The sequence below is a fragment of the Mesorhizobium sp. W067 genome (assembly GCF_054719525.1).
Window position 1 is genome coordinate 2,761,257 of record NZ_JBTTII010000001.1, and the last position, 56,982, is coordinate 2,818,238.

At 63.7% G+C, this 56,982-nt stretch carries 54 protein-coding genes and 1 pseudogene (2 of these 55 running past the window's edge); 28 read left to right on the forward strand and 27 right to left on the reverse strand.

Features of this window, described 5'->3' with window-relative positions; all coding sequences use genetic code 11:
• Positions 1-610 carry the 3' portion of a sulfate/molybdate ABC transporter ATP-binding protein gene (locus ACYG97_RS13560; RefSeq protein WP_023673079.1) on the forward strand. It extends 431 nt beyond the left edge of the window, so 610 of the gene's 1,041 nt are visible here — the last part of the coding sequence; its start codon lies beyond the left edge, outside the window; the stop codon is at positions 608-610.
• Between the two features lie 14 nt (positions 611-624).
• On the opposite strand, the gene ACYG97_RS13565 is transcribed toward ACYG97_RS13560, so the two are convergent.
• Both ACYG97_RS13565 and ACYG97_RS13570 read right to left on the reverse strand, forming a co-directional pair.
• Positions 625-1,023 carry a type II toxin-antitoxin system VapC family toxin gene (locus tag ACYG97_RS13565; RefSeq protein ID WP_023705604.1) on the reverse strand — a complete coding sequence of 133 codons (399 nt, stop codon included), beginning with the start codon at positions 1,021-1,023 and terminating at the stop codon, positions 625-627.
• Positions 1,023-1,295, reverse strand: coding sequence for an AbrB/MazE/SpoVT family DNA-binding domain-containing protein (locus ACYG97_RS13570; RefSeq protein ID WP_023682213.1), 273 nt, complete (start codon positions 1,293-1,295; stop codon positions 1,023-1,025). The genes ACYG97_RS13565 and ACYG97_RS13570 overlap by 1 nt, the downstream gene beginning before the upstream one ends.
• Positions 1,296-1,535: 240 nt before the next feature.
• Here ACYG97_RS13570 and ACYG97_RS13575 point away from each other — a divergent pair.
• A pseudogene (locus ACYG97_RS13575) lies at positions 1,536-2,521 on the forward strand (sulfate ABC transporter substrate-binding protein).
• Between the two features lie 259 nt (positions 2,522-2,780).
• Positions 2,781-3,230: an RrF2 family transcriptional regulator gene (locus tag ACYG97_RS13580; RefSeq protein ID WP_023673075.1), complete on the forward strand. Its 450-nt coding sequence runs from the start codon at positions 2,781-2,783 to the stop codon at positions 3,228-3,230.
• 65 nt (positions 3,231-3,295) lie between these two features.
• Here the strand turns inward: ACYG97_RS13580 and ACYG97_RS13585 are convergent, their stop codons facing one another.
• Positions 3,296-4,837 carry an acyl--CoA ligase gene (locus tag ACYG97_RS13585; RefSeq protein WP_050590379.1) on the reverse strand — a complete coding sequence of 514 codons (1,542 nt, stop codon included), beginning with the start codon at positions 4,835-4,837 and terminating at the stop codon, positions 3,296-3,298.
• A 113-nt stretch (positions 4,838-4,950) separates the two neighbouring features.
• Here ACYG97_RS13585 and ACYG97_RS13590 point away from each other — a divergent pair, with 113 nt between their 5' ends.
• Positions 4,951-6,099 carry a hypothetical protein gene (locus tag ACYG97_RS13590; protein WP_023733119.1) on the forward strand — a complete coding sequence of 383 codons (1,149 nt, stop codon included), beginning with the start codon at positions 4,951-4,953 and terminating at the stop codon, positions 6,097-6,099.
• On the opposite strand, the gene ACYG97_RS13595 is transcribed toward ACYG97_RS13590, so the two are convergent.
• From ACYG97_RS13595 to ACYG97_RS13625, 7 genes are all read right to left on the reverse strand, one after another.
• Complete coding sequence (locus tag ACYG97_RS13595) at positions 6,094-6,648, reverse strand: gluconokinase (RefSeq protein WP_023733120.1); 555 nt, start codon at positions 6,646-6,648, stop codon at positions 6,094-6,096. The genes ACYG97_RS13590 and ACYG97_RS13595 overlap by 6 nt on opposite strands.
• Positions 6,649-6,650: 2 nt before the next feature.
• On the reverse strand, positions 6,651-7,637 hold the full coding sequence (locus ACYG97_RS13600; protein WP_023673071.1) for an ABC transporter permease: 987 nt from the start codon (positions 7,635-7,637) through the stop codon (positions 6,651-6,653).
• Positions 7,634-8,614, reverse strand: coding sequence for an ABC transporter permease (locus ACYG97_RS13605; protein WP_023733121.1), 981 nt, complete (start codon positions 8,612-8,614; stop codon positions 7,634-7,636). Before ACYG97_RS13605 ends, ACYG97_RS13600 begins: the two co-directional genes overlap by 4 nt.
• Positions 8,611-10,173: a sugar ABC transporter ATP-binding protein gene (locus ACYG97_RS13610; protein WP_023733122.1), complete on the reverse strand. Its 1,563-nt coding sequence runs from the start codon at positions 10,171-10,173 to the stop codon at positions 8,611-8,613. Before ACYG97_RS13610 ends, ACYG97_RS13605 begins: the two co-directional genes overlap by 4 nt.
• A 93-nt stretch (positions 10,174-10,266) precedes the next feature.
• Positions 10,267-11,391, reverse strand: coding sequence for a sugar ABC transporter substrate-binding protein (locus tag ACYG97_RS13615; RefSeq protein WP_023682221.1), 1,125 nt, complete (start codon positions 11,389-11,391; stop codon positions 10,267-10,269).
• 322 nt (positions 11,392-11,713) lie between these two features.
• Entirely contained in the window at positions 11,714-12,742 is a 1,029-nt protein-coding gene (gntR, locus tag ACYG97_RS13620; protein ID WP_023712085.1) for an HTH-type transcriptional regulator GntR, read from the reverse strand.
• 159 nt (positions 12,743-12,901) lie between these two features.
• Positions 12,902-14,074: an MFS transporter gene (locus ACYG97_RS13625; RefSeq protein ID WP_050587434.1), complete on the reverse strand. Its 1,173-nt coding sequence runs from the start codon at positions 14,072-14,074 to the stop codon at positions 12,902-12,904.
• A 231-nt stretch (positions 14,075-14,305) separates the two neighbouring features.
• On the opposite strand from ACYG97_RS13625, the gene ACYG97_RS13630 reads away from it, so the two are divergent.
• From ACYG97_RS13630 to mocR, 4 genes are all read left to right on the forward strand, one after another.
• A complete protein-coding gene (locus ACYG97_RS13630; protein WP_023673065.1) occupies positions 14,306-14,593 on the forward strand; it encodes a DUF3175 domain-containing protein in 288 nt (95 codons plus the stop codon).
• A 207-nt stretch (positions 14,594-14,800) separates the two neighbouring features.
• Entirely contained in the window at positions 14,801-15,712 is a 912-nt protein-coding gene (gene iolE / locus ACYG97_RS13635; RefSeq protein WP_023673064.1) for a myo-inosose-2 dehydratase, read from the forward strand.
• A gap of 214 nt (positions 15,713-15,926) precedes the next feature.
• The gene (locus ACYG97_RS13640) at positions 15,927-16,133 is read left to right on the forward strand and encodes a LacI family DNA-binding transcriptional regulator (RefSeq protein ID WP_023673063.1); all 207 of its coding nucleotides are present in this window, start codon (positions 15,927-15,929) and stop codon (positions 16,131-16,133) included.
• 1 nt (position 16,134) lies between these two features.
• On the forward strand, positions 16,135-17,601 hold the full coding sequence (gene mocR / locus ACYG97_RS13645; RefSeq protein WP_023673062.1) for a rhizopine catabolism transcriptional regulator MocR: 1,467 nt from the start codon (positions 16,135-16,137) through the stop codon (positions 17,599-17,601).
• 19 nt (positions 17,602-17,620) lie between these two features.
• Here mocR and ACYG97_RS13650 read toward each other — a convergent pair whose 3' ends face one another.
• Positions 17,621-18,865 carry a DegT/DnrJ/EryC1/StrS family aminotransferase gene (locus tag ACYG97_RS13650; protein ID WP_023673061.1) on the reverse strand — a complete coding sequence of 415 codons (1,245 nt, stop codon included), beginning with the start codon at positions 18,863-18,865 and terminating at the stop codon, positions 17,621-17,623.
• Positions 18,866-19,224: 359 nt separating this feature from the next.
• On the opposite strand from ACYG97_RS13650, the gene ACYG97_RS13655 reads away from it, so the two are divergent.
• From ACYG97_RS13655 to ACYG97_RS13675, 5 genes are all read left to right on the forward strand, one after another.
• The gene (locus ACYG97_RS13655) at positions 19,225-20,136 is read left to right on the forward strand and encodes a polysaccharide deacetylase family protein (protein WP_023696199.1); all 912 of its coding nucleotides are present in this window, start codon (positions 19,225-19,227) and stop codon (positions 20,134-20,136) included.
• 63 nt (positions 20,137-20,199) lie between these two features.
• The gene (locus ACYG97_RS13660; protein WP_023682230.1) at positions 20,200-21,168 is read left to right on the forward strand and encodes a rhizopine catabolism ABC transporter substrate-binding protein; all 969 of its coding nucleotides are present in this window, start codon (positions 20,200-20,202) and stop codon (positions 21,166-21,168) included.
• A 157-nt stretch (positions 21,169-21,325) separates the two neighbouring features.
• Positions 21,326-22,441: an ABC transporter permease gene (locus ACYG97_RS13665; RefSeq protein ID WP_031197943.1), complete on the forward strand. Its 1,116-nt coding sequence runs from the start codon at positions 21,326-21,328 to the stop codon at positions 22,439-22,441.
• A complete protein-coding gene (locus ACYG97_RS13670; RefSeq protein ID WP_050590368.1) occupies positions 22,438-23,274 on the forward strand; it encodes an ATP-binding cassette domain-containing protein in 837 nt (278 codons plus the stop codon). Before ACYG97_RS13665 ends, ACYG97_RS13670 begins: the two co-directional genes overlap by 4 nt.
• 33 nt (positions 23,275-23,307) lie before the next feature.
• A complete protein-coding gene (locus ACYG97_RS13675) occupies positions 23,308-24,414 on the forward strand; it encodes a Gfo/Idh/MocA family protein (protein WP_023733124.1) in 1,107 nt (368 codons plus the stop codon).
• 148 nt (positions 24,415-24,562) lie between these two features.
• Here ACYG97_RS13675 and ACYG97_RS13680 read toward each other — a convergent pair whose 3' ends face one another.
• Both ACYG97_RS13680 and ACYG97_RS13685 read right to left on the reverse strand, forming a co-directional pair.
• Complete coding sequence (locus tag ACYG97_RS13680) at positions 24,563-25,339, reverse strand: FadR/GntR family transcriptional regulator (protein WP_023733125.1); 777 nt, start codon at positions 25,337-25,339, stop codon at positions 24,563-24,565.
• 118 nt (positions 25,340-25,457) lie between these two features.
• Positions 25,458-26,348 carry an NAD-dependent epimerase/dehydratase family protein gene (locus ACYG97_RS13685; RefSeq protein WP_023733126.1) on the reverse strand — a complete coding sequence of 297 codons (891 nt, stop codon included), beginning with the start codon at positions 26,346-26,348 and terminating at the stop codon, positions 25,458-25,460.
• Between the two features lie 117 nt (positions 26,349-26,465).
• Here ACYG97_RS13685 and ACYG97_RS13690 point away from each other — a divergent pair, with 117 nt between their 5' ends.
• On the forward strand, positions 26,466-27,404 hold the full coding sequence (locus ACYG97_RS13690) for an NAD(P)-dependent oxidoreductase (RefSeq protein ID WP_460221586.1): 939 nt from the start codon (positions 26,466-26,468) through the stop codon (positions 27,402-27,404).
• A gap of 18 nt (positions 27,405-27,422) precedes the next feature.
• On the opposite strand, the gene ACYG97_RS13695 is transcribed toward ACYG97_RS13690, so the two are convergent.
• Both ACYG97_RS13695 and ACYG97_RS13700 read right to left on the reverse strand, forming a co-directional pair.
• Positions 27,423-28,205 carry a FadR/GntR family transcriptional regulator gene (locus tag ACYG97_RS13695; protein WP_023733128.1) on the reverse strand — a complete coding sequence of 261 codons (783 nt, stop codon included), beginning with the start codon at positions 28,203-28,205 and terminating at the stop codon, positions 27,423-27,425.
• 179 nt (positions 28,206-28,384) lie between these two features.
• A complete protein-coding gene (locus ACYG97_RS13700) occupies positions 28,385-29,374 on the reverse strand; it encodes a sugar-binding protein (protein WP_023673050.1) in 990 nt (329 codons plus the stop codon).
• Positions 29,375-29,840: 466 nt separating this feature from the next.
• On the opposite strand from ACYG97_RS13700, the gene ACYG97_RS13705 reads away from it, so the two are divergent.
• From ACYG97_RS13705 to ACYG97_RS13760, 12 genes are all read left to right on the forward strand, one after another.
• Positions 29,841-30,581: an ATP-binding cassette domain-containing protein gene (locus ACYG97_RS13705; RefSeq protein WP_023696206.1), complete on the forward strand. Its 741-nt coding sequence runs from the start codon at positions 29,841-29,843 to the stop codon at positions 30,579-30,581.
• Positions 30,582-30,622: 41 nt separating this feature from the next.
• Positions 30,623-31,621, forward strand: a complete 999-nt coding sequence (locus ACYG97_RS13710; protein ID WP_023673048.1) for an ABC transporter permease — start codon at positions 30,623-30,625, stop codon at positions 31,619-31,621.
• Positions 31,622-31,660: 39 nt separating this feature from the next.
• Positions 31,661-32,431 carry an SDR family oxidoreductase gene (locus tag ACYG97_RS13715; protein ID WP_023712093.1) on the forward strand — a complete coding sequence of 257 codons (771 nt, stop codon included), beginning with the start codon at positions 31,661-31,663 and terminating at the stop codon, positions 32,429-32,431.
• Positions 32,432-32,581: 150 nt separating this feature from the next.
• Positions 32,582-33,409 carry an AraC family transcriptional regulator gene (locus ACYG97_RS13720; protein WP_023733130.1) on the forward strand — a complete coding sequence of 276 codons (828 nt, stop codon included), beginning with the start codon at positions 32,582-32,584 and terminating at the stop codon, positions 33,407-33,409.
• Positions 33,410-33,520: 111 nt separating this feature from the next.
• Positions 33,521-33,964 carry an SRPBCC family protein gene (locus tag ACYG97_RS13725; RefSeq protein ID WP_023687951.1) on the forward strand — a complete coding sequence of 148 codons (444 nt, stop codon included), beginning with the start codon at positions 33,521-33,523 and terminating at the stop codon, positions 33,962-33,964.
• Positions 33,965-33,980: 16 nt separating this feature from the next.
• Positions 33,981-34,775, forward strand: a complete 795-nt coding sequence (locus ACYG97_RS13730; protein WP_023733131.1) for an FAD binding domain-containing protein — start codon at positions 33,981-33,983, stop codon at positions 34,773-34,775.
• A 61-nt stretch (positions 34,776-34,836) separates the two neighbouring features.
• Complete coding sequence (locus ACYG97_RS13735; protein ID WP_023733132.1) at positions 34,837-35,319, forward strand: (2Fe-2S)-binding protein; 483 nt, start codon at positions 34,837-34,839, stop codon at positions 35,317-35,319.
• Positions 35,320-35,330: 11 nt separating this feature from the next.
• Positions 35,331-36,698 (forward strand): xanthine dehydrogenase family protein molybdopterin-binding subunit, encoded by a 1,368-nt coding sequence (locus ACYG97_RS13740; RefSeq protein WP_023733133.1) that lies wholly within the window; start codon positions 35,331-35,333, stop codon positions 36,696-36,698.
• Position 36,699: 1 nt separating this feature from the next.
• A complete protein-coding gene (locus ACYG97_RS13745; RefSeq protein WP_023733134.1) occupies positions 36,700-37,704 on the forward strand; it encodes a xanthine dehydrogenase family protein molybdopterin-binding subunit in 1,005 nt (334 codons plus the stop codon).
• Positions 37,704-38,588: an AAA family ATPase gene (locus tag ACYG97_RS13750; RefSeq protein ID WP_023733135.1), complete on the forward strand. Its 885-nt coding sequence runs from the start codon at positions 37,704-37,706 to the stop codon at positions 38,586-38,588. The genes ACYG97_RS13745 and ACYG97_RS13750 overlap by 1 nt, the downstream gene beginning before the upstream one ends.
• A gap of 235 nt (positions 38,589-38,823) precedes the next feature.
• Positions 38,824-39,960, forward strand: a complete 1,137-nt coding sequence (locus ACYG97_RS13755; protein ID WP_023733136.1) for a vWA domain-containing protein — start codon at positions 38,824-38,826, stop codon at positions 39,958-39,960.
• A complete protein-coding gene (locus ACYG97_RS13760) occupies positions 39,960-40,847 on the forward strand; it encodes an amidohydrolase family protein (protein ID WP_023733137.1) in 888 nt (295 codons plus the stop codon). The genes ACYG97_RS13755 and ACYG97_RS13760 overlap by 1 nt, the downstream gene beginning before the upstream one ends.
• 45 nt (positions 40,848-40,892) lie before the next feature.
• Here the strand turns inward: ACYG97_RS13760 and ACYG97_RS13765 are convergent, their stop codons facing one another.
• From ACYG97_RS13765 to ACYG97_RS13795, 7 genes are all read right to left on the reverse strand, one after another.
• On the reverse strand, positions 40,893-41,300 hold the full coding sequence (locus tag ACYG97_RS13765) for a carboxymuconolactone decarboxylase family protein (RefSeq protein ID WP_023668181.1): 408 nt from the start codon (positions 41,298-41,300) through the stop codon (positions 40,893-40,895).
• Between the two features lie 245 nt (positions 41,301-41,545).
• On the reverse strand, positions 41,546-43,042 hold the full coding sequence (locus ACYG97_RS13770; RefSeq protein WP_023733138.1) for a sugar ABC transporter ATP-binding protein: 1,497 nt from the start codon (positions 43,040-43,042) through the stop codon (positions 41,546-41,548).
• A complete protein-coding gene (locus ACYG97_RS13775) occupies positions 43,042-44,091 on the reverse strand; it encodes an SMP-30/gluconolactonase/LRE family protein (RefSeq protein ID WP_023733139.1) in 1,050 nt (349 codons plus the stop codon). Before ACYG97_RS13775 ends, ACYG97_RS13770 begins: the two co-directional genes overlap by 1 nt.
• On the reverse strand, positions 44,088-46,211 hold the full coding sequence (locus ACYG97_RS13780) for an ABC transporter permease (RefSeq protein ID WP_023733140.1): 2,124 nt from the start codon (positions 46,209-46,211) through the stop codon (positions 44,088-44,090). Before ACYG97_RS13780 ends, ACYG97_RS13775 begins: the two co-directional genes overlap by 4 nt.
• A 79-nt stretch (positions 46,212-46,290) precedes the next feature.
• On the reverse strand, positions 46,291-47,316 hold the full coding sequence (locus ACYG97_RS13785; protein ID WP_023668177.1) for a sugar ABC transporter substrate-binding protein: 1,026 nt from the start codon (positions 47,314-47,316) through the stop codon (positions 46,291-46,293).
• Positions 47,317-47,376: 60 nt separating this feature from the next.
• The gene (locus ACYG97_RS13790) at positions 47,377-48,363 is read right to left on the reverse strand and encodes an ABC transporter permease (protein ID WP_023733141.1); all 987 of its coding nucleotides are present in this window, start codon (positions 48,361-48,363) and stop codon (positions 47,377-47,379) included.
• A gap of 272 nt (positions 48,364-48,635) precedes the next feature.
• Positions 48,636-50,069, reverse strand: coding sequence for a DHA2 family efflux MFS transporter permease subunit (locus ACYG97_RS13795; RefSeq protein WP_023733142.1), 1,434 nt, complete (start codon positions 50,067-50,069; stop codon positions 48,636-48,638).
• A 109-nt stretch (positions 50,070-50,178) separates the two neighbouring features.
• Between ACYG97_RS13795 and ACYG97_RS13800 the strand changes: the two genes are divergently transcribed.
• Both ACYG97_RS13800 and ACYG97_RS13805 read left to right on the forward strand, forming a co-directional pair.
• Positions 50,179-51,180, forward strand: coding sequence for an ornithine cyclodeaminase family protein (locus ACYG97_RS13800; protein ID WP_023733143.1), 1,002 nt, complete (start codon positions 50,179-50,181; stop codon positions 51,178-51,180).
• A complete protein-coding gene (locus ACYG97_RS13805) occupies positions 51,177-52,685 on the forward strand; it encodes an HAL/PAL/TAL family ammonia-lyase (RefSeq protein ID WP_023733144.1) in 1,509 nt (502 codons plus the stop codon). The genes ACYG97_RS13800 and ACYG97_RS13805 overlap by 4 nt, the downstream gene beginning before the upstream one ends.
• On the opposite strand, the gene ACYG97_RS13810 is transcribed toward ACYG97_RS13805, so the two are convergent.
• The 5 genes from ACYG97_RS13810 to ACYG97_RS13830 form a co-directional block, all read right to left on the reverse strand.
• Entirely contained in the window at positions 52,686-53,489 is an 804-nt protein-coding gene (locus tag ACYG97_RS13810; RefSeq protein WP_023733145.1) for a 3-methyl-2-oxobutanoate hydroxymethyltransferase, read from the reverse strand. It abuts the gene before it with no gap.
• Positions 53,490-53,574: 85 nt separating this feature from the next.
• Positions 53,575-54,669 (reverse strand): fatty acid desaturase family protein, encoded by a 1,095-nt coding sequence (locus ACYG97_RS13815; protein WP_460221587.1) that lies wholly within the window; start codon positions 54,667-54,669, stop codon positions 53,575-53,577.
• Between the two features lie 16 nt (positions 54,670-54,685).
• Positions 54,686-55,600: a sugar phosphate isomerase/epimerase family protein gene (locus ACYG97_RS13820; RefSeq protein WP_460221588.1), complete on the reverse strand. Its 915-nt coding sequence runs from the start codon at positions 55,598-55,600 to the stop codon at positions 54,686-54,688.
• A 54-nt stretch (positions 55,601-55,654) separates the two neighbouring features.
• Positions 55,655-56,743 (reverse strand): Gfo/Idh/MocA family protein, encoded by a 1,089-nt coding sequence (locus ACYG97_RS13825; protein WP_460221589.1) that lies wholly within the window; start codon positions 56,741-56,743, stop codon positions 55,655-55,657.
• 101 nt (positions 56,744-56,844) lie between these two features.
• Positions 56,845-56,982, reverse strand: the end of a protein-coding gene (locus tag ACYG97_RS13830; RefSeq protein WP_023733147.1) for an ABC transporter ATP-binding protein. Its footprint extends 930 nt past the window's final position; the window shows 138 of its 1,068 coding nt (coding positions 931-1,068); the start codon falls outside the window, past its right edge; it ends in the stop codon at positions 56,845-56,847.

Consider the following 56,982-nt stretch of genomic DNA (forward strand, 5'->3'; position numbering starts at 1 on the left):
CGTGGCGCTCGCCCGGGCCATGGCCATCGAGCCCAAGGTGCTGTTGCTCGACGAGCCGTTCGGCGCGCTCGATGCGCAGGTGCGCCGGGAACTGCGCCGCTGGCTGCGCGAGATCCATGACCGTACCGGCCACACCACCGTCTTCGTCACCCACGACCAGGAAGAGGCGCTCGAGCTTGCCGACCGCGTCGTGGTGATGAGCCAGGGGCGCATCGAGCAGGTCGGCTCCGCCGACGAGATCTACGACACGCCGAACTCGCCCTTCGTCTACTCCTTCATCGGCGAATCGAGCATGCTGCCGGTCAAGGTTGAGAATGGCGAGATCTGGCTCGCCGACCGTCCGATCGGCGTGTCGGCGCCGCACGCACCCGAGGGCGATGCGACGCTGTACTTCCGCCCGCACGATATCGAACTGCTCGACGGCTGCAGCGGCTGCATCGCCGGCACGGTCGCCGCCAGCCGCCGCGTCGCCGGCACAAGACGCGTCGAACTGGAAATCGGCGGCGAGCGCCAGCGCGTCGAGATCGAACTGCCTGTGGACCATCCTGCGGCGCAGAAGAGCCGGGTGGCGTTCAGGCCGAGGCGCTGGAAGCTTTTCCCGGCGGCATAGACATCGATCCGGCGCTACTCCAGCCAGTTCTCGACCGTCAGGCCCTTGATCCGACGGAACTCAGCGGTGTTGGCCGTCACCAGTGTCGTCCCCAACACACAGGCATGGGCAGCAATGAAAAGATCATTGTGGCCGATTGGCTGGCCTCTGGCCTCCAGCTCGGCACGAAGTGCTCCGTATTCGTTATCCATCGGCACATCGAGCGGCAACACAGGAACCTCGGCGAGCAATTGCTCGACCTTGGCGAGCAGCTTGGCCGATCTCTTGCGGGCGCAGCCATAACGCAGCTCCGAGGCGACAACGATGCTGGTGCACAGGGCACCGTCTCCCGCGCGAACCGCCGCACTGGCAGCCTTGCCGGTAGGGTTTCGGATCATGTCGCTGAGAATGTTGGTGTCCAGCATGAACCGCATCAAAAGATATCCTCAGGCCCCACGGGCGCATCATGGATCTCGGGAAAGTCGTCTTCAGGACCAAGCGGCGGCTCTTTCGCCCATTGGGTGAGCAAGGCGGTGAGGCCTGGTTGACGGACCGGCTCGATGATCAGCCGGTCGCCATCGCGGCTGATCAGGACCTTCTCGCCAGGCAGCTCGAATTCGACAGGGATGCGAACCGCCTGACTGCGGTTGTTGCGAAACAACTTCGCCTCCCTGGGGGGTGGTATTGAGTGACGGTGCTGCGGCATGGCAGCCTCCCCTGTCTGCTCCACTTGTATATGCCATTTGTATATGCCACTCGGCCTCGAATTGCAAACCACAGAAAACCCCAACGCATCGGCATTTCGGCTGGAATGAAATTTCGCCGATAACCTGCTTCAGCGATTTCTTTTTCGCTGCAACGCCATACGTCTGCCCCGTGTGCCTCGCAGTACACCCTCCGGCCCGGCTATGTTCTGGCAACGCATTGCACATCGGAGCCTGTGTTCATGAAGCGATTTTTCCTCAGCGTCGCCACTGTCGCCGGCCTGATCCTCGCCTGTTCGCAGGCCTGGTCGGCCGACAAATTGCTCAACGCTTCCTATGATGCGGCCGCGAATTGTTCGCGCAGGTGAACAAGGCTTTCGTCGCCGGCCATCCGGGCGTCACCGTCGACCAGTCGCACGCCGGCACCTCGGCGCAGGCGCGCGCCATTGCCGAAGGCCTCGGCGCCGATGTCGTCACCTTCAACCAGGTCACCGACATCGACTTTCTGGTCAAGAAAGGCCTCGTCTCCGCCGACTGGCAGAAGGATTTCCCCGACAACGCCTCGCCCTTCTATTCGCTCCCATCCTTTCTCGTCCGCGCGGGCAACCCCAAGCACATCAAGAACTGGAACGACCTCGTGCGCGACGACGTGCAGGTGATCTTCCCCAACCCCAAGACCTCGGGCAATGCGCGCTACACCTATCTGGCCGCAACCGCCTACGCCAAGGAAGCCTTCAAGGGCGACGACGCCAAGGTGAAGGAGTTCGTCACCAAGCTGTTCAACAACGTGCCGATCTTCGACACCGGCGGGCGCGCCGCCACCACCACCTTCGTGCAACGCGAGATCGGCGACGTGCTGATCACCTTCGAGTCGGAAACGCGCGGTATCCGCAAGGAGTATGGCAACGACAAGTTCGAACAGGTCACGCCAACGGTCAGCCTGCTCGCCGAATTCCCGGTGGCGATCGTCGACAAGGTCGCCGACGAGCACGGTAGCCGTGACCTCGCCAAGACCTATCTCGATTTCCTCTACACGCCCGAGGGCCAGACCATCGCGGCTGAAAATGGCCTGCGCGCCCGCAACGCTGAAGTCGCGGCAAAATACAAGGCCGACTTCCCCGATGTCCGCCTGCTGACTGTGGAAGACGTCTTCGGCGGCTGGGACAAGGTACAGAAGGAGCACTTCGCCGCCGGCGGTCTGCTCGACCAGACCTATGGCAGCCGCTGATATCAGCAGCGTTCGACCTCACCTCACAAGAAAGCCGGCGCTTTGCCGCCTTCTTCGTTTTCGCGCGCCGACAAACGGCTTCAGGCGGAATCTGTCGCGATCGGTGAAAAACGTTACAAAGAATCAACGCCTTTGTGCCCAACGTGCAATCGGGCGGCTTGTTCTACGCGAAACCGGGTTGTTCAGGCGAAACGTCATGATTTGCACACAAACAACCGCCAGATGCGGGTGGTTGGGGTTTTCATGAACTGAAGCGGGCATGCTTACCAAAAAAGGCAAATACGGCCTCAAGGCCCTCGTGCATCTTTCCGGCCTGCCGGTCGGCCAGCTTGCATTCGTGAACGACATCGCGATCGCCAACAACATCCCGAAGAAATTCCTGGATGCCATTCTGGGCGAGCTGCGCAATGCCGGTTTCGTCCTCAGTCGCAAGGGCAAGGAAGGCGGTTATCGCCTCGCCCGGCCGGCTTCCGAAATCAAGATCGGCCACGTCGTGCGCGTGCTGGACGGCCCGCTCGCTCCCATACCCTGCGCCAGCCGCACGCAATACCAGCGCTGCGAGGATTGCGACGAGGCGACCTGCCAAGTCCGGCACATGATGCTGGAAGTGCGCCAGGCGATCGCCGAAGTGCTGGACAATCGCAGCCTCGCCGCCATGCGCGACGCCGACAATGATGATTTTCCGGTCGAGCTGACATCGCAGATCTAAATTAGAGCATGGTCCCGAAAAGTGCGAACCGGTTTTCGGACAAGACCATGCTGAAATGAGAGTCCTCAGACCAGGCCGAGCTTGCCGGCCAGGCCGACGCGCTGGATTTTGCCGGTGGGACCCTTGGGTATCTCCTGGAGAAACAGGATGTGGCGCGGCACCTTGAACTCGACGATCCGGCTGCGCGCGAAATCGCGTATCTGCTCGGCATCGGCGGTGGCGCCCTCGGCCAGCACGATGGCCGCACCCACCTCTTCGCCGAGCATGGCGTGCGGCACGGCGAAGGTCACCGCCTGCGCCACCAGCGGATGATCGAGCAGCACATTGTCGACCTCGAGCGGCGAGATCTTTTCGCCGCCGCGATTGATGATCTCCTTCAGCCGCCCGGTGATCTTCAGATCGCCATCCTCGTCGATGAGGCCCTGGTCGCCGGTGCGGAACCAGCCATCGCTGAAGGCAGCTTCATTGGCCACCGGATTGTCGAGATAGCCATCATGGATGTTGGCGCCGCGCACCGCGATCTCGCCCTTTTCACCCGCCGGCAGGATCGTCCCCTTGTCGTCCAGGATCGTCACCTGCGGACCCGCAGGCAGGCCGACCGAGCCTGGCTTGCGGCGTGCCGGCGGCAGGCCGTTGGATGTCATCTGGTGCGCCGCCTCGGTCATGCCATAGGCCTCGACCACCGGACAGCCGAAGACGCGCTCGAGGTCGCGGAACACGGTGTCGGGAAGCGCTGCCGAAGACGAGCGGATGAAGCGCAGCCGCGCAGCCGCGATGGTTTCGCCATTGCGGGCGGCGCGCGCCAGGATCGCCTGATGCATGGTCGGCACCGCGCTGTACCAGCTCGGCCGGAAATCGCCCAGCCAGCCGTAGAATTTGAGCGGGTTGAAGCCCGGCGTGCAGACAACAGCGCCGCCGACTGCCAGCTGTGCGCTGAGCGCCGCCATCAGCCCGTGAATGTGGAACAGCGGCATCACGTTGAGACACATATCGTTTGCCGACAGCGCCAGGGTGCTGGCGATGTTGGCCATCGATGCCTGCAGATTGCGCTGCCGCAAGCCGACGATCTTCGGCCGCGCCGTGGTTCCCGATGTGTGCAGGACAAGCGCGAAATCGTCGGGCCCGTTGAGCTGCACCTTGTCGCGGCGTGCCTCGCCGGCAGCCGCAAGTTCGGCGTCGCCCAAGAGGAGAAACTCGCCGGCCTTGGCGCCGTCAGTCACGACGACGTCGAGCACCGCAATGCCGAGCCCCTTTGCGGTGTTGCGCGCGGCATCGCCCATGCCTTGTCCGCACAGCAGCAGCTTCACATCGAGATCGCCGAGATAGAAGCGGAATTCGTCTTCGCCGTAAGCCGGATTGAGCGGCGCAGCCGTCGCCAACGCCGAGACCGCCAGGAAACAGGCCGCCATTTCCGGGCCGTTGGGCAAGACGATGCCGACGGCCGTGCCGCGGGCAACGCCACGCCTGGCGAGATCGCCGCAGAGCTTGTCGACAAGATTGGCGAGGCCGGCAAAGCTCAGGGATGGCCGGTCCGGCGCCATCAGCGCCACAGCAGCCGGCTGCCAGGGCTCCAGTTGAGGAAGTGCTACCGATAGGGCCTGTTTCAAGTTCGAACCCTGAATGGCGTTCACCATGGCCTTGCCGGCGCCGATTGCGCGCCCGTGGCAGACGCAGTAAAGCGATTTCCGGACGCACGCAAGAACAGGTGGACACCGATCGGATGAGGCTGCCGTGGCTGGGAAAATCCCGGAAAGCCGACCGGACACCATCGTCCGCCGTCATTTATCATACGGAAATCATCGCCGACATCCTGGTGCCCGAACGCGCCGAGAATGTTCGCTTCTTCAGCCGCAAGCTGGTCCGCGCCGGCAAGTTGCGCACCTTCAACAACAGGGATTTCCGCGAGCTGCTGCTGGCCGCCTTCTATCTCGGGGTCGCGGCATTGCTGCCGGTCAATTGGTGGGCCGCGATCTGCAGCCGCGTATCGGGACTGCGCCTCAAGCGCCACATCCGCAAGGATTTCGTGCGCTACGCCGCCGCGACGCGCGCCGTGCTCGGCAATGGCATCGATGCGCAAAGGCAGTTCAGGGCCTTGCTCTGCGCCAACCACCGTCGGCGTCTGCTGCTTGCCGCGCATCTCATCGGCCGCCGGTGGTCGCCTGATATCCGGCTGGAAGGCCTGGAAGGTCTGGAAGCGGCGCTGAAGCGCGGCCACGGCGCTATCATCTGGTGCGATCAGTTCACGGCCCAGACCATAATCGGCAAACGCGCTCTCCATGAAGCCGGAATCGAGACACACCAGCTCAGTGTCAGGGCTCACGGCATATCCGATTCGACCTTCGGCTTGCGCTTCCTGAACCCGCCGATGGTTCGGGTCGAGAACCGTTTCCTGAAAAGCCGGATCGTGTTCGACCGCAGCGACGCCTACCAGGTCACCGGCCGGATCCAGAAGATCCTTGGCAGCAACGGCGTGGTGTTGGTGACCAACACGGTGCATGCCGGCTCGACATTCACCGAAGTCGGCCTTGGCGAGAGCGGCTGGACCCACCTCGCCTCGGCGCCGACGAATTTCGCTGCCAGAGGCAAGGCGGCGCTGTTTTCCATGTCGACCTTCGAGACCGATCCGTTCCGCCAATACCGCGCCGTCCTAAGTCCCGAACTGGTGCCGGCCCCGGCAGAGGCCGGCGAGCCCGCGACCAGAGCCGGCGGCGCCAAGAACACGGCGCTTCAGGCCGAGTACATATTGCTCAAGCGCGACCGCTTGCTGGAGGCGTTGAAACTCTATCCCGAGCAAATGATGGTCTGGTCAGGCCATTACCGGTTCACCGAACGGCCGGAAACCGCCTTGCCCGACGAGGGTGGTTCATGATTTTGCGCCGGCCAGCAGGCTGGCAACGGCGGTGACGATCTCAGCCACTGGAAGTGTGGCGTCGGCCGTCAGCGCCCGCTCGTCGGCGCCAGGCGGTTCAAGGATGGCGAACTGGCTTTCGACCAGGCTTGCCGGCATGAAATGCCCCTTGCGGCTGGCGACACGCTGCTTGGCGGTAGCGGGATCGATCTCCAGATAGATGAAAACGATATCCCGGCGGAAGCCGCGCAGACGATCGCGGTAGCTGCGCTTCAGCGCCGAGCAGGCGGCAACCACGCTTTGGCCGCTGCCGGTCAGGTCGGCGATCCGCTCGCCGATGGCATCGAGCCAGCCCTCACGCAGTTGATCTGTGAGCGGCTCACCGCTCGCCATGCGGGCGACGTTTTCGGGCGGGTGCAGCCTGTCGCCCTCGACAAAGACGGCCCCTTCCTCTGCTGCCAATGCTTTGCCGACAGCCGACTTTCCGCAGCCGGCGACGCCCATCACCACAATGGCCCGAGGCACTGAGCCGGTAGCGCCCATTGGCGCCTGTGCCGTCTCTTCGTCCACGGTCAGCGGCTTGCCGGCGCGCGGCCGTAGAGCAGGAGCATGGCGACGATGACCAGGCCATAGACGATCTGCCGCCCCGCCTCCGGCATCTGCATGACCGAGAGTATGGACTGCAGGAGGGTGATCAGAATGACACCGGCGACGGTGCCGAGATAGGAGCCGCGGCCACCCAGGATGGAGGTGCCGCCCAGAACCACGGCGGCGATCGACGGCAGGAGATAGGCATCGCCCATCGATTGCGCCGCCTTGGAGGCATAGCCGGCGAGAAGCACTCCGCCAAAGGCGGACAGCCCGCCTGAGATAGCGAAGGCGATCATCACCACGCGCCTTGTATCGATGCCGGAGAGATAGGCGGCACGCTCGCGGTTGCCGATGCCGTAGACGGTGCGGCCGAAGCTGGTGCGGGACAGCACGAACACCATCGCGGCACCAATCAGCGCCCAGATGATGACGGCGTTAGGCACGCCAGGAATGGTAAAACCTGTCGCAAGATAGCGCATGGCGCCGGTGGCCGAATCTTGTGGCGAGTAGCCGCCGGTATAAACGACCATGAGCCCTTGCGCGACAGCGTTGGTGGCGAGCGTGATGATCATCGAGGGTATGCGCAGATAGGCGACGCCAAAGCCGTTGACGATGCCGATCAGCACCCCGCAAAAGATGCCGAACGGGATGGCCAGCGCCACACCGATCGGGCCATAGGCCGCAGCCGCACACGCCATCATCGCGCCCGCCGCCACCGCCCACGGCACAGACAGGTCGATCTGGCCTAGCAGGATGACCAGCATCATGCCTGTGGCGATGACGCCGAGGAACGAGGCCACCTTGAGCTGCTGCAAGAGATATTCAGGCGACAGAAAGCTCCTGGAATAGAGGCTGCCTAGGAACAGCAACAGCACGATGCAGGCGAAGGCCGTCAGCACCGCCGGATCGGCGCGGCGGATGAATTTCGGCATGCGGCCGGCGATGCCGCCCAACGTCGTTTCGCTCACAGGAACCACTCCAGCCGGTTGCGGACCCGAAACAGTGCGAAGGCGCCGAGGCTGACCGCAACCAGCAGGATAACGCCCTGGAACAGTGGCTGCCATAGCGGGTCGAAATCGAACACGAACAACAGGTCGCCGATGGTGCGGAAGGCCAGCGCGCCGAAGATGGCGCCGATGGCGCTGCCTTTGCCGCCGAACAGCGAGACGCCGCCCAGCACCACCGCGGCGATTGAAAACAGCGTATAGGCGTTGCCGCTGGCATAGGCTGCATCGCCCGTATAGGTGAAGAAGGTCAGGAAAAGTCCGCCGATCGCGGCCAACAGGCCTGCGAGCGCGTAGGCAGCGAACTTGCCGCGCCTTATCGGCACACCGGACATGTAGGCCGCCGTCTCCGAGGATCCGGCCGCATAGGCCGCGCGCCCGAGCACCGAGCGGCTGAACGGTACCCAGACCACGAGCACGACGGCGAGCAGCACGACCAGGCTCGCCGGCACCACGCCCAACAGGCGTCCGGTCAGCGCGTCGGCGAGACCTTCGTTGACCGAACCGCCGGGAAACGGCCTCAGCAGCAGCGCGATGCCGAAATAGACCGCACCCGTGGCGATCGTGGCGACGATCGGCTGCAGGCGGCCGTAGATGACGATGGCGCCGTTGATCGCCCCGCACAGGAACCCGGTGCCGAGCACGGCGATGACGCCGAAAGCGGTCTCGAGGCCGGTGCCGATAACTAGCCAGGAGGCGAGGCAATTGGTCAGCGTGAAGATCATGCCGACGGAGAGGTCGATGCCGGCGGTGATCACGACCAGTGTCTGCGCCATGGCGACGAAGGCGAGCAGCACGCCCTTGTTGGACGCTGTCTGCACGACATTGGCGGTGAAGCCCGCCGGATGGTTCGAGGTGTAGATGACGAACATGACAATGAATATGCCGAGTGCCATCAGTGTTCCGCGCTGCTCGGCCAGCCAGTAGCGCCACTCTTTCACGCGTCCGCTCCCTGTCTTGCGCCGGCATCGTCTCTCGCGCCGTCATCGCCGTGGATGTTGAGCGCGCTTGCAATGAGCGCCCGCTCGGTGATCTCGGCCCCGACCAGCTCGCGCTTGACCGCGCCGTCATAGAGCACCAGCACGCGGTCGCAGCAGCCGATCAGTTCGTCATAGTCGGTCGAATAGAACAGGATCGCCGCCCCCGCATCCGCCAGCTTGCGCATCAGTTGATAGAGTTCCTGCTTGGTGCCGACGTCGATGCCGCGCGTCGGATCGTTGAGCAGGATGATACGCGGCTGGCGCATCAGCCATTTGGCGATGACCACCTTCTGCTGGTTGCCCCCCGACAGCGCACCGACCGGAATGTCGAGGCCGGCCGTCTTGATCGCCAGCAGCCCGACCATGTCGTCGATCAGCCGCTGTTCGGCGGCGCGGTCGATGATGCCGGCCTTGGACAGCCGGTCTAGGGCGGCAAAGGAGAGGTTCTCGCGCACCGTCATCGGCAGCATCAAGCCTTCGGTCTTGCGGTCCTCCGGGATCAGCGCCATGCCGATGCGGTCGTCGCGCGCCGCTTGCGGGCTGGCGATCGAAACCGGCTTGCCATCGATAAGGATCTGGCCGCCGAGGCCGCGCAGCACACCGAAAAAGGCAAGCAGCAATTCGCGTTGGCCCTGGCCGTCCAGGCCGCCAAGGCCGACGACCTCGCCTGCCCCGACCGTCAGCGAGACATTGTCCAGCCGGTCCGTCCAGGACAGCTTGCGCGCCTCCAGCACGGGAACGGCGGCGGCTGCGGTGCGCGCGGGTTTCGGCGGGAAAATATGGCTATATTCGCGCCCGATCATCAGTTCGACGACTTCGTTGTCGCTCTTTGTGCCTGCCTTGTAGCTGGCGACATTGCGGCCGTTGCGAAACACCGTGCAGTGGTCGGCAAGCTCGGCGATCTCGTTCATGCGGTGCGAAATGTAAAGCAGCGCCAGCCCTTCCGAGCGCAGTCGCTTGAGCACGCTGAATATCCTGGCGACGTCCGTCGCGGTCAGGGCCGAGGTCGCCTCGTCGAGGATCAGGATGCGCGGCTTCCTGGCCAATGCCTTGGCGATCTCGACCATCTGTCTTCTTGAAAGCGGAAGATCCTTGACCAGCGCCAATGGATGGATGTCGGCCGCACCTGCGCGTGCCAGCGCATCCTCGGCAATGCGGCGCTGCGCCTTGCGGTCGATCATGCCGAAACGCTTCGGCGGATCGGAGATGACGATGTTGTCGGCAACGCTGAGTTCGGGAACCAGCGACAGCTCCTGGAAGATGCAGACGATGCCGGACTTGTTTGCAGCAGCAGGCGAAGCGAACGTCACCTCGCTGCCGTTCAGCATCATGCGGCCTTCGTCGGGCGCGACGACGCCCGCCATGACCTTGATCAGCGTCGATTTGCCGGCGCCGTTTTCGCCGAGAATGGCGTGGATGCTACCGGACGAGACCGAAAGCTCGGCCTTTTCCAGCGCCCGCACGCCACCATAGCGCTTGGATATGCCTTCCATCCGGAAGAGCGGAACCGCACCGTCCATCGGCCCTCCCGAGGCAGTTTGACTTCAAGGGATATCGAGTGGCCGGCGCCGCGGAGATCCCGCGGCGCCGGATATGCCGCCTATTGGTCAGCCCTATTGGTCAGCTTTGGTCTGACCCATAATTTCCTGCGCGGTGAAATTGATGCCGCAGGTCGGGAAGGAATTGCCGACGAAGAAATTGTCGGACTGGTCGGGGAAGAAATCCTGACCGGCCTTGAAGTTCGGATCCTCGACGATCGCCAGTGGCAGTTTCACTGCTTGCGGAACGACGTTGCCTTCGAGCGCGGCAATCGCCGTCTTGATGGCGACCGCGACCTGCGCCGGACCGGTGCCGGCCGATGAGCATTTCAGCCCGTCGCCGGCATGTGCCGCGCAGAACTTGCGGAAACCGTTCTCGGTCTCGCCGCCGAACGGCACGAAAGCATGCTTGGCATCGATCATCGCCTGCACGATGCCGGTGTCGCCGCCTTGCCCGGTGATACCGTCGAACGGACCGTTGGTGGCAATGGCGTCGGCCGTGGCCTTCTGTGCCACGCCGTCGTCCCATTTGCCGACCACCTCGGTGACGTCCCATTTCTTGCCGGAGGCATCGAGCGCTTCATGGATTCCGTTGTGACGGTCGGTGTCCACGGAAGTTCCGGCAACGCCGCGCACTTCGAGCACCTTGCCGCCATTCGGCACATGGCCGACCAGCCATTTGCCCCACAATTCGCCAAGGCCCTTCTGATCGACATTGACGTTGATGGCGTCCTTGGTATCGAGAATATTGTCGAAGGCGACGAGGATGACGCCAGCTTCCTTGGCGCGCTTGATGACCGGCCCGAAAGCGGTCGGGTTCTGGGCGTTGACGACGATCGCGTCATAGCCGGAATCGATGAAGTTGTTGATCGCCGAAATCTGAGCCGGCACGTCTTCGCCGGTCGAGACGACCTTGAATTCCTTCAGTTTCGCGGCGACCTCCGGCTGGGCCGCATAGGCCTTGGCGGTCTGCACCATCTGGATGCGCCAGGTGTTGGCGATATAGCCATTGGCGAGCGCGATGCGGTATGGGCCGTCTTTCTTGGGGAACTTGAAGAACTGCGTATCGGCCGCCCAGGGCGCAAAGCAATCCGGCTCAGCCGACGGGCCCTTGACGACTTCCGGGTCGGCCATGGCCGACGAACTCAGCATGACGAATGCAGTGGCGGCAACGATGCCACCAACAAGTGACTTGATCATCGATATTCCTCCCAGTTGTAGTTTTATTTGCTGCTGCTTGTTAATTTTGATGCTGTTTGTCGTGGTGTGTTTTCCACGCCGAAGGCCCTCCAGCCTGGCCGGCGCCACGTCTCAAGGGCCCGAAGCCGGCCCGATCCCCTCCCCCTCGCCGCTTCACAGGCGAGAAACGAAACTAGCATATTATACATAATAAACAAGCATGAGCTGTTGCTTATGTATAATAAACAGGGGCGGCCTTTCATCAAAACGTCTGCCCGACGAAAATGGTAGCGCTACCATGACGTTGTGTAAAGCACCATTTGCTGAGGCAGCCAAAGCGTGTTCAGCGTGCGGTGCTCTCGCGGGGCTTGAGTTCGAAACCGAGATCGACGACCCGCTGCTCAGGCCTTCGTCCTGCGATCGCCGCCAGCGCCATGGCGACAGACCGACGGCCGATTTCATAGCGAGGGGTGCGGATACTGGTGAGCGGCGGGAACGCCGCCTGCATCATTTCGAGGTCGTTGAAGCCGACAATGCCGATTGTTTTCGGCACGTTGAGCGCGGCGCTATGGCATTCGAACAAAACGCCGAGCGCGATGTCGTCATTGTTGCAGAAGACGCCGTCGAGCGCCGGCATCTTGGCCAGCGCATCGCGAAGCAGCTCGCGGCCGAGCGTCACGCTGGACAGTAGCGGAGTGGTGGTGACGAGCCGCGGGTCGAACAGGCCGGCCTTCTCCATTGCCGCGCGATAGCCGGCAAGCCGCCGCTGCGAGCGCGGGTCCATGCGTGCGCCGATGAAGCCGATCCGCCGGCAGCCCGCCTCGATCAGATGCTCGGTCGCGGTGCGGCCGCCGTCGAAATGCGAGAAGCCGACCAGCATGTCGACCGGATCGGGCCCGGTCTCCATCACCTGCACCACCGGGCAGCCCGCGCTCTCCAGCAGCTTTCGCGAGGTCGGCGTCTGGTCGATGCCGGCCACGATCAGCGCCGCCGGGCGCTGCGGTGCGAACACCTGCAGCAGGCGCTCCTCCTCGAGGCCGGAATAATGGGTGTTGCCGAGCTGGACGCGGAACGGGCCGTCCGACAGGCTGTCATAGATGCCGCGCACCACTTCTGCGAAGACGTTGTTGGTCAGCGACGGCACCAGCACGCCGAACACATCGGCGCGCGCCGAGGCCAGTGCCCGTGCATTGGGATCCGGGACATAACCGAGTTCGTCGACGGCGGCCTGGATCTGGCGCCGCAGATCCTGGCTGACGCGTTCCGGTTCGCGCAGCGCCCGCGACACGGTAATGGCGCCGACGCCGGCCTTGCGCGCCACATCTGATAGGGTCGGGCGGCCGCCCCCGCGACGCGAGCGCGGCTTGGTCATGGACATCCTCCACGTGCCGGGCCCCGGCCGCTGCGCCCTTGCGAAACCATGTTCAGCTTTTCCACTGCCACCATGCCAACCGGCTGCTGCCGCACCCACTCGCCTGCTGGCGTCGCGCAGCCAATCGCCCTTGTCAAGCAACAGGGCAATCCTGCCTTCCTAAGCCATCAGGGCAGCACTGCGTTTTGCTTTCCACAGCAGCAGCCCGATGGCCACTATGTTCAGCAAGTTCCACGCGATCCCGTTGAGGAACGCGGCGGCGTAAGAGCCGGTCAGGTCGTAGATCCAGCCCGACATCCAGCCACCGATCGCCATGCCGAAGATGGTCGCCATCATGACGATGCCGATACGCTGGCCGGCCTCCCTGGCGGGCAGGTATTCGCGCACGATGATGGCATAGCAAGGCACGATGCCGCCTTGCGACAGGCCGAACACCAGCGACACGACATAGAGCGAGGCAAGCCCGTCGAACGGGATGTAAAACAAAAGCGACAGGCATTGCAGCACGGAACCGATAAGCAGGGTTTTCACGCCGCCGATGCGGTCGGCGACAAAGCCGGAGGCGAGCCGGCTGACGACGCCCGCCGCCATCATGATCGACAGCATGTCGGCGCCATGCGCAATGCCGTAGCCAAGATCCATGCAATAGGCGACGATGTGCACCTGCGGCATCGACATCGCCACGCAGCAGCCGAGACCGGCAACGATCAGCAGCACCTGTAACGCCGCCGGCGACAGCGAAATCGACTGCACTGGCCGGCTTCCGGGCGAACCGGCGGCAGCCGCCGCCGGAGCAGCGCGCCGCAACAACAGCACCAGTGGCACCATGGTGACCAGGCAGAAGACACCGATGCCGGCATAGGTGAAGCGCCAGCCTTCCGCCTTGATCAGTGTCGGCATGATGGTTGGCCAGAGCGCTCCGGCGAGATAGTTGCCAGCCGCCGCAGCTGTGACGGCGACGCCGCGCCGACGGTTGAACCAGTGCGAGATGTCGGCGATCAGCGGCCCGAAGATCACCGATGTGCCGACACCAATCAGCACGCCCTGGGCAAGGGTGAATTGCAGGATAGAGGTCGACAGCGCGGCGAGCAGCAGGCCGGCGGCGAGAGCCACCGAGGATAGCAGTGCCGGGATCCAATACCCCATGCGATCGACCGCGCGGCCAACCAGCACATTGCCGGCGGCGAAGCCGACCATGGTTGCGGTGTAGGGCATCGATGCCGCGGCGCGGTCAACGCCGAACTCGGCCTGCACGGCCGGCAGCACGACGACGACGGCCCACATGCCGACCGCACCGATCGTCGCCAGCAGCATGGAGATGGCAAGCCGCATCCAGGCGTAGCTGCTGTCGATGCCGGGGCTATCCGCCTGATTGGCGACGATCGGGGTCAAGGCGTTTCCTGTCTACGGTCCTGGGAAGTCGACCGTTGTGTCGCCACTATCGGCGCATTCACCGCGACGGGCAGCGCCACAGGGCCATGATCCGTGGCTCCAGCGGCCCGGCGGCTTTCTCGGGAACCGGCGGCGGCCTGCTCGAGTTTTTGCGACAGGAAGGAGTTTGTCATGACCGCGAAAAAGAAATGGTCGGCCGAGGTGACCGAGCACAGCGATGCGATGGACCTCGAGGACCACATCTTCGAAGCCGACGACGCCAGGAAGATCGCGGCCTCGCTCAAGCGCTCGGCCGAGCACAGCGACCGCCGCAAGGCCGAGCCGTTTCAGTCGGCCATGTCGATGCTGAATTTCTACATCAACCGCGCCGGCAAGAACCTGCCGCAGGCGCGCCGGAAAGTGCTCGAGGACGCCAAGGACGAACTGCGCGCGGCCTTCGGAAGGCCGCAGCAGGATTAATGCATGTCGCTCAAAAGTGGCGCCGGTTTTGAGACAACGACATGCAAAGACCTAAGCGCGTCGACTTAGTCCGTTCAAACGGGACGCGCTTTAGCGCTCCCGATTGGCTCTGCCAAATTCACCTCAACTGGACCTAGTGACAGGTCCTCTTTCCCCTCAGTTTGCCGGCCTCGGCTTTGTGTTTCCCCGAGCCTTTGAAGTAGCGGCATGACGGTCAAGATCGGCATCAATCCCATCACCTGGAGCAATGACGATGTTCCCGCACTCGGCGGCGATACGCCGCTCGCGACATGCCTGTCGGAAACCAGGCAGGCCGGCTATCGCGGCACCGAACTCGGCGGCAAATTCCCCAGGCGAAGCGACGAGCTTGGACCGATCCTGTCTTCTTACGGACTGGAACTCGTCTCCGGCTGGTATGACGGCCGCATTCTGGACCGCACGGTCGACGAGGAATTCGCCGCCCTCACCTCGCATCTGACCCTGCTGCGCGACCTCGGCGCCAAGGTCGTCGTCTATGCCGACACCTCGCGCGGCCGTCATGACGGCATTTTCGCGCCGATCTCACAGCGTCCGCGCCTCGCTGACGGCGAATGGACTGCCTATGGCGAGAAGCTGACCGAACTCGCCGACCGCATGGCTGCCTTCGGCGTCGGCATGGCTTTCCATCACCATATGGGCACGATCGTCGAGAGCGATGACGAGGTCGACAGGCTGATGGCCGCAACCGGCAAGAGCGTCGGCCTGCTGTTCGATACCGGCCATTGTCTGTTCTCAGGCGGCGACCCGGCCTCCCTCCTGAACCGGCATCTCGACCGCATCGTGCATTTCCATTGCAAGGACGTCCGCGCGGCCGTGCTGGAGAAGGCACGGCGCGAGGACATGAGTTTCATGGCGGCAGTGATGGAAGGAATCTTCACCGTGCCCGGCGATGGCTCCGTCGATTTCCTGTCGCTGCTGCAGCCTCTGGCCAGCCATGGCTTCGAAGGCTGGATCGTCGTCGAGGCCGAGCAGGATCCGGCCAAGGCACACCCCTTGACCTATGCCACGAAAGGTTACGCTTCGCTTCTCAAAACGGCCTGCGCGGCCGGGTTCGACGTGGCAATACGAGACATGGCCTAACCACCGCCGGGGGGCTGGTGGTTGGGCCGGTTGGGCGCGCGCCTCGGTAGGGGTAGCGACGCGAAAGCGCCCGGCGATCCGCGCCGCCGCCCTCCCTTGGCGGCGCGGATCGCACAGTTCTTGGCATCGAAATTTTTGCCCCCGAGTTGCCGGCCCGGCGTTTCCAGCTTGAGGCTGGGGACGAGGCATGCCTTGATGCAGATGGAGGAGCGACATGGCATTCGAGGCGGCACTCGGCATGGAACGGCTTTGCACCATCCGTGAGATCGCCGAGAAGGCGGAACTCGGCGCGGCAACCGTTCACCGCGCGCTGAAGAACAGCCGCGAGGTCCGTCCCGAAACCAGACGGCTGGTGCTGGAGACTGTCTGCCTGCTTAACGAAGAGAAGATCGCCCGCGCCGCCAGGTTGGTCGGAGACTAGCTTGGCCGACCATATGCGCCTTTCCCTCGACATCATGTCGGTCGACCGCGGCTCGGACGAACCGATGCACCGGCAGATCTACGGCGCCTTGCGGCGCTTCATCCTCGACGGCCAGATCCAGCAGAACACGCTGCTTCCTTCGACACGCTCGCTGGCCGAGGATCTCAAGGTCGGCCGCAACACGGTGATCGCCGCCTACGACCAGCTGCTCGCCGAAGGGTTTATAGAGGCGCGCGCCGGGTCCGGCACCTGGGTGGCGCCGATCCAGCAGAAACGCCCGCCGGCCGCGCTGCGCGCCGGCCTCGCCGCCCCGCAAAAACTCTCGCGGCGCGGTCAGACCATCGTCAACGGCCCGCAGCCGCCACGCAATGCCGGCGTCATCAACTTCCATCCGGGCGTGCCGGAATCGGCATCCTTTCCCTTCACCATCTGGTCGAGCCTTCTGGTGCGCAATGCGCGCAGCCGCGATGAGAATTTGCTCGGCTATATCTCCTTTGCCGGCCATCCCGGCCTGCGCCAGGCCATCGCCTCGACCATAAGCCTGTCGCGCGGCATCAATTGCACCGCCGACCAGGTCATCATCGTCACCGGCGCGCAGGCAGCACTCGACCTCGCTTCGCGCGTGCTGATGGACGAAGGCGACCATGTCTGGATGGAGGAGCCCGGCTATCTCGGCGCCAAGAGCGCCTTTCTCGCCAGCGGCGCGCAGCTTGCGCCCTTGAAGGTCGATCGCCTTGGATGGCATCTCGCAGACCCAGAGCTGCCGCCGCCGCGCCTGATCTATGTGACGCCATCCTGCCAGTGGCCGTTCGGCACCATCATGCGCATCGAGGAACGGCTGCAGCTGCTCGACATTGCCGAGCGCCACGGCGCCTGGATCGTCGAGGATGATTATGACGGCGAGTACCGGTACCGTGGCCGGCCGGTACCGGCGCTGCGCGGCCTCGATCACGCCGACCGGGTCGTCTATATCGGCTCCTTCGGCAAGACGCTGATCCCGGCGCTCCGCATCGGCTATCTCATCGTGCCGCGCGAACTGTCGGTCCCCTTCGACCGCGCCGTCTCGATCACCGGCCAGTTCGCGCCGCTGATCCTGCAGGCGACGGTCAACGACTTCATCACGCAAGGCTATTTCGCCACGCATCTGAAGCGTATGCGCCGGCTCTATGCGCGCCGGCAGGCCAATTTCGTAAAACTGTGCCAGGAGCATCTGGCCGAATGGCTGACTGTGACCGAGAACGATTCCGGCATGCAGCTGCTGGCCAGTTTTATCCGACCCTACAAGGACAGCGACGTCGTCGCCGCTGCCGTCAAGGAGGGCCTCGACGTGCAGGGCATCTCGATCAACTACCATTCGAGCGAGCCGGAACACGGCCTGCTGCTCGGCTATGCCGCGATGGACGAACGCCAGATCCTGCGCGCAGTGCTGGCGCTGCGCGCCGCCTTTATGCGACTGGACCGGCAATAAGCCGGTCCAACGCGGCTCTTCAATTCACGCTGTCGAATTTCTGCAGGTCCACCGGTGCTGCCTTGCGCACCTCGACATCGTCCAGCGAGGCATTCTCCAGCGCCACACGGGCCGCCGCATCGATGTTATGGATCATGTCGTCGATGTCGGCGTCGCCATGCGCCGGATTCATCGCGATCATCACCGTGCGGTTGAGGATGTCGAGAGAACCCTTGCCGAGGTCGTCGGCATAGGTCAGCCGCAGGCCCTTGTTTTCCGGCAGCGTGTACGGATTGAGCGCCGGATGATGCGCGCCCTCATGCATCAGCACCTGGTCCCACTGGGTGAAATTGTGGCGGCCGGTCTTGCCGGCAATGACGCTCGGAATGGTCTTCGAAAAAGTCTGCGCCGCCTGTTCGCTGGGCAGCAGATACATTACCTGTGCCGCGCAATCGTCGTCGGGGCTGTTCATCGGCGACGGCGTCAGGCCGAGATTGCCGAGATGGCGCGTGCCGGCCAGCACCTTCTTCTTCTCCGCCCGCATCGCCTCGATGATGCCGTCCAGACGGTCGAGCTGGACATTGAGCATTGCACCCATCAGTTCCGAGGCGCGCGCCCCGATGCCGGCGAACGGCTTGATGCTGTCGCTGCGGCCCTGCCAGTAGAAGTGGCAGGGGTCGATGGCGCAGCGCGCGCGCTCGGCCACTTTCGGATCGCTGGTGGCGATGCCGCCGCCCTCGCCCGACGTGATGTTCTTGAAGTAGTTGAAGGAGTAGGCGCCGGCATGGCCGATGGAGCCGAGCTTCTTGCCCTCATAGCCGCCGCCAATGCCCTGGCAGACATCTTCCAGCACGAGCAGACCGCGTTTTTTAGCGATATCCATGATCGCGTTCATGTTGCAGGCCGCACCCCACATATGCACCGGGATGACCGCCTTGGTGCGCGGGCCGATGGCGTCGCGCAGAGCGGCCGGGTCAATGGTCAGGCTCTCGTCGATGTCGACAATGACCGGAATGGCGCCGACCGACAGCACTGCCGTTGCGGTCGCCATATAGGTGTGCGCCGGCACCAGCACCTCATCGCCCGGGCCGATGCCGAGGCCGATCAGGCCGGCGGCGAGCCCATAGGTGCCGCTGGCGGCCAGCGCAAAATGCTCGACGCCGAGATGCCTGGCATAGCGGGCCTCGAAGCGGTTGCACTCGCTGTTCTCGCCATAGCGAAACAGCGCACCCGAGCGGATCACCCTGGCAATGGCTTCGATCTCTTCTTCGCCGGCAGTGTACATGGCAAGTCTCCACATCGCTGATGGTATGAAAGCAGTACGCCTGCGGCCGCTGTTTGAAAGAACCACTCCGCTGCGATCTGACCAAGCCATCCCGGTTGCTTGATGGCCGGGTTTGACGCCGAATGTGGGCATATCGAATGAAATCGACATTTCAGAATGCAGGCCCGCGGAAAAATCGTACCCATCCGAATTCGTCGAAGTGGCCCTGTCGGAAAGCCGGCATTGGGCGTTCCATCGCGTCCAGTTGGGCAAACGGTCGGTTCCATGCAGCACGGGACACACTTTGGAAGACCCTCGAAACCGGCGTGCCGGCAAGATGGTGGCCGGCAAGATGGTGGCCGGCAAGACGGTGGCCATCCATGACGCGACAGCTCGTCCTGCATGAAGACGATGTCGGCATGTGCCATGGCGCCAACAGTGCCTTCCTCGAACTGACCGCACTGGGCGCCTGCAGCTCCGGCGCCGTGATGGTGCCGTGCCCATGGTTCCCTGAGATGGCCGAAGCGGCAGCCGCCGATCCCCGGCTCGATCTCGGCGTCCACCTGACGCTGAACAGCGAAAAGCAGCACTACAAATGGCGGCCGCTGACGTCGCCGTCGCGTGCGGCCGGCCTGACGGACGAGTTCGGCTATTTCTGGCCCGATGTCGCGACCACCCGCCGCAAGGCAGCACCGCAAGCGGTGGAAACCGAGCTTCGCGCCCAGATCGACACCGCCTACCGCGCCGGCATCGACGTCACTCATCTTGATGCCCATATGGGAGCAGCGCTGTCGCCCGAGTTTTGCGACGTCTACATCAAGCTCGGCCTGGAATATCGGCTGCCGGTGCTGTTGACCAAAACGCTGTCGGCCTATTCGCCCAATGACAATCTCGTCGGCGTCACCGAAGCGGCGTTCCAGCGCGGCGTCACTGAAGCCCGCGCCAAGGGCTTTGTCATCTTCGACGCCGCCATTCAGACGACCTGGGGCCGTCCACGCTCCAAGCCGATAAAGCCCGCCTACAAGGCATTGGTCGAAGGGGTGCGCGAAGGCCTGACCTTCTTTTGCCTGCACTTCAACGCGCCGGGCGAGTTGGAACTCATCGAGCCTCGCTCCGCCTATATCCGCACCGAGGAATACGAACTCTTCCGCGACCAGGCTTTCCGCGACTGGCTCGGCGCGCAGGACATCGACATCATCGGCATGAAGCCGCTGCGCGAGGAGCTTCGTGCACGGCTCGGGGCATCGACACCGGCAAAGGCCCGCAAAGCGGCCACCCGGGCAGCACCGTAAGCCGATCCGGTCGGCCGAGGCGCAAAGAGGGAATTGGAACTGCAACGACAATGGGAGAATGACATGAAGACTGTTCTGAAACTGGCGCTCGGCGCGCTTGTCTCGATGAGTATGCTGGCGGGCGTCGTGCAAGCGGCCGGCCTGAAGGATCCCAAGGATGTCCGCATCACCTTCGTGGTGCATGGCTCGGCCTCCGATCCCTACTGGTCGGTGGTCAAGCGCGGCGTCGACGATGCGGCGGCGCTCACGGGCGCCAAGGTCGAATATTATGCGCCGCAAGTGTTCGACGTGGTCGAACAGGCCCGCCTGCTCGACGCGGCCATCGCCACCAATCCAGACGGCATCGCCGTCTCCATTGCCGACGCCAATGCGCTTGGTAAATCGGTCAAGGCCGGACTTGCCGCCAACATTCCGATGGTCGTGCTGGATTCCGGCGAGAAGGAAGGCGCCGAACTCGGCACCTCTCTCTATGTCGGCACAGTCTCCGAATATGATTCCGGCAAGAAGGCCGGCGAGCGCCTGGCCAAGGAAGGCACGCTCAAGGTCGTCTGCATCAACCACGAGGTCGGCAATGTCAGCCTCGACCAGCGCTGCCAGGGGTTGAATGACGGGCTGAAGCCGTCAGGCGGCGGCACCGAGGTGCTTACCGTGTCGCCCGATCCGGCCGACATCCAGCGCCGCACCGAGGCCTATCTGTCGGCGCATCTCGACACCCAGGCCGTCTTCGCGCTCGGCGCCACCGCCGCCAATCCGCTGATCCCGTTCTTCCGGCAGAAGGAATTGTTCGGCAAGATCAAGCTCTACACCTTCGACATCAGCCCCGAAGTCCTGGATTCCGTCGTCGCCGGCGAAATGGGCTTCGGCATGGACGCCCAGCAATATCTGATGGGATACCTGCCGGTGATCTATCTGGTCGAGCATGCCACACATGGCTTCTGGCCGCAGAACAACGCCTACACCGGCCCGCTGTTCATCGACTCGCCCGACAAGGCCAAGGCGATCCTGGCGCTCGCCAAGGACGGCATCCGCTAAGGCAAGACCAAAACGGATCGGGGAGCCGCCATGCGCTCCCCGTCTCTGGTCGAGATTGCGAAGTGAGCGATTGGGGAGCCTAATGGCTGTTGTGGAAGACAAGGCGATACCTCCAGAAGCGCCGGCCCCCGGGGTACTGGGCAAGGACCGTTTCGGCATGATGTCGAAACGGCCGGCCGGTGCTGACGAGCGGCTGGCCAGCACCGGCCGGCTGACTCAATGGCTGCGCCGGCCCGAAGCCGGTGCCGCCGGCGGCCTCATCGCCACCATTATCATCTTCGCCCTGCTGCCGGGTGCATCGAACCTCTATTCGCTGCAGGGGTCGATGACCTTCCTGACGCTGGCGGCCGAACTCGGCATCATCGCCACTGCCGCAGCCCTTCTCATCATCGCCGGCGAGTTCGATCTCTCGGTCGGCTCGATGGTCGGCTTCGCCGGCGTCGTCATCGGGCTGACGGTGAAATACTGGGGCCTACCGCTGTGGGGCGGCATCGCCTGCGCCTTCGCTGTCGCCATCCTCACCGGCTACGTCAACGGGCTGATCGTTGTGAAGACCCGCCTGCCCTCCTTCATCGTGACGCTGGCGTCGCTCTACATCCTGCGCGGCCTATCGATCGGCATCACCCGCGCCGTCACCGGCCGCACGCAGATCCCCTACATCCTCGACGGCGCGCCGGACCCGGCAACCGCGGGCCTGTTCAACGGCCATCTCCTGACCGGCTTCTTCCAATGGATGGGCACGCAAGGTTGGATCGCCACCCGCACCGACGGCATTCCCTTCGTCGTCGGCATTCCGATGTCGATCGTCTGGTGGCTCGGACTGACAGCGCTTGCCGGCTATGTCTTGACCCAGACCAAATACGGCAACTGGATCTTCGCCACCGGCGGCGACCTCAATGCCGCCCGCAATGTCGGCGTGCCGGTCGACCGGGTTAAGATCGCGCTGTTCATCTACACCGCCTGTGCCGCGACCTTGCTTGCCACCATCCAGGTGATGGAGGCCGGCTCCGCCGACACCACGCGCGGCCTGCTCAAGGAATTCGAGGCGATCATCGCCGCGGTCATCGGCGGCGTGCTGCTCACCGGCGGCTACGGCACCGTCTATGGCGTGCTGTTCGGCGCGCTGATCTTCGGCCTGGTGCAGATGGGCATCTTCTACACCGGCATCGACACCGACTGGTTCAAGGTCTTCCTCGGCATCGTCATTTTGATGGCCGTGCTGGTCAACAACTACATCCGCCTCAAGGCGCTCGGACGCGGAGGCGGCAAATGACCTACCCAAACCCGTCCCCGGCCATCCAGCCAGCCATGGAATTGCGTGGTGTGTCGGTCAATTTCGGCTCGGTGCGCGCGCTGCAGGATATCGACATCAAGGTCTATCCCGGCGAGGTGCACTGCTTGCTGGGCGACAACGGCGCCGGCAAATCGACGCTGATCAAGGTTCTGTCGGGCGTGCACCGGCCGACCAAGGGCGAGATTTTCGTCGACGGCAAGCCCGTCACGTTCCGCAGCCCGCGCGACGCGCAGGACCTCGGCGTCGCGACGGTCTTCCAGGACCTCGGCATGATCTCGCTGATGTCGATCACGCGCAACTTCTTCCTCGGCCGCGAGCCGACCAGAAGCCGCCTGCCCTTCTCGCGCTTCGACAAGGAGCGCGCCAACACAATTGCCCGCGAGGCGATGGCCGATATCGGCATCGACGTGCGCGACCCGACGCAGGCCGTCGGCACGCTGTCGGGCGGCGAGCGCCAGTCGGTGGCGATCGCACGCGCCGTGCATTTCGGCGCCAAGGTGCTGATTTTGGACGAACCGACCTCGGCGCTCGGCGTGCATCAGGCGGCGATGGTGCTGAAATTCATCATCGAGGCGCGCATGCGCGGCCTGGCCGTGATCTTCATCAGCCACAACATCCACCACGCCTACCCTGTCGGTGACACTTTCACGCTGCTCAACCGCGGCCGCAATCGCGGTACATACGCCAAGTCCGAGATCTCGCGCGACGAGGTGATTTCCATCATGTCGGGCGGCGAGGATTTGAAGGCGGTGGAAGCTGAGATTGCCGGGCTGTTGGCGCAGATCGGCAACCGGCCGGCCGCCGCACCCTGAGCCTGGAACACTTTTGCAGAGAGTATTAACAGCATGAGCAGGATACGCGTCGGCGTCATCGGCGCCGGCATGATTTCGCAGGTCGAGCATATTCCAAACCTGTTGCGGCTCGGCGACCTGTTCGAACTGGTCGGCGTTGCCGACCCGTCAAGGATTTCGCGGGAATATGTCAGCGAAATTCACGGCATCGCCAATTTCGAAACGCCGGAGCAACTGTTCGGCCAGAAGCTCGACGCCGTCGTCATCGGCTCGCCCGACCCGCTGCATCACGAGCAGGTGCTGGCCGCACTCGGGCGCGGCCTGCATGTCTTCAGCGAAAAGCCGCTCTGCTATTCCCCGGCGGAAATCGCCGAGATCGTCGCCGCGCGCGACAAGGCCGGCAAGGTCATGCAGGTCGGCTATATGAAGCGCTTCGATCCGAGCTACCGGCTGGCGCTGGCCTCGCTGCCCGGCACGGCAAAGACGTTGCGGTCCGTCTCGGTCGAGGTCAACGATCCCGATGCCTGGCCGTTCATCGCCCACCAGCGCTACAAGCGCGGCAACGACATTCCCGAGGAGCTGATTGCCGCCGCGCAAAGCAAGCAGAAACAACAGGTCGAGCGCGCCATCGGCCAGCCCATGACCGATCTGGCTTTCTGTGGATTTATCGGCGCTTACAGCTCCGCCTTGATTCACGATGTGAATGCCGTGCACGGACTGCTCGACGCACTCGGCGTGCCGGAGGGCGAGGTTGTCGGCGCGCAGATCTTCGCCAATGGCGATGGCGGCCAGGGCGCGGTAAAACTGCTCGACGGCCAGGCGCTGTGGACGATGACGCATCTCACCGTGCCGAAGCTCGCCGACTACAAGGAACGCATCACGCTCTTCTTCGACGCTGCCAGCCTCGAGCTCGAATTCCCCTCGCCCTGGCTCAACCATCACCCGACCCGGCTGACTGTGAAGACCTCGGACGGCCACACACTGTCGAGGAAGGATCTACGCGCCGGCTACGGCGAAGCCTTCGTCGAGGAACTGCGCGGCTTCTGGGGTGCGATCGTCAATGGCGACGAGGTGGTCAACCGCCCCGAGCACGCCGCGCGCGACCAGGCGCTGCTGATCGCGCTGACCAGGCAGCATTTGGCCACTTCGCAGGCCGGCTGAGCGCTCGCAGGATGTGTTGAGATTCAGGTCAGGCCGCGCCGAAAACATTGGGTTCGAGAACCGGAGCGGAGCGTACTTAAGTACGTGAGCACCGGAAGCGCAGAAAGCCGGCGTTTGCAGGCCCGCCTCACCTGAATTTCAGCACATCCTACCGGGTGTTGATGACGCCGTCTGTATTGGCGAGCAGCTTGCGCACCGCGTTGCGGGCCGCCTCCGGCCGCTGCAGGCGGATGGCCTTCTCGATCGCCTCGTGCAGTTGCTGTGCATGCTGCAGATCGTCGAGTTCGCGCGTCGTATAGGTGAACAGATGATCGAAGGCGGATTCGATCAGCACGCCGAGCGGCACCAGCAGGTCATTGCCGGAGGCACGCAGGATGGCCAGATGGAAACGTGTGTCGGCGCGCGTGCGCTCCTGCAGGCTCGACGCCTCGCCCATCTCGCGGCAGGCCTGGCTGATCTCGGCCATCTGCTCCTCGGTGCGTCGCATGGCTGCGAAGGCAGTCGCTTCCGGCTCGATGATGTGGCGGAATTCCTGCACCGTCTTCAGGAACACCTCACGGTCGGGCGCGGTCGCGTACCAGGCGAGCACATCGCGATCGAGCAGGTTCCAGCGCTCCCTGGGCTCCACCCAACTGCCGATCTTGGGGCGCGATGCCAAAAGGCTTTTGGCCATCAGCATCTTGATCGCTTCGCGCACCGCAGAGCGACTGACGTTGAAGGTTTCGGACCATTTGGCTTCATTGGGCAGGATGGTGCCTGGCGGATAGTCGCCGCGCACGATCCGAAGCCCGATTTCGCTGGCCAGCGAGGCATGCACGCTGGTGCCGGGCATCCGGGTGGCGTCAGCCCGCCGAACGGCAGCCGGGCGCTCGGCTGTCTCAGTCTTGTCAGACTTCTTTCCCTTATTCGGCTTTCCGTCCCTCATGCATCCACAAAGTCCGGATTTCGAAAGCTGTCAAGCAGAGGACCGGGCGCAGGCGGCAAAGCCTGTGGCTGTGCACAGATCAGGTTACAACCTTGCCCCAAAGCCCAATTTGCCAGACCTATTTGACGTATTTGCGCCAGCTGTGCTCGGGACGGAAGCCGAGCATGTCCCTGGCCTTGCGGTTGGAGAGCAGCGTTTCATATTCGCCGAGCTGCGTCTTGACCGGCACGTCGGGATAAAACCGCTTCAACAGTTCCGCTGTCGGCAGGTCGGACGAGGTGTCGTCATTGGCGGCGTTGAACACCTGGAAGCCGAGCCCGTCCGTTTCAACGGCGCGCAGCGCGATCTGGCCGAGATCGCGCGCGTCGACATAGCTCCAAGCGATGCGCTTGCGAAAGCCCGGATCGGCAAACCACTTCGGAAACAGCGAATATTCGTGCGGCTCGATGACGTTGCCGATGCGCAAGGCATAGATATCGGTGCCGTTGCGCTGCGCAAAGGCGCGCGCCGTGTGCTCGTTGACGACCTTGGACAGAGCATAGCTGTCCATCGGATCGACGTCGTATTCTTCATCGAGGGGAAAATATTTGGGGTCGCGCGGTTCGTTGGCGAACACCACGCCGTAGGTGGTCTCGCTGGACGCGATCACCACCTTGGGGATGCCAAGCTTCACCGCCGCCTCGATGACGTTGTAGGTGCCCATCGCATTGATGCGGAACACCTCATTGTCGGTCGTGATCATGATGCGCGGTATGGCGGCGAAATGCACCACGGCATCGACCGGCTGCGGCCGCAGCGACGGGTCGAATTCATGCAGGCCCATATAGCTCGACAGCGCGTTGAACACCTGGCCGCTGTCGGTGATGTCGGTGATCAGCGTGCGCACCTTGGGATTGTCGAGCGGCCTGGTGTCGATGTTGAGCACCTGGCAGCCCTGTTCGACCAGATATTGCACGACATGGCGACCGGCCTTGCCGCTGCCGCCGGTGAACATGATCCGCTTTGTCATTTTCGTCTCCGATGCCTAGGATTTCCGTGTATTGTCACACAATATGGCATTCCGCAACCACCCTCGCCCGCCAGACGGCGGCGCCCAATATCAATCATCGCAACAGGACTTCAAGACATGACCACGACCGCCGCGAGCGAAAAGATCGGCTTTATCGGCCTTGGCCTGATGGGGCACGGCATTGCCAAGAACATCGTCGACAAGGGCTATGGCCTGACCTTCCTCGGCCGCAAGAACCGCAAGCCGGCGGAGGACCTGATTGGCCGGGGCGCCAAGGAGGCGGCGACTTCGCGCGACGTGGCGGCGGCGTCCGACATCGTCTTCATCTGCGTCACCGGCTCGCGCGAGGTGGAAGCCATCATCCGCGGCCCCGGCGGCCTCAAGGAGGGCTTGAAGAAGGGTTCGGTCGTCGTCGACTGCTCGACCGCCGATCCGGTCTCGACGGTGGCGCTGGCGGCGGAACTGAAGGAGATCGGCGTCGACTTCGTCGATGCACCGCTCAGCCGCACCCCGAAGGAAGCCTCGGAAGGCACGCTCGACGCCATGGTCGGCGCGCCCGACGCGCTGTTTGCCCGTGTGAAGCCGGTCATCGAAACCTGGGCCGGCCGCATCGTCCATATTGGCGATACCGGTGACGGCCACCGCATGAAGCTGCTCAACAACTTCATCTCGCTGGGCTATGCCGCGATCTATTCCGAGGCGCTGGCGCTGGCCGAAAAGGTCGGCATCTCGCCACCGCGTTTCGACAGCGTCATCCGCAACGGCCGCATGGATTGCGGCTTCTACCAGACCTTCATGCGCTGGACGCTGGAGGGCGACCGCGACGCGCATAAATTCACCATCGCCAACGCCTTCAAGGACCTGACCTATCTGGAATCGATGGCGGGTGCGGCCGGCATCGCCAACCCGCTCGGCAACGCCACCAAGAACTCCTTCGCCGGTGCCCATGCCACTGGCCCGGCCGAGCAATTCGTGCCGATGCTGGCGACATATATCGGCAAGGTCAACGGCGTCGACCTGATGCCCAGCAAGGATGGCAAGAAGCAGACGATTTGAGGTGGCGAAAAGCCTGTGTCAGCGCCTCGACCGGCCGATAACATCGTCGGTGTTGGCGAGCAGTTTGTGCACCGCATTGCGCGCGGCCGCAGGGCGCTGCAGGCGGATGTTCTTCTCGATCGCCTCATGCAGCGCCTGCGCCCGCCGCTGATCGCTGGTCTCGCGTGTGACGAAGACAAAGAGATGATCGAGCGCCGACTCGATCAGAACGCCAAGCGGCACCAGCAGATCGTTGCCCGAGGCGCGCAGTATGGCGAGGTGAAAACGCGTATCGGCGCGGATACGCTCCTGCAGGTTCAGAGCCTCGCCCATCTCACGACAGGCCTGGCTGATCTCGTCCATCTGCTCGTCGCTGCGCCGCGTGGCGGCAAAGGCCGACGCTTCCGGCTCGATGATGTGACGGAACTCCTGCACCGTGCGCAGGAAGGCCTCCCGGTCCGGCCCGGTCGCGTACCAGGCCAGCACATCGCGGTCGAGCAGGTTCCAGCGTTCCCTGGGCTCGACCCAGCTGCCGATCTTGGGCCGTGAAGCCAGCAGGCTTTTGGCCATCAGCATCTTGATGGCTTCGCGCACCGCCGAACGACTGACATCGAAGATCTCGGCCCATTTGGCCTCGTTGGGCAGAATGGTGCCGGGCGGATAATCGCCGCGCACGATTCTGAGGCCGATCTCGCCGGCCAGCGAGACATGGACGCTCGCTCCCGGAAAATGCGCGGCACCGGCTCTGCGCATGACAGCCGGACCGCGGCTGGCTTGTGCCTTGGCCCGCTCGGTTCGCTTCTTTGATTTCTCGTCCGGCATTCACGTTCCAATGCGTCGGCCGTCTGCGTCCGGACTGGTCCGAACCTGCACGGCGCGCCGATCTCGTTGCCGAAAATCCAAACTACAGACGCGTCAAAGCCGGAGCCTGCTGCCCCAACCGTTGCGTCCGTCCGGGAAGAGACGGGGCGCCCGTCAAAGGGCGCCCCGAAATCGAGAACCTACTTCTGGATGCAGGTGTCGACCGTGTCCTTGGTGCATTCGTCGAGGCCGGTGAACACCGGATCGGCGACGGCCTTGCCTTCGACCAGATCGATCATCACCGACGGTGCCTTGTAGCCCATTTCGAACGGCCGCTGACCAACCAGAGCAGTTACAAGGCCGTCACGGGCGATCGCCACTTCATCGCCAATCGTATCGGCGGCGCCGATGACGAAGTCGTTGCTGGCGATGCGGTCCTTGAGCGGCCCGAACAGGTCGCGATAGGGCTGCGGTGCGCCAAACAGCGGCCAGCCGCCCATGATGCCGAAGGCGTCGAGCTTGGGATTGGCGGCGAGGATGTCGGTCATCGCCTGCACGCCCTTGGCGCCGTCGTCATTGGTGAACACCGGGCAACCGGCGACTTCGGTCCAGCCGCCTTCGCCGGCAAGTGCCGCCAGGCCTTCCTTGCCCGACAGCGCGTCACGCATGCCCTGCGCGCGGCGCAGGATGTTGTCGGCCGCGGGATTGCCTTCGATGGTACAGATCGTGCCGCCGTTCGGCTTGCCCTTCTTGATGTACTCGCCGATCTTGTGACCCATCAAATAGTTGTCGGTGCCGAGATAGGTCTTGCGCAGCGCGGCATCTTCCTTGCTGAGATCGGCGTCGAGCGTCATGATCGGGATCGTCGGATTGGCGGTCTTGATCGTCTGAGCGATCAGCGGCGCGTTGGATGGCGAAATCGCCATTGCCACCGTGTCGGCCTTGCTCAGCATGTCCTGGACGATCTGCGCTTCGCCGGCCTCGTCGGAGGTCGATGCCGGGCCGGTGTAGAAGCATTCATATTCCGAGCTGGCATTTTCCTTGTTCCATTTCTCGCAGCCCTGGTGGATGGCTTCAAAGAATGGATTGTCGAGACCCTTCACCACGATGACGAGCTGTTTCTTGGCCAAAGCCGGCCCGGCGCCCAGCGCCATGGCGGCGACGGCGGCGAGCAAAAGTGTTTTCCTCATGTCAGTCCTCCCTTGAAACAGACGGACACGGCGTGCCCGCCACACAGATCGACCGGATGCTTGATGACTGAGGTTCGTTTCACGAGCACTCGTGTCGCCAAGACAGATCGATAAGCATTTCCAGATGCGGCATTGGCCCGGCTCAACACAAGGGTGGCGCCGCAACCTCGACCGATAAACCTCCGCCGATTCCGCCCGGCTAACCGCCAGCGGCATCGGCATAATCTCCTCCGACGCTTAGCTAATATCGGCTTGCGGCCAACGTCAATGCTATTTGTCCTACAAAACGGATTTTTGGATAACCAAGGCTTCAATTCGTCCGACAATTGATTGACGAGCGCCGGCTTTTGCGTAAAAGAACGCTGACGCTGTTTCCGGGAGGAGATGGGGAGAGCGGGGCCAAAGCAGCGCCGGCATTCACGCCGGGAACAGCAGCGGGTCGCAAAACACGGGGAGGCAAAGACTGGTGGCGGTTCTCGAACTCACCAATATCTCGAGGCATTTCGGCGCCATCCAGGCGGTCAACGACGTATCGCTGTCGATCGAGCCCGGACAGGTGGTCGGCCTGATGGGCGACAACGGCGCCGGCAAGTCGACGCTGGTCAAGATGATCGCCGGCAATTTCCGCCCCAGCCATGGCGTCATGCGCATGGACGGCAAGGAGTTGATCCTGCACAAGCCGGCGGAAGCTCGCCAGCACGGCATCGAGATCGTCCACCAGGACCTGGCGCTGTGCAACAATCTGACCGCTGCCGCCAATGTCTATCTCGGCCGTGAATTGCGCCGCGGCGTCGGCCCTTTACGCATCCTCGACTATGCCGCCATGTACAAGCGCGCCGGCCAGCTCTTCGCCGAGTTGAAGTCCGAGACCCGTCCGCGCGACCTGGTCAAGCAGATGTCGGGCGGCCAGCGTCAGGCGGTAGCGATCGCGCGCACCATGCTGTCGCAGGCCAAGATCGTGTTGATGGACGAACCGACGGCCGCGATCTCGGTGCGCCAGGTCGCCGAAGTGCTGAACCTGATCCGCCATTTGCGCGACCAGGGTATCGCAGTGGTGCTGATCAGCCACCGCATGCCTGACGTGTTCACCGTCGCCGACCGCGTCATCGTCATGCGGCGCGGCCGCAAGGTCGCCGACAAGACGATTGCGTCAAGTTCGCCCGAGGAAGTCACCGGGCTGATCACCGGCGCCATCGAACAGGTTTGATCTCAGCGAATTTCACCACGCACAGCACATGAAGGTCGACGATGGCACTGACAATTGACCAGCCGATCGAACAAAAGCAGCAATCCTTGCCGGCAAGACTGTTTGCCAGCCAGACCTTCTGGGTGGTGATCGCGGTCATCCTGGCCTGCCTGTTCCTGTCTTTTGCCACCGACGCCTTCGCCACGTCGAAGAACCTTTACAACATCACCCGCAACATCACCTTCGTCGCCATCATCGCGCTCGGCATGACCTTCGTCATCATCACAGGTGGCATCGACCTGTCGGTCGGTTCGGTGCTCTGCCTGTCGTCGATGGTGCTGGCCGTCACCATGCATGCCGGCTACTCCATCGAGGTCGGCATCCTCGCCTCGATCGCCACCGCGCTCGCCATAGGCGCCTTCAACGGCATCATGATCGCCTATCTCGGCTTTCCACCCTTCGTGGTGACGCTCGGTATGCTGTCGATTGCCCGCAGCCTCGCCATGGTCGCCTCCAACAACACCGTCGTCTTCCAGTTCGGCCCGGATCACGACAAGCTTCTGGCGCTGGGCGGCGGCGCCTGGGTGTTCGGCATCGCCAATCCGGTCCTCTACATGATCCTTCTGGCGCTGATCACCGGATTTACGCTGCGCTGGACCAAGTTTGGCCGCCACATCTTCGCCATTGGCGGCAATGAGCACGCGGCGACGCTGACCGGCGTTCCCGTCAAGCAGATCAAGGTCGCCGTCTATATGATCTCGGCGCTGGCGGCGGGCATTGCCGGCATCATCCAGACCGGATGGCTGGGCGCCGTCACCACCAATCTCGGAACCGGCATGGAACTGCAGGTCATCGCCGCCACGGTCATTGGCGGCGCCAATCTCGCCGGCGGCGTCGGCACCGCCTTCGGCGCCATTGTCGGTGCCGCGCTCATCGAAGTGATCCGCAACAGCCTTGGTCTGCTCGGCATCAATGCTTTCTGGCAAGGCGTGTTCATCGGCGGCGCCATCCTGCTCGCGGTGCTGTTCGACCGGATCCGCAACTTCAGGCGCAATGACTGAATGTTTTTGGACTGAATCTTCCGGCTGGAAACCGTTGCCTTGACATCGAAATCCCTGTTCGACCTCAACGGCCGGCTGGCGCTGATCACCGGCTCCGGCCAGGGCATCGGCCTGGCGCTGGCGCGCGGCCTTGCCGAGCATGGCGCAAGTGTCGTGCTCAACGGCCGCGATGCCGGCAAGGTTGCCGGTGCTGTCGCCGGCTTGCGCGACGCCGGCTTCAAAGCGCACCCCTCGACCTTCGACGTGACGGATTTTCGCGCGGTCGATGCCGATGTCGCCCGCATCGAGGCCGAGATCGGCGCCATCGACATCCTGATCAACAATGCCGGCGTGCAGTTCCGCGCTCCGCTCGAGGACTTTCCCGAGGAGCAGTGGGAGCGGCTGTTCAAGACCAATGTCTCCGGCGCCTTCCATGCCGGCAAGGCGGTCGCCCGCAATATGATCGCGCGCGGCAAGGGCAAGATCATCAACATCGGCTCGGTGCAGAGCGAACTCGCCCGGCCCAACATCGCGCCCTATACGGCCACCAAGGGCGCAATCCGCAATTTGACACGTGGCATGTGCACCGACTGGGCGAAATACGGGTTGCAGATCAATGCCATCGCCCCCGGGTATTTCCGCACCGAGATGAACCAGGCGCTGGTCGACAACCAGGAATTCTCCGCCTGGCTGGAAAAGCGCACGCCGGCCGGCCGCTGGGGGTATGTCGACGAACTGATCGGCGCCGCCGTGTTCCTCGCCTCCGACGCCTCGTCCTTCGTCAACGGCCATACGCTTTATGTCGACGGCGGCATGACGGCTTCGGTTTGACGGGAAACCCTATCGCTCAGTCTGAAAATCCGTCGGCATAAGCGGCCCCCCAAGCTCACCACACCTCCCAGCCTTGACGCGAGCCCGAACTCAGCCGCACAATCCCGTCGCAGGCGAAGGGAGGCCAGTCGTCTGCGGGAGGTATAACCCATGACGGACGCGATCAGGCTCTATTGGGGCCGGTTCGGACATGTTTCTGTCCTGAATGTCGCCAGCGACTTCGTCACCCATGCGCATGTCGAGGCCCACATCATCATCTGGCTGGAGGGCACGGCCGGCGAGATGACCGTCGGCCGCGAGACGGTGCCGCTGGGTCCCGGCACCGCCGCCGGCATCAATTCCTACCAGCCACACAGCCACATTCTGTCGCAGAACGGCAGGCCCGGCCTGTTCCTCGCTTTCTACATCGATCCGGATTGGGCGCGCCGGCGCCGCGACCTGCCTTCGTCGGCGCCGTTGTTTGCACAGGCTGCGATCACGCTCGAACCATGGCTGCACCAGGCCGCCGCCAACCTGCTCGATCATTTGAGCGATAATGAAAGCATCGACGACGTCGCCAATTACGAGATCGAGCGCTTCATCGATAGCGTGCTTGACGCTGCCGACGCCTCGGCGCCGCAGGAGGCGCGCATCCGCGTCAACACCATGCAGGATTTCCGCGTCCGCAAGGCGATCCAGCTGATGAAGGCCAATGTCTGCGAGCGCATCTCGTTCGACGACGTCGCCCGCAGCGTCGGCCTGTCGCGGCCGCACTTCTTCGCTTTATTCAAGGAACAGACCAATCTGACGCCCAACGTCTACTGGAACACGCTGCGCATGGAGGAAGCCGTGCGGCAGCTGCAGTGGTCGCAGGAGCCGCTGATCTCGGTCGCCTGCAATCTCGGCTTCACCACCCAGGGCAATTTCTCGCGCTTCTTCCGCGACCATGTCGGCGTGCCGCCGACGCTTTACCGCGAAGCGGCGCGTGCCATGGCCTGAACGGGCCGTTCTTTTTCAGACTCCTTGATAGGGCCGCAAGACCCATTGATAAGCGCAGCGCCGGCCGCCGCCCTACCCTGCAGCGTATCGAATTCGTAGGGGAATGATCATATGGCTGAAGTCACCGTCTCCAGCGTCATCGACGCGCCGGTCGAAAAGGTCTGGGCGCGCATCCGCGACTTCAACGGCCTGCCGGGCTGGCATCCGCGCATGGTCAAGAGCCATATCGAAGACGGCAAGAGCGCCGAAACCATCGGCTGCGTGCGTAATTTCGAGCTCGCCAGCGGCGCGCGTATCCGCGAGAAACTGCTCGACTTCTCCGATTCGAATTTCCGCGTCAGCTACTCCATCCTGGAGACGCCGCAGCCGCTGACCAATCACAAGGCAACGCTGCAATTGCGCCGCGTGACCGACGGCGACCGCACCTATGCTGAATGGACCGCAACTTTCGACGCGGCGCCCGAAGAGGCCGACAAGATCGCCGCCGGCATGGCCGCCAATGTCTTCCAGGGTGGCTTCAATGCGTTGAAGAGCCATTTTTCTGGCCAGAGCTGAGTCAGGGGAGACTGCCATGGCGCTTGCCCTCCAGACCTTTTCGGCCGTCAGGGATGCCAACGCGGCGCTGAAGGCGCCCGGCACCCGCTATCTCGGCGGCGGCACGCTGGTCGTGCGCGCCGCCAATGAAGGCGATGTCTCCGTCACCGGCCTCGTCCGCTCGACCGATCCGACCCTCTCCGGGATCACCGTTGCCGGCGGCAAGGTCCGCATAGGCGCTTCGGTGACGATGGCGGCTATCGCCCGCCATCCGGAGCTTGCGGCGCTGTCCAAGGCCGCACGCGCCGTCGGCGGCCCGGCAATCCGCAATATGGCGACTGTCGGCGGCAATCTGTTCGCACCCGCGCCCTACGGTGATTTCGCTGTCGCCCTGCTGGCGTTGGATGCGACGGTCGGCACCGATGAAGGGGAATTGCCTATCGAGGATTTTCTGGCCAGGCGGGACGACAGCCGCGCCATCGTCACATCAGTCGCCTTCGCGTTGCCGAAGGCCGAGAATTTCCGCTTCCTGAAAGTGTCGCGGGTCAAGCCGAAGGGCGTCTCCGTGCTCAGCATCGCCGCCGTTCTCGAACAGGCCGGCGACGGCACTGTCTCCTCGGCGCGGATCGCGCTCGGCTGCATGGCAGACCGGCCGATGCGCGCCCGTGCTGCGGAAAAGGCACTGATCGGCAGCAGGCTCGAGCAGGACGGCGTCGCAGCGGCGCTGGCTGCAGCCGGTGAAGGCACTTCGCCAATCACCGACCCGATCGCCAGCGCCTGGTATCGCGCCGAGGTTCTGCCGGTCCATCTCGGCCGGCTGCTGCTTACTTAACCACCGCTTGGGGGGCGCGCGTCTGTCCGATCAACCGGGCAGGCGCGCTGGGAGGAAAAACATGGCAAAGGTTCCGGTTCAGTTCACGCTCAATGGCTCGGAGAAGGCCGAATTTGTCGACAGCGGCACGACACTGCTGCACGCGCTGCGCGACAAGATCGGCGACACCTCGCCCAAGGGCGGCTGCCACCAGGGCACCTGCGGCGCCTGTTCGGTCATCATCGACGGCGAACTCCGGCTCTCTTGCCTGACCCTGGCCGAGACCTGCAGCGGCGCCGACATCCGCACCACATCGGGCCTCGCTGAGGCCGGCGTGCTGCACCCGCTGCAGCGTGCCTTCCTCGATGCCTTCGCCACGCAATGCGGCTTCTGCACGCCGGGCATGATCATGGCCGCCAAGGTGCTGCTCGACCACACGCCCAATCTGAGCCGCGAGGACGTGATCGAGGCGCTGTCCGGCAACATCTGCCGCTGCACCGGCTACGAGCCGATCATCCAGGCGGTGCTGACGGCGGCCCGAGCCAATTCGCAGAACGCGGCCTAAGGACCAAAAGAATGGAACTGCGCAAAAACTATTTCGCCGATCAGCGCAAGGACGGCCTGCACGAGATCGGCCATGGGCGGCCGCGGCTGGATTCGCCGGGACATGTGACGGGCAAGACCGCCTATTTCGCCGACCGCAACGTCCCGAATATGCTTCACCTGAAAATGGTGCGCAGTCCGCACCACCATGCCCGCATCCGTTCGATCGACACTTCCGAAGCGGAGAAGCATCCCGGCCTGGTGAAAATCCTCACCGCCAAGGATGTGCCGCACAATGTCTACACCATCCTGATCCTGATCCAGGTCGGACCGGAAGACGAGCCGGTGCTGGCCGACGGCAAGGTACGCTGGAAGGGCGAGGCGGTGGTGGCGGTGCTGGCCGAGACCGAGCGCGCGGCTCAGGAAGCGGCAGCCAAGGTCAAGGTCGATTATGAGGTGCTGCCGGCCGTCTTCGACATGGAAGAAGCGCTGAAGCCTGGCGCGCCTTTGGTCAATGAATATCACGGCCAGAACTATTATCTCTATGACAGCGGCGAATGCCGCAAGGTGCGCTTCGGCGATGTCGAGGCGGGCTTCGCCGGCGCCGACCACATCCTGGAACAGAGTTATCAATCCTCGCCGATCGAGCATGCGCCGACCGAGACCACCGGTTGCGTCGTGGTGCCCGAAGGCAATGATCGCTTCACCTGCTACACCAACACCCAGGCGATGTTCTTCACCCTCGACAACGCCTCGATCATCCTGCAGATGCCCGGCTCAAAACTGCATTTCGTCGGCGGCACTGTCGGGGGCGGCTTTGGCGGCAAGGTCGACGTCATCGTCGAGCCGATCGCCATTCTTGGCGCTAAACAAACCGGACGCCCAGTCTGTTTCGTCTATAGCCGCGAGGAGGAGATGCAGATCTCCTCGCCGCGCGCCGCCGAAAAGATAATCATCAAGGACGGCGTGATGAACGACGGCCGCATCGTTGCGCGCAAGGTGACCGGCTATACCGATGCCGGCGCCTATTCGCGCCACTCGCCTTATGGCGCGCAGAAGGGAGCGGCGCACTATCCCGGCCCCTACACCATCCCCAATGTCTGGATCGACACCTACTGCGTCTACACCAACCGCACACCCTCCTCCGCGATGCGCGGCTTCGGCGTCACCATCGGCGACTTCGCGCTTGAGGTGCAGATGGACAAGCTGGCGCGGCTGATCGGCATGGACCCGCTCGAATTCCGCTTCATCAACGCCTATCGCGATGGCGACATGAAGGCGCATCGCCAGCCGACCGAAGGAGCGGCGCTGATCGAGTGTATGCAGGAGGCGTCGCGCGCCGCCAACTGGCCTGTGGCGGAGAAGTATATGGCGATGTCCTCCTACAAGAAGGGAGCTTGAGATGGCGCTAAGGCGCGGACGCGGCGTCGCCGCGATCAACTACCCGACGGGCATGAACCTTGGCGGCGACCCGACGCAGGCGCTGGTGCATTCGACGCCGACCGGCAATTTTATGGTCACACTTTCGTCGGTCGATCTCGGCCAGGGCCTGAAGCAGATCATGGCGCAGATCTGCGCCGAGACCATCGGCGTGCCGACCGACCGGGTCACCATCGACACCGCCGACACCGACACCGGCCCGCACTGCATGGGTACCTTCGCCTCGCGCGGCACCCACCGCGCCGGCAATGCCGTCATCCAGGCGGCCAAGGAAGCGCGCCAGGTGATGTTGGAAGTGGCGGCGGAAGAGCTGGAGGTCAACGCTTCCGACCTTGAGACTGACGGCCAGGGCAATATTCTGGTCAAGGGCGCGCCGCAAAAGTCGATCTCGATCTTCGATGTCGCCTTGTCGGCGCATTTCAAGCGCGGGCGCTCGATATCCGGGCGCGGCATGTTCCTGATCCCGCGCTCCTATCCGGAGAAAGAGACCGGCGCGATGAAGCCGTCGACCTGCTACGCCCATGCCTGCACGGTGGCCGAAGTCGAGGTCGATGACGAGACGGGCGAGGTTACGGTGCTAACCGTGAAGAACGTCTTTGAGATCGGCCGCGCGCTGAACCCGAAAATGGTCGAGCAGCAACTGGTCGGCGGTTCCTGGATGGGCATCAGCCACGCGCTCTACGAAACGACCGAGCCCTATTATCCCAACCGCGACCATGGCGGCACCGACTTCAACCAGTATCTGATGCCGGGACCGGGCGATCTCGCCCAAACCGAGATCATCGTGCTGGAGCGGCCGTCGGCGGATGGTCCTTACGGTGCCAAAGGACCAGGCGAAATGTGCGCGAACCCGCAGATCCCCGCGGTTGCCAATGCCGTCTTCGACGCCGTCGGCGTGCGCATCGATACGCTGCCGATCACACCGGAGCGCATATTGCGCGCGCTGAAGGCGCAAGCGGCGAACTGATGACGCCAGAGGTGAACGCAGAGACTGTCGCGACCTCGCCGGAGGCGGTGGCGTCCCATCTCGCCGCGTCGCGTTATCTCGCCGACGACAGCCTCGCAACCGCGATCTTCCTGGCGATACGGCTGGGCAAACCGCTGCTGCTCGAAGGCGCGCCGGGCGTCGGCAAGACGGAAGCGGCGAAGGCCATCGCCGAAGCCCTCGGCCGCGATCTGGTGCGGCTGCAATGCTATGAAGGCATCGACGCAGCACACGCGCTCTACGAATGGAACTACCAGCGCCAGCTGCTCGCCATCCGCCATGCCGGCGAGCATGAGATCGACATCTATGACGACCGCTTTCTGATCGCGCGGCCATTGCTGCAGGTGCTGCGGGCGCCGGAGCAGCGCGTGCTGCTGGTCGACGAGATCGACCGCTCCGACCACGAATTCGAAGCGCTACTTCTGGAATTCCTCTCCGACTTCCAGATCAGCATTCCCGAACGCGGCACCATCCGCGCCGAAGCGCAGCCGATCGTCATCCTGACGTCGAACCGCACCCGCGAACTCGCCGAAGCGCTCCGGCGCCGCTGCGTCTATCACTGGATCGGCTATCCCGACGCCGAGCGCGAAGCCGCCATCATCATGCTGCGCGCCGGCGATGTCGCCGAGACCACCGCCCGCGCCGTGGCGGCCGCTGTGCAGGAGATCCGCGTCCGCCCGCTGGCCAAGCCGCCCGGCATCTCCGAGGCCGTAGAATGGGCCAACGCCGCCACCATACTGGAGAAAGGCGGCAGCCCATGGCCGCAAGCCTTCCGCCGAGCCATCGGTGTGCTTATCAAGGACGAGGAGGATTTGTCCGCGATCGCGCCGGAGCTTGGCCAGATTGTCGAGGAGGCGCTGGGGTGACGTGTGAGGTCAACAGCTCGTTCATAGCGAGGTGGCCTCACCTGGGCACTTCGCAACGCTGGCGGGACAGCGCCCCCCTCTGTCCTGCCGGACATCTCCCCCACAAGGGGGGAGATCAGCCGTCATCCTGGCTTTCGCCAATCTCCAGCGGCGCAGAAAGAACCGAAGCGCCAAAGCTGCTGATCTCCCCCCTTGTGGGGGAGATGTCCCGCAGGACAGAGGGGGGCGCGAAGGAATGATGCGTCAGGGAACCCTTCCTCTCGCCTCCGCGCCCTTCCTCCACTTCGCCCGGCTGCTGCGCCGCCACGCCTTTGCCGTCGCCCCCGAGCAGGTCTCCAGCTTCATGCAGGCGGTCACCCTGCTCGGTCCCCGCTCGATGGCCGACATCCGCGAGGCGGCGCTCGCAACGCTTGCCCCCCCGCCCGATCGCCGCGGCGAATTCGAGGCGCATTTTCGCAATCACTTCCATGGCGATGACCAACCCTCGATCGAAGGCGAGGAAGACGAGGAAACCCGCATCAAGGACGATCACGGCACGCGCCAGGAGGAGAAACAGACCACGCGCCAGGAGAAAGGCGGCGAGCTGTCGTCGGCAATCGAACAGCTCAGCAGCCGCGACTTCCTCCGCGACGACGATGGCCTTGGGCCCTTCCGCCGCAAGCTCGCTTCAGCCCTCCCCGCGCGCCGCTCATTCCGCACCGTGCGCACCCATTCGCGCGGCAAGCTCGATCTGCGCCGCTCGCTCAGGGAAATCGTCAGCGCCGATGGCGATATCCCCTCGCCACAGCTGCGCCGCCGCCAGACGGTGGCGCGCAAACTGCTGATCCTGATCGACGTCTCCGGCTCGATGAAGCTGCACACGGCGGACTACCTCAAACTGGCGCACGCCGCCGTACAAGGTGCTGACCGTGCCGAAATCTTCACCTTCGGCACGCGGCTCACCCGCATCACGTCCGCACTGCGTATCCGCGATCGCGACCAGGCTCTCGCCCGCGCGGCGGCACTCGTCGACGACTGGGACGGCGGCACGCGCATGGGACCGACCTTGCTCGCCTTCCTCTCGGTGCCGCGTTTCTCAGCTTTCGCCCGCGGTGCCGCTGTGATCATCCTGTCGGACGCGCTGGAGCGCGGCGACCATGCCGATCTCGAGACCGCAATGCGCCGGCTGAGCGCCCGCGCCTTTCGCCTGTCGCTGGCCACACCGCTGGCCGGTGACCCGCGTTTCCTTCCCGCCACGGCAGCGCTCCGCGCCATCCTGCCTGATCTCGACGATCTCATCGACGGCTCGTCGCTCGGGAGCCTCACCGATTTCATCCTGTCGCTCGCCCGCCCCGCCCCGGCGGCGTCGGCAATCTGGAAAAGGGTATCGTGATGCAGAAAGCCATCGACGCGCATTTCCACATCTGGCGCCAGCAGGACCAGCCATGGCTGGTCGGGCCGATGGTGCCGCGCATTTTCGGCCCCTACGAACCGATCCGCCGCGACTATCCGATCGAGGAATTTCTCGCCGATCAGCAAGGCGCAGGTGTCGAGAAGGCCGTCTATGTCCAGACCAACTGGGCCAAGGAGGATTTCGAAAAAGAAGTCGCCTTCCTGCAGAAGACTGCCGACGAGACCGGCTGGCCGCACGCTATCGTCGGCTATACCGATATGACTGTCGACGATGTCCGGCCCCAGATCGATCGATTGAAAAAGTACCCGCTGCTGCGCGGCGTGCGCATGCAGCTGCATTGGCACGAGACGCCGGCCTTCCGCTTCGCTGCCTCGGCCGATCAGGTCATCGACCCCAAGGTGCGGGCCAATGTCGCGCGGCTTAAAGACTATGGCCTGTCCTTCGACCTGCAGCTTTTCCCTGCCCAGATGAAGGACGGGCTGACGCTGGTCGGCGAGAACCCGCAGATCAACTTCATCCTCACCCATGCCGGCATGCTGACCGACATGGAGCCGGAAACCACCGAGGCCTGGAAAGCCGGCCTGAGTACGCTATCAACAGCGCCGAACTTCTACGCCAAGCTGTCGGGCCTCGGCACCTTCGCCCACCGCAACGATCCGGCGTTGATTGCCTACATCGTCGACAATGCCATCGACATTCTGGGCGCTGACCACCTGATGTTCGGCTCCAACTTCCCGATCGAAAAACTCTGGACGACCCATGCCGAACTGATCAAGGCGCACCGCGCCGCGGTAGGCAAGCATGGCGCAGCCGCCGAGGCGGATATCTTCTGGAACACGGCCGAGAAGGTTTACAGACCGGCATAGCGCACTGCTTCCCCTCTCCCACAGGGGAGAAGGGAAATCCGCCCCTCACCTCACTTCAAACTCAGGATCGACCGGAATCTGCATCGCCGTCACCAGATGGTTGGTCTGCCCGGCCAGCCCGATGATCGACACCATCTCGCCATGCTGCGCATCGGTCATGCCTTTGGCGCGGGCGGCTGCCGTATGCGAATGGACGCAGTAGGAGCAGCCATTGGCGGTCGACACCGCGATATAGATCATTTCCTTGGTCAGCGGGTCGATGGCGCTCTCCGTGGCCATCACCACCTTCACCTGTTCCCATGTCCGTTTCAGCAAGGCCGGATCGTTGGCGAGCCCACGCCAGAAATTGTTGACGAAATCCGATTTGCGCGTCGCGCGGATGTCATCGAACACAGCCTTCGCAACCGGGATTTTTTCGACCTCAGCATCGCTGAGGAGTTTTGTGGCGGCCATGGCGTTTCCTTTCGTTGAATCGGTGGATCAGGTGGTTGAATCAGGTCTCGAGCAAGGGCGGCTAACCGGCTATTCCGATTCAGTTTTTGATGCTGACAGAACCATGGCGATTGGCCGAAGCATCTCAGCTTCATTCACGTGCGAAGCAGGCGCGAAGCGCCGTCGCGGAGACCCGAGGATGACGAAGGCGCTGAGGCCTCCGCCAATTGGCGACGTATGCGCACCCTCAAACACCGACCAGAAACCTAATGAACCGCCGCATACATGATCTTCTCCTCCGTCGCCTCGGCGGGCGAAAACTCCTCGACCATGCGGCCCTGCCGGCACACCAGAATCCGGTCCGACAGGTTCATGATTTCCGGCAGGTAGGAGGAGATAACGACGACGGCCAATCCCTCGTCGGCCAGCCGGTTGATGATCTGGTGGATCTCGGCGATGGCGCCCACATCGACGCCGCGCGTCGGCTCGTCGAAGATCACGATACGCGGCTGCTGCACCAGCCCCTTGCCGATCACCACCTTTTGCTGGTTGCCGCCGGAAAGCTCGACCACGCGGGCATTGTCGTTGATCGCCTTGATGTTCAGCGTCTTCGTCCATTCAGCGGAAAGCGTGCGCATCTCCTGCTGGTTGATCACCCAGGCCTTTTCGCGGCCCGCCGCCAGGAGCCCGCCGAACAGGTTCTCGGCAACGCCCATCGTCTCGAAAATGCCCTCGCTCTTGCGGTCCTCGGTAACATAGACGATGCCGTCGGCGACCGCTTCGCTCGGCACGATATAGCGCACCGGCCGGTCGTCCAGCTCGATGGCGCCGCCGCGCAGGAAATCGCGCTTGTAGATGCCGGAGACGATCTTGAAGGTCTCGGTGCGGCCGGAGCCGATCAGCCCGAACACACCGGTGATCTGTGCCTGAAAGATCGAGAAGGAGGTGTTGCGCACGACATTGCTCATCGAAATGTCCTGCACCGACAGCACCTTCTTGCCGGCCTTGCGCAGCCTGGCCTCGTCGCGCTGGCGGTAGATCTGTCCCGACAGCGTACGCCCGACCATGGCGGCGACGATCTTGTCGCGGTCGAAGGCCGATGTGTCGTCGGTGATCACCAGTTCGCCATCGCGCAGGATTGTGATGCGGTCGGCGATCATCAGCGCCTCTTCCAATGCATGGCTGATGAAGACGATCGAGACGCCGTTCGCCTTCAGCCGCCGGATCAGTGCGAAAAAGTGCCGCTTCTCCTCCGGCGTCAGCGTCGCCGTCGGCTCGTCGAAGATGATGATCTCGGCATTGTGGTGAACGGCGCGCGCGATCTCGACCATCTGACGCTTGGCCGCGCCGAGCGTTGCCACCATGGCGTTCGGGTCGACCGGGAAGTTCAGCGATTGCAAAAACTGTTGCGCCGAAATGTAGGTGCCGCGCAGCCGGTTGAGAAACTTTTCGGTGCCGAGATAGAGGTTCTGCGCCACTGTCATCGACGGCACCAGGCTGGTCTCCTGGAACACCATGGCGATGCCGGCCTCGAGCGCCGCATGCGGCGAGGCGTAGGCGATCTCGCGGCCTTTGTGGAACATCTTGCCTGAGGTGGCGTCGACGACGCCGGCGATGATCTTGGTCAGCGTGGATTTGCCGGCGCCGTTCTCGCCGAGCAGCGCGTGGATTTCGCCCTTGCGCAGTTCGAAGCTGACTTGTCTGACCGCGGGCACGCCGCGATAGTTCTTGGTGACATTTTCCAGGCGCACGATCGGTTCCATCAGAGACCTCCTGCGTCGATGGCCAGCACGCAATCGCCGCCCCTGGAGGCGATGAACAGGCGGCCGTCCGTTTCCGCCACGCTGCAGATGCCATGGCGCGTGCCGTCGGCGCGGCTGTGCAGGCTGAATTGCGGCTGCATGTTCTGATCGAGCCTGACCACCAGCCCATAGGAGCGGCTCGGCGACCAGGGCTTGTGGATGCCCATGGTGCGGATGCCGCCACATTGCAGCGGTTCGAGGAAGCTGCGGTTGGAGGCCAGCGCCGGCGCGATCCAATAGGCCGGCGGCACCTGGTCGATCATGTCGCGCCGGTAATGCGTTTCCTGCAGCACGAATTCGATCAGCCGGTTGCGCGGCGCGAATAGGGCCAGCCACGCGCCGCCATCGCCGGCCGGCGCAAGGCGCGCGGGATAGCCGGGCAGATGCGTCAGCACGGTCGAGCGGCTACCGGTTGCACCATCGAAGCGAACGAGCTGGTGACGCCAGCTTTCGCTGACCAGCACATCCCGCCCCGTGGGATAGAGCCCATAGGGAAAGGCGATCTCGCCGGCCACTTTGCGGAACCCGCCGCCGGCTGCGTCCCGCCTCCAAAGCGATCCGGACGCGCCCTTCTTCATCAGGTCGGCGGCCCATAGCGACGGCGCATGCTCAGCCGAGCCATTGGCCAGCCACAACGTGTCGTCCTCGGCATAGGCAAGCGCGGTGATGCAGCTGACGCCAGACGGCAGCGAAACCTCCTTGCCGGCGACCAGCAGCTTGCCGCTCTCAAGTCCGACCGTCAGTTCTCCCGACAGTGATAGAGCCAGCGCAGTGATGGGGGAAGGAAAGGTCTCGACAACCTTCGGCTCCACTCCTGCGGCAAGCGAATAGATGGCGTTGCCGCTGGAAGCGAGCAGCCGGCCATCGGCAACCAGAAGATTGTCGGGCTCCGTCAAATCGGCGAACACTGGCGCCTCGTCCAGCCGCGTGTTGGGACGGAAGGCACCGTCGAGCGGTGGGATGGTCACCGCCTTGCCACGAAACAGGTCGAGCACAGGATCGAGGATCATGGCTTCGCTCCCCAATAAGAAGCGGAACTGGTCCAGTTCGGGTCGGCGCCCGCAATCTTGTAGCGGCCGATGCGGTTGTTGAGGATGCCGCCGACGAACAGGAAACCCTTGTGCTCGCGCATCGAGGTGACCATCGGATGCGCGCCGCCGGTGAGGTCGCCCATCGCCTCGACAATGCCACCCTTGTCGTTGAATTTCACCACGCCGCCGGTGTTGATGTTGGGGAACAGCCACTCGTCCTGCGGCAGCCGGCGCGTCATGCGCTTGCGCATATCGGGATGGCGCAGCGACAGGTCGAAGCTGGGCGTGCGCATGCCGAGCCACGCCATCCAGTAATTGCCGTCGGAGGCGCGGTTGATGTTGTCGGGATAGCCCGGCATGTCGCGGATGACGCATTCGGCGGCGCCCGCCTTTGGCCCTTCCAGCCAGTAGCGGTGGACGCGGCAGGCCCAGCTCTCAGCGAAGAACAGCGACTTACCGTCATGCGCCATGCACACGCCATTGGTGTAGCGGTAGCCGTCGAGCAGTGTCTTCGTCGAACCGTCCTTCGGGTCATAGACCAGCAGCCGGCCGGTGGCGCGGTTCTCGATCGAGTCCAGCGCCCAATCGTGCGCGTCATAGCGCTTGGTGGAGTCAGTGAAATAGATGCGCCCGTCCGGCGCGATGTCGCAATCATTGGGGTCGCGCAGCCGCGCATCGTCGACGATCGAGGTCCAGGAGCGCGACGTCTCGGCCGACAGGCGCTTCACTTCCCGATCCGGCGAGACGGAATAGAGTCCCATGGCGCCGACGCAGCTGATCAGATTGCCCGATTTGTCGAAGGCCAGGCCCAGCGGAAAGCCGCCGATGTGGGCAAACACCTCCGACTTAACGTAATCCGGCGCGAAGAAGCGGACGATCTCGCCATGGCGCGTGCCGCAATAGAGGTGATCGTCGCGGTCGAGGATGACGTCTTCCGGCCCTTCCAACTCGCCGAGCCCGATATGGTCGGCCGCCGACAGCCGGTTGTCGAGCGCGTAGGGCGTGCCTGAGCCCGGCACCGCAGACTGTGTCTCGCCCATCTTGAGATAGACCGGCGCGACATAGACTTCGTTGAGCACCTTATGGCGGTTCTTCAGCCAGCGAATGTCGATCGTCACCGCCACCGCCAGCATGATGCCCAGCACCATCTGGTTGGTGCCGGTGCCATAGCCCAGCCGGATCAGCCCGTTGGTCATGGTCAGCACGATGATGGCGCCCATCAGCCCCTTGATGACCGAGCCGCGGCCACCACCCAGGCTGACGCCGCCGACCACCGCCGCCGTCAGCGCCATGATCTCAAGGTTGAGGCCGGTGCCCGGCCCTGCCCCACTCAGGCGGCAAGCGATCAGGAAGCCGCCAATCGAGGCGCAGAAGCCGGAAAAGACATAGGTCATGAACACGGTGCGGCGCACGCGAATGCCGGCATTGTGCGCCGAGCGCCTGGATCCGCCGACCGCCAGCACATGCCAGCCCGGCCGTGAGCGCGTCAGCGCGATATGGGTGACGATGGCAAGAATGATCGCCAGCCACACCGAGACCGAAAGCCCCCAGAAGGTGCTGTCGCCGATGAAGTCGAGCACATCGGATGTCGCCTGGGAAAGCTGCACGTCTGCGGCATAGGTGGTGACGAGAATATCGAACAGCGCCCGGCCAAAAATGAAGGTGACCAGCGTAGTCAGAAAGGCGCGCAGCCTGAGATAGCCGACGAGGTAGCCGTTGACGGCGCCGAAGATGAGCCCGGTGGCAAGCGATGCCGCCAGCGCCAGCCAGATAGACTGTTCGAGGATGAAGAAGACATAGACGGCGGAGAAGCAGGACAGCGCGAAGATCGAACCGACGGACAGATCGATGCCGCCGCCCAGCATCACCACCGTCATGCCGGTGACCACCATCGAGAACTCGCCGAGCTGGCGGGTCGATTCCTGCAGCGAGGTCAGCTTGAAGAAGCCGGGAATGATCGAGCCGAACACGCTGAGCGTCGCCACCAGCGCCAGGAACGGAATGGCGTTGTCGGTCCAGCGTTTTGTCAGGATTTCGCCGACCAGATGGTCGGGCACGAGATTGTAGCGCCATGACTGGAGGCGTTCGCGAAAGGACATCGGCGGCTGCTATTCCATGAGGGAACGAGGTGACCGGATTGTCCAGCCACCTCGTTTATTTCAGTCGAAAAAGCGCGGCTTACTTCGCCGCCGCTTCGGCCTGCAGCGCCTTCAGGTCCCAGCAGCTGTCGGGCTTGAGGTCGGCCTTGGTCGTAGCCTTCTCCAGTGTGTAGATGTAGGTGTGCGACGTGCCGGCCGGCTGGCCGCTCTGCAGCAGGAACTTGATGATAGCGTTCATGTCGCCGGACTGGCGGGCAAGGTCTGTCATGACAACGGCGCCGTAAGTTCCGTCCTGCAATTTGTCGCAATCGGCCGCCTTCTCGCCGCCGCCGGTGGTGACCAAAAAGACCTTGCCGTCGAGCTTGGCGTCGCGGATGGCGGCGGATGCGCCGGTGGCGTCGCCATCCCAGAAGTCGATGATCGAGCAGATGTCGGGGTTCTGCTGCAGCATTGTCGTCGTCACGTTGCGCGACGTCGTCGGATCCCAGTTGGAGTCGGGCTTGGCCACGACTTTGAAGTCGGGGTGCTTCTCCAGCACCTTCATGATGCCGGCATACTGGTAGAGACTGGACGAGTTGGCCTGATCACCCTGCACAAGGCCGATCTTCTTCGACGAATTCTCGCCGCAGCCCTTGATCGCCGCTTCGGCCTCGAGTTGGCCGAGCCGGTCCCAGTCACTGCCGACAAAGGCGTCGGCCGGGAAGTTGGCGGGATTGTCGACCAGTATGACGTAGGTGCCGGCGGCCTGCGCCTTCTTCATCAGCTTGGAATAGGAGTTGAGATCCGGCGCATGGATGATCAGCACGTCCGGCCTTGTGTCGGACGAGATCGCGTCGGTGATCGCCTGTGCACCGGCATCGACGACCCAGTTCGGATCGCGTGTTTCGAAGGTGCCGCCCCAGGCCTCGACTTCCGTCTTCAGATAGTGCGACCAGCCCTGCGCAAGGTCGAAGCCCATCGCCAGCGGCACCAGCATGACGCGCTTGCCCTTGAGCGCCTGCGCGTATGCGGCCGGGCCCGGATCGTCGGCGGCGAAGGTCGGCGCGACGAAGGCGGTAGCGGCAAGCGCCGTGGCGGCCGCCATCAGTGTTCTGATCAGTTTCATGTCACATCCTCTGTTTTTCACTTATTGCCGGCCGGTCGGCATGACCCGGTCGGGTACCCCTTAGATGTCGCCCTGCTGCGCGGTCTGTTCGTCACGCGGATTGATGATGCCGTCGACGATGATGGCTCCGAGCAGGATCGCCGCCTTGATCAGGTTTTGATAGAGCAGCGGAATGTCGATGATGGTCATCGCGTTCGACAGGATGCCGATCAGTGCAGCGCCCACCAGCACATTGCGCACCCCGCCCCGCCCGCCGGAAAGGCCGATGCCGCCGATCACCGCCACCAGCACGATGTCATAGAGCAGCGTCGAGTTGACGACGCGGGTGTTGATCGAATGCAGGCTTGCCGCCGTGAGCAGGCCGGCGATCAGCGCGACAAAGGCCGAAACCACATAACGCAGCACCAGCATTGGCCGCACCGGAATGCCGATGTTGCGCGCGGCGACCGGATTGTCGCCGGCGAAATAGATGTAGCGGCCCCATTTGGTGTAGCGCAGGAACAGGAAGAACAGGAAGGCGAGCCCGGCGAAGACGAACACTTCGATCGGAATGTCGAGGAAACGCAGGCCGCCGAGCAGCTCCACCCAATGGCCCTGAGGCACCGGCACCGCATCCTGCGTGATCAGTTGCGAGCGGACATAGCCGAAGACGAAGGAGCCGGTCGCCAGCGTCACGAAGATCGCCGGCACGTCGGCATAAGCGACGAGAAAACCGTTGAGCAGGCCGATGGCGAGCACGCCTGCCAGCACATAGGCGAAGGCGAGACCATCAGGCGTTCCGGCGTTGAGCAGTTGCAAATACCAGGCGACCGACATCGCCATGATCGCCACCGCCGACAGGTCGATGCCCCTGCCGATTATGACGACCGCCATGCCGAGCGCCAAAATACCCAGCACCGACACCGAGCGGACGATGGCAACGAGATTGTTGGCAGCGATGAAACCAGGCAGCCCAATGGCAGCGGCGACGAACAGCACCACGGCGATGGCAAAGACAATGCCTTCCTGGTTCAGGCTCCTGAAATGTGGCCAGCCAATCGTGTTCATGTCTGCATTCGCCCCGATGGCAACTCTGCCACCCCTTCCGAAGAAAGCTAATCGGCTCGGCGCCGCTTCGTCAAATGAATCCGCGCTCGGAACGCCCGTTGGCAGTGATAATCTTCCAGTGGACGCACCGATTGCTAGAACTGGCGCAATCCTAGGAAAAGGCTGCGCTTTTGGCATTCCGTTGCGCCATTGCGCGTATGCGCAAAGGTGCCGTTCTGAGGCGAAAGCACAAGGCGGAATTAATTGCCGCCTGAGCGGCGAAAATCGCGAATTCAGGTCCTGGTCAGGTGGCCTGAAACTTCGGCGCCTGCGCCGGGCGGCAGCACGAGGAACCGCAACGCCGCCACCAGCCCGATGGCGCCGATGACCAGGAAGGCGATGCGAAAATCGACGAGGTCGAGCGCCGGCCGGCCCCTGACGATCTGCGACAGGTTGAGGATGGCAGCCGCCACCGCTACGCCGAACAGCATCGATATCTGCTGCAGCATGGAGGACAAAGTCGCCGCCGAGTTGCGCTGCGCGGCATCGATGTCGGCGAAGGCCAGAGTATTCAGCGCCGTGAACTGCATCGAGCGCGTCAGGCCGGCGATCAGCATCAGCGCTACCACCAGCGCCTGCGGCGTCTCCGGCGAGATCGCCGCGCACGCCATGATCGAGGCCGAGGCGATCAGGCCGTTGACGACCGTGACCGTGCGAAAACCAAAGCGTCGCAGCATCGGCGTCGTCACCGTCTTCATGCCGAGATTGCCGAGGAAGTAGGCCACGATCATCAAGCCGGCATCGACCGGCGAAAGGCCAAAGCCGACCTGAAACAGCAGCGGCAAAAGGAACGGCGTGGCGTTGATCGCCACGCGAAAAATGGTGCCGGCGGCAAGCGTCGAGATGGCGAAGGTCTGCACCCTGAACGCGCTGAGATCGAGCAGCGGATGCGGCGCGCGCCGGAGATGCCGCACCGCCAGCCAGCCGATGACGATGCCGGCGGCAACCAGCAGCACGGCGGGCAAGGCGCCGTCTTCCGGATGTGCGATGCGCTCAAGGCCGTAGAGCAGCAGCGCGAGCCCCAGCGACGTGAGGAAAAACCCCGGCCAATCCAGCGGCTTGGGATCGGCCGCGCGGTCGCCCGGAATGAAGCGCGCGACCAGCGCCAGCCCGACGAGCCCAAGCGGGATGTTGATGAAGAAATTCCAGTGCCAGGAGAGATAGGTTGTGATGAAGCCGCCAAGCACCGGCCCGACCACGGGCGCAAACAACGCCGGCCAGGTGATCAGCGCCGTGGCGTTGAGCAGCTCCGACTTCGACGCATTGCGCAGCACAAGGATGCGGCCGACCGGCGTCATCAGCGCGCTGCCCAGGCCTTGCACGACGCGAGCGGCAACGAACTGAGGCAGACTTTGCGAGAAGCCGCAGGCCAGCGAGGCCAGCGTGAACAGTACGATCGCCAGCAGGAAGATGTTGCGCGCGCCGAAGCGGTCGGCAAGCCAGCCCGACAGCGGCACGAACACTGCCATGGTCAGCATATAGGCGGTGATGCCGATGCTCATCGCCACCGCCGGCACGCCGAAGGATTGTCCCATCTGCGGCAGCGAGGTCGAGATGATCGTCGAATCCAGCAGCTGCATGAAAAACGCGATGGCGACGATCAGCGCCACGCGCCGCGCATTGCTGGCGGTTACGGCGGAAGCCTCGGTGTCGGGAACGGCAGTCATGGCGAACCGCGTTGAACAGCATATGGCTGGCCCCGTCCAGAGCTTATCCAACAAACTTCCGTGTCGGCTCGCAGCCTGTTATGGATGGGCGGGCGGCCAAGGACATTGCATGAAGCCTATCTATATCGACTACCTCAATGGCCTCGATATCGAAGCCCTGGAGATGACCGACGGCGAAATCATTGCCGCTGTCGAAGCCGGGCTTATCGCGCAAGGCAATGGCCAGACGGTGATCGAGCCGCGCGTCCATCTTGAACCCGCCCCTTCCTTCCATGGCCATTTCAACGTTCTGCGCGGCTACGTTGCGCCGCTCGATACGGCGGGCGTGAAAATCGTCGGCGACTATGTCGACAATTATCTGCACGGGCTCCCTTCAGAATTTGGCATTCTAAACCTGTTCGATCCGCGCACCGGCACGCCGCGCGCCATTCTCGACGCCACCGTCATCACCGACATGCGCACCGGCGCCGTCACCGCTATCGGCGCCAAACATCTGGCGCGCAAGAACTCCAAGGTGCTGGCCCATATCGGCGCGCGCGGCACCGCCTACTGGAATGTGCGCCTGCTCGACCATCTCTTCGACTTCGACGAGATCCGCGTCCATTCGCGCCGCCCGGAAAGCCGCGACGGCTTCGCTGCCAAACTCTCGGCCGGTCTCGGCAAGAAAGTTACCGCGGTCGCCGACTGGGAGAGCTGCGTCAAGGGCGCCGACATCGTCGTCGAGGCCTCGCGGCTGCCGGAGCCGCAGCCGCTGCTCAAGACCGAATGGATCAAGCCCGGTGCGCTGGTCGTGCCCTATGGTACGATGAGCGCGGTGGAGCTGTCATTGACCGACATCATGCAGAAAATGGTCGTCGACGACTGGGGCCAGTGCAAAGGCGGCAAGTTCGGCTCGCTGCGCGCCCATGTCGAGACCGGGCGGCTGAGCGAAGCGACGCTGCACGCCGAGCTCGGCCAGATCGCTGCCGGTCTCAAGCCGGGACGCCAGAGCGACGACGAGACGATCCTGTTCTGGCATCGCGGCCTGTCGCTGTCCGACATTGCGCTGGGCAAGGCGATGCTGGCCAAGGCTGCTGATAAAGGCATCGGCCAGAGGCTGCGCTTCGCATGAGCGCGCTCGTCCTCACCGGCGCCGGCGTCAGCGTCGAGGATGTCGCGGCGGTCGCCCGCGCCGGCCGCAAGGTGGAGGTTGAGCCTGCTGTCATCGAGAGGCTCGACAAAGCGCGCAAAGTGCTCGACCAGGTGGCCGCGTCCGGTCAGCAGATTTACGGCCTCAACACCGGGCTCGGTGCCAATCTCGGCACGTCGGTCGAAGGCGATGCCAGTGCCTTCCAGCGCCAGTTGCTGGAAGGGCGCAGCGGCGCTGTCGGCGAACCGTTGCCCCAAGAGGCGGTGCGGGCGACCATGCTTGCGCGCGCAGCGATGCTGGCAGTCGGCGGCTCCGGCATTTCGCCGGCGGCTTTCACCGCCCTTGTCGATGCGCTCAATGCCGGCGTGCATCCGGTAATGCCGCAGTTGGGCTCGATCGGCGCCGGCGATCTCGTGCTGATGACGGCGCTCGCCCGTCTGCTGACCGGCGACGGCGAAGCTGACTATCAGGGTCGGCGCATGCCGGCGGCCAAGGCGTTGATGATGGCGCGGTTGGCTCCGATCAGCCTGGCGCCGAAAGACGGCCTGTCGCTGATCAACGCCTCGGCCGTTTCAACCGGCAGCGGTGCGCTGGCGCTGGCCGACGCGCTGGCTGCCTTTGTGCAACAGCAGCAGGCCGGCGCGCTGACCATGGAAGGGTTTGGCGCCAACCGCACCATCCTCGATCCGCGCCTGCATCTGGCGCGGCCGGCAGCCTGCCAGCAACTCGCGGCCAAGGGCTTGCGCTACCTGCTTGCCCGCGACGAAGAGCCGGCGCCGACCACCCTGCAGGACCCGCTGTCGATCCGCTGCATGCCGTCGATCCATGGTGCATTGATCCAGGCGATCGACCAGGCGCGGCTGGCGCTGGAGATCGAACTCAATGCCGCCGCCGACAATCCGCTGGTGCTGGGCGATGACGGGCTGGTGCTATCGACCGGCAATTTCCACACCGCATCGCTGGCACTCGCCTTCGAGACGCTCGGCCTGGGGATCGCGCAATGTGCCGCGGCAAGCGTTGCCCGCTTGATCCAGCTCGCCGGCTCCGGCCGCAACGGCCTGCCGAAATATTTGTCGCCGGTCGGCGGCGCCTCGGCCGGTTTCGTGCCGCTGCAAAAGACGGCAACGGCAATCCTGGCCGGCATCCGCCACAAGGCCAATCCGGTGATGCTGGATTTCCTTCCCGTGTCCGAAGGCGTCGAGGACCATGCGACGCAGACCCCTCTGGCGGTGTCGAAATGCGCCGAAATGATCGCGCTATGGCGCCGGCTGATCGCCTTCGAACTGATGGCCGCCGCGCAAGCCGTCGATCTGCGCGATAGCCTCAAGCTGGCGCCCGGCACCGCAGCGATCCATGCTGCGGTGCGCGCGCATGTGGCGATGCTGAGGGAGGACCGGCCGCTGGGAACGGATGCCGAGGTACTCCATGCCATGCTCGCCGACGGAACATGGCAAGGTGCAGCGATGATCGGCAAGGAGGCCGAGTAGTCAGCCCTTTGCGTCCACCCGTTTCATGAACAGGCTGAGCTCGGCCGGATCCATGCGCACGACATGCCTGTCTTCCGGATAGGCGCCGCTATCGACGTCGGCGACATATTCGGAAAACGCCGCGACGCGTTCCGCCTGCAGACGATCGTACTCGGCGGCGAAGTTGCGGTAGACCTTGGAATGGCGCGGCATGTGGCCCCGGTTCTGGCCGAGAATATCGTCGGCGAACAGATATTGTGCGTCGCAGCCGGTGCCCGCGCCCATCGACAGCATGATCAGCGAGGTCCGTTCCGAGATCGCCTTCGCCACCTCGATCGGCACCACTTCGATCTCGGCGCCAAGCGCTCCAACGGCCTCATACTGCTTGACCGCCTCAAAAATCTGCATGGCGGTGTCGGCGGTCTTGCCGACGGCCTTGAAGCCGCCGGTCCAGGTGGCGCGGGACGGAATGAGGCCGACATGGCCGATCACCGGAATGGCATCGTCGGTAAGCCGCTTCACGGTGGCAAAGCCGGCGCTGCAATAGACCGCATCGGCGCCGGCCTTGTAGAGCCGGAACGCCCAGCGCAGGAAATCGTCTGCCGTTCCGATCTCATAAAAATTCTCGCCCGGCATGGTGAACAGGCTGGGCGCCGCATCGCGATACTCAGGGTTGAGCACCAGCTCGGGCGGCACCGAGACGATATCGACCCCTGCCCGCTCGGCAGCCTCGGCCTCGTCCATGGTCAGAACGCGCAGCATGGTCAGCTGGCGCTTGCCCTTCATGGCGCGCAGATCGGCGACGGTCGGTCTCTTTCGGCTCATCGGGATGTCCCTGTTGGCTGGTTGCTTTTCCCGGTCACCTTACCGGCCCCGTAACAGGCCGGATAGAAGGCGGGTGGTTTATTCGCTACTCGGCCGCCGCCGACATATCGAGCTCGTGAAATTCACCGCGATAGGGCCGCGCCGTCGGCGGCAATTCGCGCTTGAGGAAATAATCCTCGTACCGCAGCTGCTTCAAAAGCACCGGCCAGACTTCGCGATAGGCATGCCACATCGACGGGTTCGGCACCGGCAGGTCGTGCTTGATCAGCTCGTGCAGTCTTGGCAGCGCATGATAGGGCACCATCGGGAACATATGGTGTTCGACGTGATAATTCATGTTCCAGTAGATGAAGCGGCTGACCGGGTTCATGTAGACGGTGCGCGTGTTCAGCCGGTGGTCGACGACATTGTCGGCCAGGCCGATATGCTGGAGCAGGCCGGTCAGAACCATGTGCCAGCTGCCATAAAGACGCGGCAGGCCGATCAGCACCAGCGGCAGCCATGAACCCAGCGCGATCGCGAGGGCGATCGTCGCAACGTACACGGCGGCATGCCAGCGCGCCGCCGTGATGGCCTTGCCCTGTTCGGTCTCAGGAATGTAGCTCTTTTCGTCGTCCGACAGCTTGCCCAACGCCTGGCGCGCCAGGATCGGCAGCGAATAACGGAAATCGAGAATGCCGGTGAAGGCAAGCGCCGCCTTGACCAGATTTGGCGGCCGCATTACCGCGATCTCGGCGTCACGGCCGACGATGATCGTGTCGGTGTGATGCCGCGCATGACTCCAGCGCCATTGCACCGGATTGCGCACCACCATGAAGCTGGCGATTTCGTAGATCGCATCGTTCATCCAGCGTGTGCGGAAGGCGGTGCCATGGCCGCATTCGTGCCAGCGCGAATCGCTCGACGATCCATAGAGCACGCCATAGACGAGCAGGAACGGCACCACCCACCACGTGCCCCAGAACCACACGATGCCGGCGGCCGAGCCCAGGATGGCTGCGATCCAGATCACTGTATCGCGGATCGGCGGCCCGTCGGAGCGCTGCATCATTTCCTTCATTGCCTTGCGCGGCACGTCGGTGTGATACCACTCGGCCGAGGCCAGCCCGGTCTCGATCGCCCGGCGGGTGCTTTCGCCGACCAGGCCGTAATCGCGCTTTGTCTTGGCCGCCGTCGCCATCACCGTCTCGCCTACCTCAAAGCCCGTTGGCGCGGAACTTCCCGTCGAGAAATGTTTTCGCCCGCGGCACGTCGTCCTCGGTCAGATGCTCGATGATAACAGGGATGTTCGGGTGCTTCTCACTGAGCCGCTGCAGATAGAGATCGTAATTCAGCGATCCCAGCCCGGGCGCCGGCAGCTCGATCTCGCCCACGCCGCGGAAGGTCAGCCCCTCATGCGCGTCCGCGTCGCCGATATCGGCATGCTTCTCGGTCTTGTCGCTGCCTGAGCGCTTGACGTCCTTGGCGTGCGCGATGCGGATCTTGTCGGCCAGCGTGTCGAACACCTGGTTCAGCACCTGGTCCATGCGGTCGATATTGTGCACCTCGAAATAATTGGTCGGATCCATCAGCAGGCCGAGGCCCGGATGGTCGACCTGCGCGAACATTTTGACCGTCTCCTCGACCGAACCGACGACATTGTTGACATAGGTTTCGAGCAGGAACACCGCGCCATGGTCGTAAGCCGTCTGGGCAAGATCCGAGATCACCTTGCGGCATTCCTCGAAGCCTTCCTCGGTCTTGTTTTTGGGATGATGCACCCAGTCGGATTCGGTGTTGTAGGTGCCGGTCTCCGAGATCACGTAGGGCGAGCCGAAGTCGCGCGCATTGCGGATGATTTCCTTGAGATAGCCGACGCGCTTCTCGCGCTCGGATTTGTCGGGATGGATGATGTTGGTGTAGCCCGAGATGCAGCAGACCGGCAGATTGTGGTCGCGAAACGTGTCGCGCACTGTCCTCGCCTTGTCCCCGGTGATCTGCCCGGCCGTGAGATCGACATCCCTGAAATGCATGTCGAGCTGCACTGTGTTGAAGCCGAGTGCACGGATGCGGCGGGCGGCCTCCGCGAGCTCATAGGGGAAATAGCCGGTGAAGATACCTGCCTGCATCATGATGTGAACTCCTCCCGGTAAGCGATTCAGCCGCCACACTATTCGGCGGCATGTTCAGTCGATCGATATCTCGGACAGTTTGACGGTGCGGCCTTGCGCCATCGAGCGGTAGCCCGCCTCGACCAGTGCCATTGTCTTGACGTTATCGGCGACGGAGAGCGCCGGCGGCGCGCCTGTCTTCACCGCATGCTGCAATTGCTCCATCACGCCGATGAAGGCATGCGGGAACCACATCGTGTCCCAGCTCGGGCTGACCCATTCGCCGCCGGTCGTCTCGGTCGACGCATAGGTCAGCGTCGAGGCAGCGCCTTTCGGCCAGCCGATCGTGCCCTTCGCGACACCCTTGGTGCCGTCGACCCGCCAGTTGATGTGCTGGTCGTCCTCATAGCCTTCCTGGCGCGGTCCGGACCAGACATCCTCCAGCGACACGGCGAGCACGCCGGAGGGAAAGCGCAGCGTCGAGACGGTGATGCCGTCGCTATGCTCGAATGTAGTGCGCGGGTCCTTGCGTGTCAGCGTGGCGATTTCCGAGGGATCGCCGAACAGAAAGCGCAGCACGTCGAGATGATGCACGCTCATATTGGCGAGCGTCAGCCGGTCGTAGTCCTGAAGGAACCCCTGCCAGTGCGGGATGGCGTGCATGTCGATCTGCGCGAAGACGATGTCGCCCAGTGCGCCGCTGTCGATGATCTGCTTCAGCACGCGCATCGACTGGTCGTAGCGCATGTTCTGGTTGACCGAGAGGATCTTGCCGGACTTTGCGGCTTCGTCGCGCAGTTTCACGGCTTCATCGACCGACAGCGCCAGCGGCTTCTGCGCCAGGATCGCCTTGATGTGAGGCTGCTTCAGCGCATGGCGGATCAATGCCGGCTGCTGGTCGGGTGGAAAGGCAAGGTCGACGATCTCGATCTCGGGATTCTCGATCAGTTGTTCCGGCGTGTCGTGGATGGTCGGAATGCTCCAGCGTGCAGCTACCTTCTCGGCGCTGGCCTTGGTGCGCGAAGCGATGGCGACGACTGGGAAACCGGCCTGCGCATAGGCGGCAAGATGGCATTCGGCCATGATCATGCCGGCGCCGATGCAGCCGATCCGGTATTCGCTGGTGCGAACCCTTACATCCGGCTCGAAACCCTGGCCTGCCATCCATTCCTCCCTGGAGGACGGATATAACGCCATGGCCCGTCGATCAGCCAAGGTCCGCTCCATCAATTCCCATCAGAACCATGACGGGGTGACGGTGCGAACTAGTTTGCGGCAATCAGCACGGTGCTTTCCGGCGACCAGCTGAGCACCACATCCTGGCCCTCGGCCAGCCGGTCATTGCCGGTATTCTGGACGATGACCTTCAGCGTCTGGCCCGCGCGCTCGACGAAATAGGTGCT

Coding starts and splice junctions, on each gene's coding strand:
- ACYG97_RS13775 (WP_023733139.1), bottom strand. CDS start 44,091: ATGATCCTCGATCCTGTGCTCGACCTGTTTCGTGGCAAGGCGGTGACC.
- ACYG97_RS13680 (WP_023733125.1), bottom strand. CDS start 25,339: ATGAGGGACGGAAAGCCGAATAAGGGAAAGAAGTCTGACAAGACTGAG.
- ACYG97_RS13820 (WP_460221588.1), bottom strand. CDS start 55,600: ATGATGCAGGCAGGTATCTTCACCGGCTATTTCCCCTATGAGCTCGCG.
- ACYG97_RS13750 (WP_023733135.1), top strand. CDS start 37,704: ATGACGCCAGAGGTGAACGCAGAGACTGTCGCGACCTCGCCGGAGGCG.
- ACYG97_RS13690 (WP_460221586.1), top strand. CDS start 26,466: ATGACCACGACCGCCGCGAGCGAAAAGATCGGCTTTATCGGCCTTGGC.
- ACYG97_RS13735 (WP_023733132.1), top strand. CDS start 34,837: ATGGCAAAGGTTCCGGTTCAGTTCACGCTCAATGGCTCGGAGAAGGCC.
- ACYG97_RS13825 (WP_460221589.1), bottom strand. CDS start 56,743: ATGGCAGGCCAGGGTTTCGAGCCGGATGTAAGGGTTCGCACCAGCGAA.
- ACYG97_RS13590 (WP_023733119.1), top strand. CDS start 4,951: ATGAGGCTGCCGTGGCTGGGAAAATCCCGGAAAGCCGACCGGACACCA.
- ACYG97_RS13660 (WP_023682230.1), top strand. CDS start 20,200: ATGAAGACTGTTCTGAAACTGGCGCTCGGCGCGCTTGTCTCGATGAGT.
- ACYG97_RS13730 (WP_023733131.1), top strand. CDS start 33,981: ATGGCGCTTGCCCTCCAGACCTTTTCGGCCGTCAGGGATGCCAACGCG.
- ACYG97_RS13615 (WP_023682221.1), bottom strand. CDS start 11,391: ATGATCAAGTCACTTGTTGGTGGCATCGTTGCCGCCACTGCATTCGTC.
- ACYG97_RS13630 (WP_023673065.1), top strand. CDS start 14,306: ATGACCGCGAAAAAGAAATGGTCGGCCGAGGTGACCGAGCACAGCGAT.
- ACYG97_RS13770 (WP_023733138.1), bottom strand. CDS start 43,042: ATGGAACCGATCGTGCGCCTGGAAAATGTCACCAAGAACTATCGCGGC.
- ACYG97_RS13765 (WP_023668181.1), bottom strand. CDS start 41,300: ATGGCCGCCACAAAACTCCTCAGCGATGCTGAGGTCGAAAAAATCCCG.
- ACYG97_RS13580 (WP_023673075.1), top strand. CDS start 2,781: ATGCTTACCAAAAAAGGCAAATACGGCCTCAAGGCCCTCGTGCATCTT.
- ACYG97_RS13695 (WP_023733128.1), bottom strand. CDS start 28,205: ATGCCGGACGAGAAATCAAAGAAGCGAACCGAGCGGGCCAAGGCACAA.
- ACYG97_RS13800 (WP_023733143.1), top strand. CDS start 50,179: ATGAAGCCTATCTATATCGACTACCTCAATGGCCTCGATATCGAAGCC.
- ACYG97_RS13740 (WP_023733133.1), top strand. CDS start 35,331: ATGGAACTGCGCAAAAACTATTTCGCCGATCAGCGCAAGGACGGCCTG.
- ACYG97_RS13640 (WP_023673063.1), top strand. CDS start 15,927: ATGGCATTCGAGGCGGCACTCGGCATGGAACGGCTTTGCACCATCCGT.
- ACYG97_RS13795 (WP_023733142.1), bottom strand. CDS start 50,069: ATGACTGCCGTTCCCGACACCGAGGCTTCCGCCGTAACCGCCAGCAAT.
- gntR (WP_023712085.1), bottom strand. CDS start 12,742: ATGACCAAGCCGCGCTCGCGTCGCGGGGGCGGCCGCCCGACCCTATCA.
- ACYG97_RS13655 (WP_023696199.1), top strand. CDS start 19,225: ATGACGCGACAGCTCGTCCTGCATGAAGACGATGTCGGCATGTGCCAT.
- ACYG97_RS13650 (WP_023673061.1), bottom strand. CDS start 18,865: ATGTACACTGCCGGCGAAGAAGAGATCGAAGCCATTGCCAGGGTGATC.
- ACYG97_RS13785 (WP_023668177.1), bottom strand. CDS start 47,316: ATGAAACTGATCAGAACACTGATGGCGGCCGCCACGGCGCTTGCCGCT.
- ACYG97_RS13670 (WP_050590368.1), top strand. CDS start 22,438: ATGACCTACCCAAACCCGTCCCCGGCCATCCAGCCAGCCATGGAATTG.
- ACYG97_RS13610 (WP_023733122.1), bottom strand. CDS start 10,173: ATGGACGGTGCGGTTCCGCTCTTCCGGATGGAAGGCATATCCAAGCGC.
- iolE (WP_023673064.1), top strand. CDS start 14,801: ATGACGGTCAAGATCGGCATCAATCCCATCACCTGGAGCAATGACGAT.
- ACYG97_RS13625 (WP_050587434.1), bottom strand. CDS start 14,074: ATGCGGCTTGCCATCTCCATGCTGCTGGCGACGATCGGTGCGGTCGGC.
- ACYG97_RS13805 (WP_023733144.1), top strand. CDS start 51,177: ATGAGCGCGCTCGTCCTCACCGGCGCCGGCGTCAGCGTCGAGGATGTC.
- ACYG97_RS13725 (WP_023687951.1), top strand. CDS start 33,521: ATGGCTGAAGTCACCGTCTCCAGCGTCATCGACGCGCCGGTCGAAAAG.
- ACYG97_RS13815 (WP_460221587.1), bottom strand. CDS start 54,669: ATGGCGACGGCGGCCAAGACAAAGCGCGATTACGGCCTGGTCGGCGAA.
- ACYG97_RS13760 (WP_023733137.1), top strand. CDS start 39,960: ATGCAGAAAGCCATCGACGCGCATTTCCACATCTGGCGCCAGCAGGAC.
- ACYG97_RS13780 (WP_023733140.1), bottom strand. CDS start 46,211: ATGTCCTTTCGCGAACGCCTCCAGTCATGGCGCTACAATCTCGTGCCC.
- ACYG97_RS13675 (WP_023733124.1), top strand. CDS start 23,308: ATGAGCAGGATACGCGTCGGCGTCATCGGCGCCGGCATGATTTCGCAG.
- ACYG97_RS13570 (WP_023682213.1), bottom strand. CDS start 1,295: ATGCCGCAGCACCGTCACTCAATACCACCCCCCAGGGAGGCGAAGTTG.
- ACYG97_RS13790 (WP_023733141.1), bottom strand. CDS start 48,363: ATGAACACGATTGGCTGGCCACATTTCAGGAGCCTGAACCAGGAAGGC.
- ACYG97_RS13810 (WP_023733145.1), bottom strand. CDS start 53,489: ATGAGCCGAAAGAGACCGACCGTCGCCGATCTGCGCGCCATGAAGGGC.
- ACYG97_RS13720 (WP_023733130.1), top strand. CDS start 32,582: ATGACGGACGCGATCAGGCTCTATTGGGGCCGGTTCGGACATGTTTCT.
- ACYG97_RS13685 (WP_023733126.1), bottom strand. CDS start 26,348: ATGACAAAGCGGATCATGTTCACCGGCGGCAGCGGCAAGGCCGGTCGC.
- ACYG97_RS13565 (WP_023705604.1), bottom strand. CDS start 1,023: ATGCGGTTCATGCTGGACACCAACATTCTCAGCGACATGATCCGAAAC.
- ACYG97_RS13755 (WP_023733136.1), top strand. CDS start 38,824: ATGATGCGTCAGGGAACCCTTCCTCTCGCCTCCGCGCCCTTCCTCCAC.
- ACYG97_RS13700 (WP_023673050.1), bottom strand. CDS start 29,374: ATGAGGAAAACACTTTTGCTCGCCGCCGTCGCCGCCATGGCGCTGGGC.
- ACYG97_RS13745 (WP_023733134.1), top strand. CDS start 36,700: ATGGCGCTAAGGCGCGGACGCGGCGTCGCCGCGATCAACTACCCGACG.
- ACYG97_RS13665 (WP_031197943.1), top strand. CDS start 21,326: ATGATGTCGAAACGGCCGGCCGGTGCTGACGAGCGGCTGGCCAGCACC.
- ACYG97_RS13710 (WP_023673048.1), top strand. CDS start 30,623: ATGGCACTGACAATTGACCAGCCGATCGAACAAAAGCAGCAATCCTTG.